This is a genomic window from Micromonospora sp. WMMD967 (assembly GCF_029626165.1).
Taxonomy (GTDB): Bacteria; Actinomycetota; Actinomycetes; order Mycobacteriales; family Micromonosporaceae; genus Micromonospora; species Micromonospora taraxaci.
This window is the reverse complement of the sequence record NZ_JARUBK010000001.1, coordinates 6,833,582-6,889,528: the sequence shown is the minus strand read 5'-3', so window position 1 is coordinate 6,889,528 and position 55,947 is coordinate 6,833,582. Positions and strand designations below refer to the sequence as shown.

Below are 55,947 nucleotides of genomic sequence, written 5' to 3'. Positions count from 1 at the left end.
ACGCCGGCGACGCCGGCACCCCGACCGAGTTCGGCGGTGGCTCCGAGTCGCCGATGGGCGGCCCGGTCTACCGGTACAACGCCTCGTCGACGTCCACCACGAAGTTCCCGCAGTCGTTCGACGGGCAGTTCTTCGCCACCGAGTTCGGCCGGGGCTGGATCAAGCCGATCCACGTCAACGCCGACGGCTCCCGGGGCACCATCGACACGTTCCCCTGGGTCGGCAAGCAGGTGATGGACTCGGCGTTCGGTCCGGACGGCGCGTACTACGTGCTCGACTACGGCACCGGCTACTTCAACGGTGACGCCAACTCGGCGCTCTACCGCTTCGACTACGTCGGCGGCGGCAACCGGGCGCCCACCGCGAAGGCGAGTGCCAACCGCACCTCCGGCGCGGCCCCGCTCGCGGTGACCTTCTCCTCGGCCGGCTCGTCCGACCCCGAGGGTGGCACGTTGACCTACTCGTGGGCCTTCGGTGACGGGACCACCTCGACCGCTGCCAACCCGACGAAGACCTACAGCGCCAACGGCACCTACACCGCCACGCTGACGGTACGGGACCCGCAGGGCGCCACCGGCAGCAGCAGCGTGCAGATCAACGTCGGCAACACCGCGCCCACGGTGACGATCAACAACCCGGGCAACGGCCAGCTGTTCAGCTTCGGCGACACCGTGCCGTTCAGCATCACGGTGACCGACCCGGAGGACGGCACGATCGACTGCTCGAAGGTCAAGATGACCTACGTGCTCGGCCACGACCAGCACGGGCACCAGATCACCTCGCAGAACGGTTGCTCGGGCACGATCACCATCCCGGTCGACGGTGAGCACGACGACGCGGCGAACATCTTCGCGATCTTCGACGCCGAGTACACCGACGCCGGTGGCCTGACCACGCACACCCAGCACACGCTGCCCCCGCGCCACCGGCAGGCCGAGTTCTACGCCACCTCGTCCGGGATCAACGTGTTCAGCAAGACCCCGGCCGAAGGCGGCAAGACCGTCGGCGACATCAACAACGGTGACTGGATCGCGTTCCAGCCGTACCGCCTGGGCAACGTGACCTCGTTCAACGCCCGGGTCTCCTCGGCGGGGGCCGGTGGCACCCTCCAGGTCCGGGCCGGCTCGGCCACCGGCACGGTGCTCGGCTCGGCCACGGTCCCGGTGACCGGCGGCTGGGAAACCTTCACCACGGTGAACGGGACGATCACCAACCCGCCGACCGGCACGACCACGCTCTACCTGACCTTCGCCGGGTCGGGCACCGGGGCGCTCTTCGACCTGGACGCCTTCACCTTCGTCACCGGCACCTCCAGCGGTGGCGGGACCGGGGCGATCAAGGGTCTGGGCGGCAAGTGTCTGGACGTGCGCAACGGCGCCACCGCCGACGGCACGCAGATCCAGATCTACACCTGCAACGGCAGCGCGGCACAGACCTGGGCGGTCACCCCGAACTCGACGATCAAGTCGTTGGGTAAGTGCCTGGACGTCTCGGGTGCCGGCACCGCGGACGGCACCAAGATCCAGCTTTACACCTGCAACGGGACCGCCGCGCAGAACTGGTCGGCCCAGGCCGACGGCACACTGCGCAGCCCGGCGTCCGGCAAGTGCCTCGACGTCTCCGGCAACAACTCCGCCGACAGCACCGCGGTCCACCTGTGGACCTGCGTCAGCGGTGCCGCCAACCAAAAGTGGACCCTGCCCTGAGCTGGCGGGAGGGGCCCCCAGCCCACGCCTAGTCTTGGGCTTGGGGCCCCTCCTAACCGCGATTAGGAGAGCGATATGCGCAGACGCCTACGACCCGTCCTCGGTGCGGCCATGGCCGCACTCGCCGTCATCGCCTGTACGACACCGGCCACCCCGGCCAGCGCCGCCGACGCCCCCTACGACGTCCTGGTGTTCTCCAAGACCGCCGGTTTCCGGCACGACGCGATCCCGGTCGGCATCCAGACCATCCGCGACCTGGGCGCGGCGAACAACTTCACAGTCACCGCCACCGAGGACGCCGCCGCGTTCACCACCAGCAACCTGAACCAGTACGAGGCGGTCGTCTTCCTCAACACCACCGGCGACGTGCTCAACGCCAGCCAGCAGACCGCCTTCGAGTCGTACATCGCCTCCGGACGCGGCTATGTCGGTGTGCACGCGGCGGCCGACACCGAGTACGACTGGCCGTTCTACGGCAACCTGGTGGGCGCGTGGTTCAACTCGCACCCGGCGATCCAGCAGGCCAACATCAAGGTGGAGGACCGCGGGCACGCCGCGACCGGACACCTGCCGCAGACCTGGACCCGCACCGACGAGTGGTACAACTACCGCACCAACCCCCGGTCCACCGCGCACGTGCTCGCCACCCTCGACGAGTCGTCGTACTCCGGTGGTGGAATGGGCGCGGACCACCCGCTGAGCTGGTGCAAGAGCTACAACGGCGGCCGGTCCTTCTACACCGGCGCCGGGCACACCCAGGCGTCGTACGCCGAGTCGGGTTTCCGGAACCACCTGCTCGGTGGCATCCGCTACGCCTCCGGCCGGAGCAAGGCCGACTGCCGGCCCGAGACGGGCTACACCCCGATCTACAACGGCTCGACGACCGGTTGGTCGCAGGCCGGTCCGGGCAGCTTCACCAACTCCGACGCCACCCTGACCTCGGTCGGTGGCATGGGGTTGTTCTGGTACAACGCCAAGCAGTTCACCAACTACTCGCTGAAGTTGGACTGGAAGCTGGCCGGGGACGACAACTCCGGCATCTTCATCGGCTTCCCACCGTCCAGTGATCCGTGGTCGGCGGTGGACAACGGCTACGAGATCCAGATCGACGCGACCGACGCGACCGACCGCACCACCGGAGCGGTCTACACGTTCAAGTCGGCCGACATCGCCGCCCGTGACGCGGCGTTGAACGCGCCGGGGGAGTGGAACACCTACGAGCTGTTGGTCGAGGGTGAGCGGCTACAGATCTTCCTCAACGGGGTGAAGATCAACGACTTCACCAACACCAACCCGGTTCGCTCCCTGGCCGGCCACATCGGCATCCAGAACCACGGCACCGGTGACGACGCCTACTTCCGCAACATCCGGATCAAGGAGTTGGGCACCACGCCACCGCCGACCGGGAACACCACGATCCAGGCCGAGGCGTTCAGCTCGGCCAACGGGGTCTCCGCGTTCACCAAGGCGGGCGCCAACGGTGGGCAGACCCTCGGCTACATCGAGCCGGGCGACTGGGCCGCGTACAACGGGGTCAACCTGGCCGGGGTCACCTCGTTCACCGCCCGGGTCGTCTCCGGCGGCGCGGGCGGCACCATCCAGGTGCGCACCGGCTCGGCCACCGGCCCGGTGCTCGGCTCGGTGGCGGTGCCCAACACCGGCAGCTGGGACACCTACGCCAACGTCACCACCGCGTTGTCGAACGTCCCGTCCAGCACCCAGAACCTCTACCTCACCTTCACCGGTAGCGGCACGGGGCTCTTCGACCTGGACGACTTCACACTCGTCAAGGGCAGCGGAGGCACGAACGGGGTGGGCCCGATCAAGGGTCTCGCCGGCAAGTGCCTGGACGTGCGCAACGGCGGCACCGCCGACGGCACCCAGATCCAGATCTACACCTGCAACGGCAGCGCGGCGCAGACCTGGACCGTGACGCCGAACTCGACGATCAAGGCACTCGGTAAGTGCCTGGACGTCAACGGCAGCGGCACCGCCAACGGCACCAAGATCCAGCTCTGGACCTGCAACGGCAGCGGGGCGCAGAACTGGGCGGCGGCGTCCGACGGCACCCTGCGCAACCCGTCCTCGGGCAAGTGCCTGGACGTCTCCGGCAACAACTCGGCGGACAGCACCGTCGTGCACCTCTGGACCTGCCTGAACGCGGCCAACCAGAAGTGGACGCTGCCCTGACCGACTGAGCCGGGAGGAGCCGCCGTCCCGACCTGACGGCGGCCTCTCCCGGGGCAGTGCCCCGGTGAGCGTCACACCTGCTCGTCACCTCCACGACGGGCAGGTGTGACGCTCACGCCGTTCCACCCTCCCGGCGGGCACCGCCCGGAGCCGGGCTCACAGCGCACTGCCGTACCTTGACCAGCATGGGGCGTATGGCGCAGTGGCGCCGGATGGTGCAGGAGCACGGGCACCGGCTGCTGCACGGGGCCGAGGCGCCCGACCCGTCGACCGGGCCGGCGCCCAGCCTGAACCGTCTCGACGCGCTGGTGGAGGGCTTCGCCGCAGGCCAGCCGGTGCGCTGGAGCCTCGCCGGATACCCTCGGCCGCTGCCCGGCCCGGTCGACGTCGTGGCGTACCGGATCATCGAGGAGGCGCTGACGAACGCCTGCCGGCACGCTCCGGGCGCGCCGGTCGCGGTCCGCCTGCGCTACGACGCCACGGGCATCACCATCGAGGTACGCGACGAGGGCGCCGCACCGGCGCCGTCCGGCGCGAGTGCCCACCCCGCCGGGCAGGGCCTGCTCGGGGTACGCAGACGCGCCGAGCGGCTCGGCGGCACGTTCTCCGCCGGCCCTCGTGCCGGTGGCGGCTTCACCGTACGGGTCGCGCTGCCCGCGCCCGAGGAGGCGGCCGAGTGATGATCGGGCCGCGGGGCTTTCGCGATGGGGTGCCACGGAAATAGGGTGGGGTCGGCGACCGTGCTGGTGGCCGGTGACCCGGTGGGAGGCGCAACCCGCCGGGCTCAGGTGTGTACCGCTGCACCCACCGGTGACCGCCCGGTGTCACGTACGTCCGGTCACCTCGCCCCGGTCCGCACCTGGAATCCCCATTACAACAGGGGAGAAGAACAATGGCGCGACCCATCACGCTCTTCACCGGCCAGTGGGCCGACCTTCCTTTCGAGGAGGTTTGCCGACTCGCCTCCGAGTGGGGCTACGACGGTCTGGAGATCGCCTGCTGGGGCGACCACTTCGAGGTCGACAAGGCACTCGCCGACGACTCCTACGTCGAGCGCAAGAAGGAGACCCTGGCGAAGCACAACCTCCAGGTCTTCACGATCTCCAACCACCTGGTCGGTCAGGCGGTCTGTGACCACCCGATCGACGAGCGGCACCAGGACATCCTGCCCGCCCGGATCTGGGGCGACGGCGAGCCCGAGGGGGTCCGTCAGCGGGCCGCCGAGGAGATCAAGGACACCGCGCGGGCGGCCGCGAAGCTCGGGGTGAACACTGTCGTCGGCTTCACCGGCTCGTCGATCTGGCACACCCTGGCGATGTTCCCGCCGGTGCCGCCGTCGATGATCGAGCGCGGCTACCAGGACTTCGCCGACCGGTGGAACCCGATCCTCGACGTGTTCGACGAGGTCGGGGTGCGGTTCGCGCACGAGGTGCACCCGAGCGAGATCGCGTACGACTACTGGACGACGAAGCGGACGCTGGAGGCCATCGGCAACCGGCCCGCGTTCGGGCTGAACTGGGACCCGTCGCACTTCGTGTGGCAGGAGCTCGACCCGGTGAACTTCATCTTCGACTTCGCCGACCGGATCTACCACGTGGACTGCAAGGACGCCAAGGTGCGCACCGGGGACGGCCGGCGTGGCCGGCTCGCCTCGCACCTGCCCTGGGCCGACCTGCGCCGCGGGTGGGACTTCGTCTCCACCGGGCACGGCGACGTGCCCTGGGAGGACTGCTTCCGGGCGTTGAACGCGATCGGCTACGACGGCCCGATCTCGGTCGAGTGGGAGGACGCCGGGATGGACCGGCTCGTCGGTGCCCCGGAGGCGTTGCAGTTCGTCCGCCGGCTCGCCTTCGACGCTCCGAGCGCCGCCTTCGACGCGGCGTTCAGCAGCAAGGACTGATCACACCTCGGACAGACCACGGGCCGGTCGCCCTGCGGCGACCGGCCCGTCGAGGTGCGGTGGATCAGAGCGTGCTGGCGTTCGTGCCCGAGCCGGACGGCTTGGTGCGGGGGTTCGTGGACGACGGCGACCCGGAGGTCGTGCCGACCGTGCTGGTGCCCGCCTTGGCACCCACCGTGGCGGGCGTGCCGGCGAACGCGTCGTCGGCGGCGGTCAGCTCCTGCTTGCCGGTGCTGCCGTTGCCGTTACCCAGCTTCTCGCCCAGCTTGGTCTGGCCGAGCTTGTCCTTGCCCTCGCTGTAGAGCTTGTTCGCCTGGGCCTGCGCGACCCCGGCCGCCTCCTGGACGGTCGGGTGGTCGAGCACCTTGCGGCCCCGAACCACCAGCTCTTCGTACTTCTCCCGGCCGGCACGGGCGCCCAGGACGAATCCCGCAGCCAGCCCGCCAAGAAACATGATCTTTCCGCGCATGGCGGCTCCTTCCGTACCTGACGCGCCGTCGCCTCCGGCGAGTTGCCCCGTCGGAAGGCGACCTGTTCGCGCCTGCGTCCTCTGTCCGCAGCTAACTACCCATCCTGCTCCCCGCTCAAGCATGTCTGGGCCGGGATGGCGATTTACCCTGTTTGTCGATGCGTCAGGGATGCTGACCTGCGCATCTTGATCATCGGGTGTCGGGGTGGAACCCACTGGACCGCCACCGGGGAAAGTCCTGTACTCTTGTCCCGTCGCACGGCGTCGGCGAGATCCGATTCCGGGCGGTGCACGATCCCCTGTAGCTCAATTGGCAGAGCAGCCGGCTGTTAACCGGCAGGTTATTGGTTCGAGTCCAATCGGGGGAGCTTCTCCACCAAGCGCCCGTCGGCCTGATGCCGGCGGGCGTCTTCGTGCGCCCGGTGTTCAGGCGCGCGCGGCCCGCAGCCCGGTATTCGTGCGCCCGCCGTCCGCCGTCCGCCGTCCGCCGTCCGCCGCCCGCCGCCCGTGACAGCAACTTCGGGGATATTGCTGTATCCCGCGTGCCTGAAGCAGCAACATCCCCGATGTTGCTGCTTCCTGCGTGTCGGAGGCAGCAACATCGGGGATGTTGTGAGGATCTTGGGCGCGGGGCGCGGGGCGCGGGGCGCGGGGCGCGGGGCGCGGGGCGCGGGGCGCGAGGGCGCGAGGGCGCGAGGGCGCGAGGGCGCGAGGGCGCGAGGGCGCGAGGGCGCGAGGGCGCGGAGGCGCGAGGCGGAATGTGAGGTTTGGGCCGCTTTGCGGGCTTCCGGCCGGCAGGATGGTCGATGTCGACCCAGGCTTCCGCTGCGTCGACCGACGCGCCGATCCTTGGGGTGAGTGAGTACGCATGTCCGGACGAGGTGGCAGGGCCACGCTGGTCGCGGTGGCGGTCGTGCTGGCCTGGCTGGTGATCGGTGGTGTGGCCGGCCCGTACGCCGGACGGCTCAGCGAGGTCGCCACCAACGACAACGCCGCCTTCCTGCCCGCCGACGCCGAGGCGACCCGGGCCCAGGACCTCGCCGGCCAGTTCGTCGACAGGCAGACCATCCCGGCTCTGGTCGTCTACGAGCGCCCCTCCGGGATCACCGACGCGGACCGGCAGCGGGTGGGCGCCGACGCGGCCCGGTTCGCCCAGGTGCCCGGCGTGGTCACGCCGCTACCACCGCCCATCCCCAGCGAGGACGGTCAGGCCCTCCAGGTCGTCGTACCCGTGGACGACGCCGAGGGGGAGGAGATCGGCACCGTCGTCGACCAGTTGCGGGACATCACCGGTGGGGATCGGGACGGCCTCGCCGTCGACGTCTCCGGCCCGGCCGGTCTGCTCGCCGACCTGATCGAGGTGTTCTCCGCCATCGACGGGCCACTGCTGCTGGTCACCCTGGTCGTGGTGCTGATCATCCTGTTGGTCGTCTACCGCAGCCCGGTGCTCTGGATCTTCCCGCTGCTGGCCGCCGGGATGTCGTACGCCCTGGCCTCGGTCTTCGTCTACCTGTTGGCCGACGCGGACGTGCTCAAGCTCAACGGGCAGGCCCAGGGCATCCTCACCGTGCTCGTGTTCGGTGCCGGCACCGACTATGCGTTGTTGCTCATCGCCCGCTATCGGGAGGAGTTGCACCGCCACGATCGGCCGTGGGCCGCCATGCGCGCCGCCTGGAAGGGTGCCGCGCCGGCCATCATCGCGTCCGGCGGCACTGTCATCGTCAGCCTGCTCTGCCTGCTGCTGTCCAGCCTCAACTCCAACCGGGCGCTCGGCCCGGTCGCCGCCATCGGCATCGCCGCCACCCTGCTGGTGATGCTCACCTTCCTGCCCGCGCTGCTGGTGCTCGGCGGTCGGTGGGCGTTCTGGCCCCGGCGGCCGCGCGAGGACCAGGCCGACCCGCGCCTGGAGCACGGCATCTGGAGCCGCATCGCCGGCTTCGTGGCCCGGCACGCCCGACCGATCTGGCTGAGCACCGCAGTGGTGCTGGCCCTTCTCACGCTCGGGCTCACCCAGCTCGGCGCGACCACACTCGGCCAGTCCGACCTGTTCACCCAACGCGTCGACTCGGTCGACGGCCAGGAGGTGATCTCCCGGCACTACCCGGCGGGCACGGGCAGCCCGGCCACCATCTTCACCACCGAGCAGACCGCCCGGCAGGTCGCCCAGGTGGCGCAGGGCGTGCGGGGCGTCGCCGACGTCCGCCCTCTCTCCGCCGGCCCGCAGACCGGCCCGCCGGACCCGAACGCCGCACCGAAGGTCGTCGACGGGCGGGTACAGCTGGACGCCACCCTCACCGACCCACCCGACAGTGACGGCGCCGAGCGGACCATCCGCGAGCTGCGCGTCGCCGTACACCAGGTGCCCGGCGCGGACGCCGTGGTCGGTGGCTTCACCGCGATCAACGTGGACACCTCGGACGCCGCGAAGCGCGACCAGAACGTCATCATCCCGGTGGTGCTGGTGGTCATCGCGGTGATCCTGGCTCTGCTGCTGCGGGCGCTGCTCGCCCCGGTGCTGCTGATCGCCACAGTGCTGCTCAGCTTCGCCGCGACCCTCGGCCTCTGCGCGCTGCTGTTCCGCCACGTCTTCGACTTCCCGGGCGTGGACTCGTCGTTCCCGCTGTTCGCGTTCGTGTTCCTGGTCGCCCTGGGGATCGACTACAACATCTTCCTGATGAGCCGGGTCCGCGAGGAGTCGGTTCGGCGGGGCACCCGCGCCGGTGTGCTCGCCGGCCTCGCCGTCACCGGTGGGGTGATCACCTCCGCCGGCATTGTGCTCGCCGCGACGTTCTCCGCTCTCGCCGTCCTGCCGCTCGTGGTGTTGGTCGAGTTGGGTACGGCGGTCGCGATCGGGGTACTGATCGACACCATCGTCGTCCGGTCGTTGCTGGTGCCCGCACTGGCGTACGACATCGGGCCGAAGATCTGGTGGCCGGGCCGGTTGTCCCGGGCGAACGGTGAGCGGGAGGCACGCGATGCTGGCTGAGACCGACGTGGTCGTCGTCGGCGGGGGCCTGGCCGGGCTCGCCGCCGCCCGCCGGCTGCACCGCGCCGGGGTGCCCTGGCGGTTGCTGGAGGCCAGCGGTCGGCTCGGCGGCCGGGTCGCGACCGACGTGGTCGACGGCTACCTCATCGACCGGGGCTTCCAGGTGCTCAACACCGCGTACCCACGGCTCGGCACGCTGCTCGACACCGATCGCCTCGACCTTCGGTACTTCACTTCCGGCGTGCTGGTCCGCAAGGGCGACGACCTGTTGCGGCTGGTCAACCCGCTGCGCGAACCGACCGGCGCCCCGGGCACCGCGCTCGCCGGCGTCGGCTCGCTGCGCGACCGGCTGCGGTTCGCCGCGCTCGCCGCCGGCTGCGCCACACTGCCCGCCGCCCGGCTCCTCGCCGCACCGGAGACCAGCGCAGAGACGGCACTACGGCGGGCAGGTCTCTCCGATGCGATCATCGAGGAGCTGCTGCGACCGTTCCTGTCCGGTGTGTTCATCGACCGGGAGTTGGCCACCTCCAGTCACGTACTCGCGATGGTGGTGCGCTCCTTCGCCCGCGGCCGCATCGGCCTGCCCGCCGAGGGGATGGCCGCGCTGCCCCGGGCCGTCGCCGCCCCGCTCCCCGCCGACCTGCTCGACCTGGACACCCCGGTCGCCGAGGTCGCCCCCGGCCGGGTGCGCACCCAGGCCGGCGACATCCGCTGCCGGGCCGTCGTGGTCGCCGTCGACCCACCCGCCGCACCCGCGCTGGTGCCGGCCCTGGCGACGGTACGCATGCACAGCTACACCACCTATTACCACAGCGCTCCCGAGCCGCCGCTCGCCGAACCGATCCTGCTCGTCGACGGCGACCGGCGCGAGATCGTGGCCAACACTGTGGTGCTCAGCAACGCCGCACCGACCTACGCGCCGGCCGGACGGCACCTGGTCGCCACCTCCGTGGTCGGCCCGACCGCCCCACCCGAGCCGACCATCCGGGCCGAGTTGACCCGGCTGTACGGTCAGTCCACCGCCGACTGGACACACCTCACCACTGTCGCCGTGCCACAGGCGCTGCCCGCCGCGCCACCACCGCAGGGGCGGCTGCGCAAACCCGTGTCGATGGGGGAGGGGCTGTTCGTGGCCGGTGACCACCGCGACAGCCCGTCCATCCAGGGCGCCCTCGCCAGCGGCTGGCGTGCCGCCGGGGCTGTGCTCAAGGAGTTGCGGGCGGGCTGAGCCCGGCTCGAAACGGGGGCCACGCGGCCCTTGTTGATCACCTATGATCCCCGCCATGCCCGCCCCTCTGCCAGCCCCCACCTTCGATGCTGGTGCCGCGTACCCCGAGGTCAACGACCTTCGCAAGGCGCTCGACGCCGCCGACTGGCCCGCCGTCCGCGCGCTGTTCGCCGACCGCGAGCCCGCCCACCGGACGCTGCTGGTCTCCGCCGCCGGGGACCAGGAAGGGACCGAGCCGTTCCTGCGGCGGGTGTACGACGACGACCCCACCGACGCCCTCGCCGGCACGTTGCTCGGCAACTGCCTCATCAGCACCGGTTGGCGGATCCGCAGTGCCGCCCGGGCCCAGCACGTCAGCCGCAGCCAGTTCCACCAGTTCCACGACCATCTGCGGCGAGCTGAGCAGGTGTTGATCGACGTCACCGCGCGGCACGAGGACGACGCGGCGGCCTGGACACAGCGGATCACCCTCGCCCGGGGCCTGCAACTCGGCCAGAACGAGGCGCGTCGCCGCTACGACAGGCTCGCCCGACACCACCCCCACCACCTGCCCGCGCAGGCCAGCCTGCTCCAACAGTTCTGCCCGAAGTGGAGCGGCGACTGGGACCGGGCCTTCGGTTTCGCCCGCGAATGCGCCCAGGCCGCGCCCGACGGGGCACCCAACGCCGCGCTCGTCGCCGAGGCACACCTGGAACGCTGGCTGGACTTCGACACCGAACGGGAACGCACGGAGTACCTGCGCAGCACACCCGTCGTGGACGAGATCATGCGGTGCGGCCAACGGTCGGTGCTGCACCCCGACTACGTCGACAAGGCGGACTGGGTCTGGGTCCGTTCGACGTTCGCGCTGATGTTCAGCCTGACCGAGCAGTGGCCCGCCGCCGCCAGCCAGTTCACCGCCCTCGGCAACCTCGGCAGCGAATACCCCTGGGCCTATGTGGACGACGCAGAGGGCTTCACCAAGTACCGCGCCAAGGCGTACGCGAAGGGTGGTCGTTCATGATCCAGCACCTGGACGTGGACGGGGTGCCCACGCTGCTCGCCCCCACCGGCGGGCCCATGCACGCCGGGCTGACCTTCCGGGTCGGCACCGCCGACGAGACGCTCGCCCGCGCCGGCATCACCCACCTCATCGAACACCTCGCGCTCGCCCCGCTCGGCCTGGCCGACTACCACGTCAACGGCGCGACCGCTCCGGCGTTCACCACGTTCCACACCCAGGGCTCCGAGGCGGACATCGCGGCGTTCCTCACCGCCGTCTGCGGGCACCTCTCCGACCTGCCGGTTGCGCGGCTCGACGTCGAGAAGGAGATCCTGCGCACCGAATGGAGCAGCCGAGGGTCCGCCGCCGTCGACGACATCCCGCTGTGGCGCTACGGTGCCCGCGACTTCGGCCTGAGCAGCTACCCGGAATGGGGCCTGAGCGCGCTCACCGCCGACGACCTGCGGCAATGGGTGGCCCGCTGGTTCACCAGGGAGAACGCCGTGCTCTGGATCGCCGGTGACCGGGTCCCCGGCGGGCTCCGGCTCACCCTGCCCAGCGGGGTCCGGCAACCGGTGCCGGTGGCGTCGTCGGCGCTGCCCACCACCCCCGCGTACTTCGTCAGCGGCGCCCGCGCCGTGGTGCTCGACTCGGTGGTACGCCGCAGCACCGCCGCCAGCACCTTCGCCGGTGTGCTGGAACGCGAGCTGTACCGGTCGCTGCGCCAGGACGCCGGCCTGTCCTACACCACCACCACCGCGTACGAGCCGCGCGGCGACGGGTACGCCACACTGCGGGCACTCGCTGACGCGCTGGCGGAGAAGCAGGACGCCGTGCTCGGCGGCTTCATCGACGTACTCGCCAAGATGCGGGTCGGCCGGATCGAACAGGCGGACCTCGACGCCACCATCGCCAAGAGGGAAGACCTCCTGGCCACCACCGAGGTGGACGCCGCACGACTACCCGGGTACGCCCTCAACCTGCTGACCGGGCAGCCGAACCTCACCCTCGACGAATACCGGGCCGAGCTGAAGACCGTCAGCGTCGCCGACCTGCACGACGTGGCCGGCGAGGTGATGGCCTCGGCGCTGCTCATGGTGCCCGGCGGTCACACCGCCGACTGGGCCGGCTTCACCGCCGCACCCACCCACTCCGCCGACACCGTCGACGGCCCCACGTACCGCGCCCGGGAAGGCGCCGGGGGCATCCGCCTCGGCGTCGACGGTGTCACGTACCTGCAGACGGACGGGCCCCTGACCGTCCGTTACGCCGACTGCGCCGCCATGCTCGCCTGGCCCGACGGCGCACGCCAACTCATCGGCGCGGACGCCATCGTGCTGCACATCGAGCCGACCATGCTCGGCCTGCCCCCGGGGACGATCCAGGCCATCGACGCCGGCGTGCCGGCCGACCGGCACGTCACCATGCCGGCCCGCAGCGCCGACCAGATCCCGCAGCCCAAGCCCATCGAGCGCCAGCCCGAGCCCGCCAGGCGTGCCTGGTGGGAGGTCCCGGTGATGGTGCTCAGCGGGCTCGGCACCCTGCTCATGGGCGGCGTCTTCCTGCTACTCACCATCGGCATGTTCGTCGCCGAGGAAGGCTCGGAGGACGACACGTGGTTCTGGGGCGTCATCGTGGTCGGGTGGGTGCTCACTGTTATCCTCGCGTTGCCCATCGTGCTGCTGATGCGACGACGGCGGTGATGAGGTGGGGCCGGAACGCTGCTGGCCCGTGATCCACCGGCCGGGATAAGATCCGGCGCGGTGTGAGGGGCGGTAGCTCAGCCGGTTAGAGCAGGGGACTCATAATCCCTCGGTCGCGGGTTCGAGTCCCGCCCGCCCCACCAGCACAAACACTGCAACACGATCAAGGACTTACGGATTGCTGGGGGCACCGTGGGGGCACCGTGCAGATTTGGGCACCCCCTGCGGGCGTGCCACAACCCCGTCTAGTCGGGCCGTCACCCCTTATCTGCCGCGCCTCCTAAGGTGGTTGACGACCCCATCGCTCTGGCCGTTAACGATCCGCTGCGTCTGCGCCATGATCTGCCTGGCCCTTGTCGATGCGATTTCCCACCAGCACCAGGGGTCTGTGGCGCGGAAGCCTTCGGGTGACCAGTGTTCATGGGTGAGTTCACCGTCGCGGTCGGCGTGAACCACGAACCGGCCCGCGTCGTCGCCGATCATGCTCGCCGCCGCTCAGCTTTGTCCGCCAGCGTTTGCAACGCCTGCCCGATCAGGGTGATGTCGTACGGGTTGCGCAGCTCGGTCACATCATCCACCCGGTAGGTGGGCGGGTCGCCGATCGCGACGATCTCACCGGAGGCGGTCACCCCCGTCTCGTACGTGGACCAGTCGCCTCGATTCCCCGCCCCGACCTGGTTCCACTCGAAGCGGCCAACCCGCCACACCGGCTCCATCTGCTCCAAGATGGGGGTGGCGGTGGCCCCACCGAGTTTGGCGAAGAACCCGGGTTCGTTCCAGCCGGCGAACTGACGCCGGGTCGACAGAGGCACCCGCAGGTTACGGAGCCGTTGTACCCCATGGTCGAACGGCCCCCGCCGCTCAGCTTCCGCTTCGGCTTCTACAGCGGCCCGCGTCGACCCACCGGTAATGGGGTTGGTGGCGCACACGGCGCACAGGTCACCGTCTGGCCCGCCGTACGGGATGGGGTTAAGTACGCGGTGGGAGACGCAGAACACGCGCCCGTCTTGCGGGCAGCGGCCCACGCCGGGCAACCCGCAGGGGCGGTTGCTGCCGTATGAGGCGGGAACTTCACACACGGCCGCGGCTGCGGTCACGGTTGTCTCCTGTCGATGCCTCGGCCCACGTAGGCAGGATCGCCGCACTCAACCACGGCCGGCCTTGTCTGCTAGCCCTTCGATGGTGTTCGCGATGTCGAGGACATCCGCTTCCCTGTGCAGCCCTTGAACGTCGCGGACCGTGTACGAGGGCGCCGGGCCGATCGGCACGATTTTCCCCGACGGGGTGACCCCGGTGTCGTAGGTGTCGAGGAACCCACGGTTCCATAATTCCTGCTGGTCCCACTTGAACCGGCCAACAATCCACGCTGGTTCGAGTGGCTCCAGGACGGGTTCGGTGCGCCGACCAAGCAGGCCCCGCCGTTTTGAGCCGGTGACCATGAAGCGGGGGTGTGGCTCCAACCCGGAGCGGGCGAGCCGGGCTGCGGCTGCACTGATGCGTTCCCGTGCCCGGTCGAGTTCGCTGACCGAGTCACGTTGACGCTGCCGGGCGGTGTTTCTCTCGGCGGACAGGCACGTGCTGCACTGGTCGTCGAAGGGAATGCCATAGCTGACCGCACGGTGGGAGAGGCAGAACGCGTCCCCGCAGCGTCCGCACCGGCCGATGGCGTTGATGCCGCAGGCGCGCTGGCCGGGGACCGGGGCATCGCAGGTTACCGAGGTGGTCATGGCCGCCAGCCCTTCGGTCGGTGACGCACGGTGTAAGCCAGCATGATGCGGGTCATCGCGCAGCGGTTGGGTTCCCGCAGTCATCGACGACGCCTTCATCGCGGGCGAGTTGTTCGATGACGTCAACCGAAGCCCACGAGGTCAGGAAGTTGACACTGCGCCGGCGTCGCCGTGTCGCCCCGATGGGCATACGTCACCCCCTGCCATTATTTTACCTACTCAACGCATGTGGCGGAAGATCGACGGCTGTGGTTGAGGCGGGCGGCGCGGATCCGCCCATTTTGGTCTAGTGAGCCATCCCCCAAGAGGCGGATGACGGGCTAACCCCTGACACCTACCGTGACTCGACGGCTACTAACGGAGGTTCCGTGTGGGCCTGCATCTCTACACCCGAGAGATCCGCGCAGTGGTCCGGATCGCCACAGTGGCGGCCATCATCGGCTCGACGCTGGCCCTATGCTCGGTAGGGGTACTGCTGCTAGAGCCCCAGTCAGCCCGCTACCAGCAGGGCCCTCCGGTGCCCTCGCACGGCCCGGAACAGCCGACTCGCAGCGTCGAAGCCCGACCTGAGTCGAAGCAGAACGAGTACATAAACTCCCTCATCACCGACCGTGCCGCCCTGTACAACGGCACCGCTTCTGCGCGACTGCGGCAACAGACGGATGTCGGCGAGTCGTTCCCCATCTCCCTGCTTGTGTGCGCACCCAGTACGTCCCCCTGCTACAGCGCATCGCCCACGGACAGCTCTCGGCGGCCACACTCGACCCCACCGCCTGACGTCCGAAACTTGGGCAACGTGACCGTTGGTGGCCGGGTGCAGGTGGAACTGACGTGGCACGGGATCGGCGCGACCGTCAGAGCCCTCAGCCCGACCGAACAAACCATCGCCGAACCGGGTGACGTCGCCGAGTGGCGGTGGTCCGTGCTCGTCGGCAAGGAGCCGGGGCAACTGCACTTGCAGATCGGCGTGACCAGCTTGCGGGGCGACAGTGCGGTTCCGCTGTTCCCCACCCGATTCTTTGACCTTGACGTTGAGGTGGAGGACACGGTCCAGAACCGAACGAACGTGATCGGCTCCGCGTTGGGCAAGTTCACGGTTGGTGCGGGCACCGGGATAGCAGCGCTGGGCGGCACGATCGTCGCCTACTTGACGTACCGCAGGGCCCGCAGGGAACGGGCGGGGCGTGCGGTCGCGGAGGGGTTGAACGATGGTCCGGCCGATGGGGGGTCGGGAAGAGGGCCGCGGAAGCGGCGCCGCCGGAAGCCTCCCGGGGGGTAGACCTATCACCGGCACCATCGGCCTACTTGTCTGGCCCGTAGTCGGCGCCGGTATAGCCGCCGGTGCTGGTTGAGGATCTCGACGTGCCGCATCCACCGTCCCGCCTCACTGCGGTCAGCCATCGGTCACCTCGTGCCGCCGCTGTTACGCCCACCGCACGGCTTCGTGCTCCGCGTCGGTGCGTTGCCGGCACACCACATTGCCCGGCGATCCGATAGCAGTGGGTTCTTTCCATTTCTGGTTGAGTAGGTCGAGCAAAGTTGGCCCGTCGTGCGCGTCAGAGCGGGGCCGGGGCGCGGCGGGTGGAGTGAGACCGCGCTCCCGCGCGCAGCCCGACCCGAGCCCGGCCACCAGCGGCCCTTTCGGCACCGGTCGGCCGTAGGAATCGCAGTAGCGGGGCTCGGGGACGTCGAGCAGCTGCGGCAGAGTCATGGTGCCGGCGTTGTCTCAGGGGTTTGGATGCCGCAGCCCAATCCGACCGGTCCCGTTGCCTTCTTCGGTCGATTCCGTTCGGAGCTGTGCAGGGCGGCCCATTTCTTGACCGTCCCGATGGTCATGGGAGAAGAGTCATGAAAGGGTGTCCCGATGAGCGTCGCCTTAGCTGTGAGTCACCGGGCCGGTATCCTGGGTGTCGGCTACGAGGGCCGTTCCCTCGATGAGTTCGTGACCGGCCTCGCGGACATGGGCGTGACGCGCCTAGTCGATGTCCGGATGACGCCGATCTCTCGCAAGCGCGGCTTCAGCAAGTCAGCGCTCAGCCAGGCGCTCGCCGCGCAAGGCATCGTCTACGAGCACCGCCGGGAGCTTGGTAACCCGAAGGAGAACCGCCCTGGCTTCGGTGGAAACTCGGAGGAGTTGCGATCCGCCCGCGCGGTGTACGCCTCTCGGCTGCGCCACGCTGAGTCCCTGGCGGCGCTCGACGTGCTCGCCGAGACGGCGCGACGCGAGCTGGTGGCGCTGCTTTGTTTCGAGGCGGATGAGAGCCGGTGCCACCGCCAGGTCGTGGTGCGCGCAATCGAAGGCCGGATGCCTATCGTTTCGGCCAGTACACGCCCAGCACGCTGAAGACGCGCACGCGCTTGGCCTGGTTGCCGACGTAGAAGGCGACGTCACGGTTCGGCGCGCACATCTCTCCCAGAAACTTGGCCTCCAGAGCTTCCCGCAGCGCAGCATCGGAGTAGCCGGCGAGCCGACGCTGTAGCGCTACCAGCTCCCAGTCGATGACGTGCTGCTTGTGTCCGTTGCACCCAGGCTCGTGGCAGCGGTAGTGGTACGCCGCCTTAAAGCGGGGCGCCTGTAGCGGGGACCTACTCCGGCCGCTGAAGAGGTCGGGCTGACTCGCGTAAGCCTCGATCTTGCGCTGCTCGTCAGCGGTCCAGCCGGACTGGGGTGTGACCTTGAGAGCGTGAACCTCCTTGGGACGCACGAGTGCCAGCGATTGCGCATCTGCGCGTTTCTGAGCATCGCGGTTGAGGCGACACATCGAATCCTCGATAGCTGGGTCAAGCAACGGCTGTCGCGACCTCCAGCCGTCGAGGTGGCGTTCCTTGTGGATCCGCTCCATGATTGGCTTCCAGCTTTCGCGCCGCTGGTCCTGCCGTGCCGGCTTGGCGTCAATGGAGACGATGTCGTACTTCTTGAACGCCTCGTCGCTGTCTAGATGTCGAAAATTGATCGGGTAGAGGCGAACCCACGTTGGCCGCAGTACGTCCGTCCGTAGCCCCGCTACGCAGACGGTCTCTCCGTACTTCTCTGAGGGGTTCGGTGCAGCCTTCACGGTGATTAGGAGCTGTAGCCGCACAATGCGGTCATCGGCCGGCTTCGGGTCGGGTCCGGCCTCACTGGGACCGAAGAGCGACATCTGGGCCATGCGCGCCTCCAGCGGAGGTAGCCGTAGGTAGCCGTGCGATCACGCCAGGGATTCAGGTTCTCATGGGATCGATGGATCGGCATAGGGCGTATGGTGCCGCTTGTGGTGCAAGCGAGAGTGGTTGCAGTGGTAGGGAGTCGCCTTGGCTGTGGCTGTAGTTGCAGCTAGTGGGCGCATTCTCCGCCGCGAAAGCCACTCGTAATCCCTCGGTCGTGGGTTCGAGTCCCGCCCGCCTGACCAACCGTTTTTCCTGTTCAGCCATGCTGTCGACGTACCAGACGAACCGCATCGAAGTACCGACCGACGCTGTCGGTCCGCGCTGAGCCTGTACAGCACGGCCCACCGCCCGGTGGAGGAGCGTCCGCGTACTCCGGTCAGGGCTCCACGTTGTGCTGACGTGGGAACAGGCGCGCGAGGCGCGGCAGACGTTGTTCGATCTGGGCGAGGCTGTCGCTGTCCCAGGGTTGATCGATTGGTTCCGGGTCGCAGTACGTGCGGTGGCCCCGGGCTTCCAGCGCTTCATCGAGGCTGTCTTCACGTCCGGTGATGTGGTCGTAGGCGCGGGGTGCCACGTAGGTGAGTCCTTCCCAGTGCGGCCAATCCGCGTCGGCCCATTCCCAAGGGCTGCTGCCGGCGAGCGCACGAACGGCGGGCAGGTCGGCGAGGTTGTCGGGGTTCTGGGCGGCGTGCTGCCACCAGCGCTGCCCCTGGCTGATGAGCCATGGTTGGAAGTACCAGAACGCGTCGCCGCTACAGAGGCCGTCCATGATCTGGTTGGCTGCGCCCCACATGGCGTAGGTGTCGATCGGACGTCGTGCAGCCTCCAGGTGGAGCTGGAAGTCAGCGATGTGGTCAAGCGAGACGCGGCTGAGCCGGTATGCCAACCAATCGAGCCGCTGGGTCGGGTCGGTCGTCTCCTCGGTTGATCGCTCCAGGAACTTCCAGAATTCCGCCACGTTCACGTCGAGGACGGTAACGGTCCGGCCGTGGCGCATCTGGCGTCGGTTGCCCCTTGAACCGACGAGGTCTGTTCCACGATCTGCGGACTCACGGTGCACTCGGATTCAGGCAGCGGAGCGGTAGGCGGCAGGGCGGCGCGGTGCCGTGATGAGTGCGACGATCGCCTATATGAAGCCAGCTAAAAACCCGTGGTGGCAGACAGCAAAGACGCCGAAGCAGGGTTTCGTCATGGGAGGCATCTGGCTCTTCCTGGCCGCCGGGTGGGTTGTCGTGGCCATCGGAGACCCCTCGCCGTGGCGGTGGGCATTTGCCGCAGCGTGGGCGGTCGTCGGCGTGGGCAGTCTGGTGTCAGCCGTGTTGCTGCGGCGACGTCAGCGCCCCGATCCACCTAACGTCGCGACATCCCGTTGATCTGCGTCTTGTGCTTGCCGGCTGCAGAAGATCCATCACACCTTGAGGACATCCACGTCGTACATGGCTATTGACGCGTCGCGGGAGGCTAGGGCCATCCCTTCGATGGATCCCTGTGCTACCAGCATGCGGTCGAAGGGCTCGCGATGATGCAGTGGTAGGCGGCTCGCGGCGATGGCGTGGGCGTGGGTCACCGGAAGTTCGCGGAAGCCGATGTCCCGTACGCGCTCGGCCAGGTCAGGAGGGCCGGTGAGCTTTCCCGCACTCTTCTTGATCGTGATCTCCCACAGGCTGACCGGGGAGAGGAAGATGTCCGGGTCGTGGCGTAACCGGTCGAGGAACTCGTCGCCGAGACTCTCATCGCCCGTGATCGCCCACGATGCGACATGAGTGTCCAATAACAGGGTCATGCGCCGATGCCGAAATCGCCGGCGATTTCGGCATCGGTCTGAGGTGAATCCCAGTCACCGGAGAGATCCACTTGGCCGGCCAGGGAGCCGACTGCGGTGCGGTTGGCTCGCCGCACCAACGGCGCGACCTTCGCCACCGGAGTGCCTGCCCGGTCGATGATGATCTCTTCGCCGTGTTCCACCCGTTCAATGATGCGTGACAAGTGGGTCTTGGCATCATGCATGGTCCCGGATCTGTGGGTGACGATCTGGCGAGTCGTTCAGGACCGGCGGGGCAATGATGCATGCATGATGCATGAGTGGTTGCTCTCCAGATCACGGACGTTCCGGAAGAAGTACGCGATGCCTTAGCTGCCCAAGCCAAGGTGCGTGGCCAGTCGCTCCAGGCATACCTGCTGGAGTTGGTGGAGACCCAGGCTCGACGTCTGCGTAGCCCGGCGACACTCGAACGCTTCGCCGGCGATCTGATGGCGCTGGCGGCCTTCCCGGGGAGAGTGCCGCCGAGTTGGCCGAGCAGCGGGAGCAGCGCGACGGTGCCCCATGATTGTCGTGGGCGCGTCAGTCCTGGCCGATGCTCTGGTCGATGATGGGCCGCTGGGTCACGCGGCGCGGGCAGAACTGACCGGAGATCCGCACTGGGCGGCGCCGGGGCATCTTCTGCTGGAAGTCATGTCAGTGATCAGGGGCAAGGTTTCCTCGGTGGCAAACTCGGCCTCGCTCGGGCCCAGGAGGCCGTCGACACTCTGCCTTCGCTGGTCATCGACGAGGTTGCCGTGTCGACGTTGCTCGACCGAATGTGGCAGTTGCGGGGCAATGCCTCGGCCTACGACGCAGCGTATGTCGCGGCGGCCGAGTTGATGGCCTGTCCACTGGTCACCGGTGATGGTCGGCTCGCCAAGGCCAGCGGTGTCCGCTGCGAGATCCGACTGCTCGCGCCGAACTGACGGCGGCTACCGCAACTATCGGTGGTCCTGGTCAGGGAGATCCACGTACTTGCCGAACGGCTCGACGGATCCGTCCCAACCGTTCCAACCCTGTTGAGTCATCTGCCCAGCGGCATAGGTGTAGGACCAGCGAGCACCGTCTTCGCCCTCGATGTGGACGACCCCGGAGCGGACGAACGGCGCGATCGCGACGTAGAAGGCGATGGCCTGCTTCGACCACTTGGGGTCACCTTCATCGTCATGATCGAACTCGATCCAGTCTCCGTCGCGGGTAATGGAGGCTCGTGCCTCGCACGCTAGGTCGACGAGTGTTTCGTCCGACCGAGACGCATCGGGTTCGTACCAACCACCCTGTTCGGCCATCGCGGCTTTGGCAGCGGCGGCCGCCGCGAGGTCGTCCGACTCCGGTAGGTGCAGACGGCCGGAGGGCCACACCGAATATCCCACGCCGGGCATCCTACGACTGTCGATGCCCGGCACGCCGAAGGCGTCGGTCACACGGTCGGGCTGAGTGGTCAGTGCCGAGTGGTCGGGTCGTGCGATGATCAGCGCGAAGGGCCCGCGGCGGGAGGAAGAGTGTGAGGGATCCGCAGCACGGCTCCGGACTGCGGGCACCGTTCTGGGAATCGATGGTCGGAATGCTCACCGCCATCGCGGGCCTGGTCACCGCGATCGTAGGCGTCGCAGCCTTCGTCTATCAGGTCGGCGGCTTCGGCGCGGTCAACGGTCAGCAAGGTGCTGCTGCGCCGAGCGCCGCGCCCAGTTCGGCGGGCACGGTTGGCGCCCCGACAACGCCGACGCAAGCCGGTTCGGAGCAGAGCACAAGCGCGGGTCCCTATGAACTGCTGTTCAACAACAACGGTGTCGACCTCGACGCGGACCCACCGACGGTCGCCACGGGCCCGGACCCGAGCATCGACATGTACGACGGCGGCAACTCGGTGCAGAGCTACCCGGCCTGGTCCGGCCTGGCGAAGTGGGATCGGTCCGGCACACCGCAGCGGCAGGACTGCCTGTCGTTACTCAGCAGCTTCGCGACGACCGAATCCCGATACATCAAGGGAAGCCGGTACTGCGTCCGCACCCGAGACGACCTGCATGTCGCCTTCGTCGAGTTTGTCGAACCCATGAGTGGCGGTTGGAAGATCCGCGTGACGGTCTGGCCCGGCACGGCGAGCTGACGTCTTGCAACAACCGTTGCCAGCTGTGTCTTCGGTAGACCAGCGTCTCGTGGCCTTTCCACCCCTGGCCCCACCCAGGGTTGATCCGTGGGACGCCACGGGCGGCGAAACACGCCGTGCTTGCCGTACGCGCGCTCTGTCGTCCGCAAGCTCGGTCGCCTTAACGATGATCGGGGCCTATCGCACGGCCGATGATCGCGACTGAGTGACCGCTTCCAAGTGACCATTCAGGCTCGTGCCGTTCTTCGTCACTACGGCCAGCGAGCCAACCGGTCGGGCTGGCCCGGCCATCGTGCCACCGTTCCCTCACCGAGCAGATGGAACACCTGTCACCAAATCGACAACGCGCTGACTGGGGCGATTGCAGCGATCACGATCGACGAAACCCCGATGAGTCAGGGAGCCACCATTGACATATCCGCAGCAACCTGGGCCCGACGACGCAACTGCGCAGCAGTTTCACCAGCCAGGAGGGCCGTCGCAGACGGAGCCAGCGCTTGGCCCGCCCGTCGCGGCGTCTCGGAAGACAAAGCCACTGCTGTGGATCCTCAGCGGAATTGCCGCCGTCCTCGTCCTTTGCTGTGGGATAGGAATCGTCGGCGCGCTGACCTCGCAGGGAGGTGAGAAGCCGGTCGATAGCAGCGCCAGCGCGACGCCTCGGCCCAGCGTAACCAGTTCGGCCGTCGCCGCACCGGCCGTCGCGCCCACGACCAGTTCAGCGCCGCCGCCCACAAGCGCCGCCCCACCGCCACCGCCCCCGTCCCCGCCTGCTCCGAAGCCGAAGGTCTATACCGGCCGCGGCGACGACGTCATCAAGGTCGGCAATCTCACTGACCTCGCGGTAGTCAAATTCTCCTGCCCTAGATGTACTAGCAACACAGTTCTCAAGTCGGACGGACCGGACGGGCTGCTGGTGAATGAGATCGGCGCCTACACAGGCAAGCGCTGGATCAATCTTGAGGAGGACTCGCTCACCACGGAGTTCGAGGTCGAGACCAGCGGTAAGTGGACCCTGACGATCGGTTCGGTTGGGCAGATGGCGACACAGGCTGCCAGCGGGAAGGCGTCGGGGCGGGGCGACGACGTGATTGTGTTGGGTGGCGACGCCGAGACGGCCAAGATCACCCATTCGAAGGGGCAGGGGAACTTCGCGGTTCACGCCTACAACTTGGAGACGGGGGAGGGTGGGCTACTGGTCAATGAAATCGGCGGGTATTCGGGCACCCGTCCTTTGGAAGCGCCAGCTCTGGTGCAGGTTACCGCCGATGGAAACTGGTCCATCAACCCGGCATGACGCTGATCGAGACAGCGTCAATTGCGTACGTCGATGGCTTAGTTCGGCGCGCACCGGAAGGGCAGGCATGCGTGAGCCTGTCTGCCCTTCCGGCAACTACTGCCGGGCCAGTCCGATGGTGCCGGCCAGGCGGACCACGTCGGCCGCCGTTTGTCCGGCGCGGAGCACGGAGGTCAGCGCTTCCCGGGCGGCGGGGCGGATCCGTGTCTCCGCAGGTGCGATGCGATCGGCGGCGACCAGGGCTCGGCCGGCAGCGCCTGCGTCTCCAGTGTCGAGGTGAGCGTGGGCGATGTCGATCAGGTGGGCTGCCCGGTGTTCGGCGGGGAGCAGGTGCTCCAAGCCTTACCGCTGGTGGCGCTTCGGTGTCTGGTGACGGCCAGTTGGTGGTCGCCGGACCACATCGCGATCAGGGCACGCGCGAGGTCGACCGGGATGGGCCCGAACGCGATGCCGTCGGCGTCGTAGCAGTTGGTGTCGTCGGCGAGGCGAGCTGCGCGCTCGATGAGTTCGCCGGCGGCGGTGGCGTCTCCGCTGACAGCGGCGGCGAGCGCCGCTTCGATCAACAGGGTCCCCGTCACGCCCGGTCCGCCCGGTCGACGGAGGTGGGACGGGGCCAGGTCCAACTGGTGTACGGCGTCAACGGCGGCGGTCGTCGCCAATGGGCCTCGCCGCAGGGCCCGCAGTGCCTGCGCGAGAGAGACCGCCGCCAGGGCGCCACGCCAGGAGTCGCTGCCGGCGGCGCCCATCGCCCGATCGGCGGCCAGCCAGGCCAGGTCGGCCTCGCCGAGCTTGACCAACACCTGAGCGGCGAGCCGGTACACCCGTATCAACAGGTCCGCCGCCTCCTGCGGCTGCGGGTGACAGACCCGGCGGCTGTTGACGAGCAGGTCTGGCAGCAGCCGTAGCAACTGTGGATGATGACCGTGGCGGTACGCCGTCCACGCGTACCCCACCTGGTTGTCGAGCTTGGCCAACGACGGCGTTGGTCGGTCGTCGTTGCGGGAGCCGGGCATGTCGTAGCGAGCGAGGGCCGCGCGGACCCGTTCCACGTCGCCGCTGGTGTCGGCGATCGGCTCGCGCGGCGCAGTGCCGGCAAGCAGGACGTCGGGGGCGACACCGAGGGCCCCGGCGACCGTCTCGATCACCGAGAGTCGATCGAGGGTACGGACGCCACGCTCGACCTTGTCCACCCAACTCTTCGACTTGCGGATCCGGTCGGCGAAGACCTGCTGGCTCATGCCGCGGCGTGCCCGCAGCTCGGCCATCCGTCGCCCGATGGGCGGCTCGTTGCCGTGGCGTCGGCCAGGCCCGGTCATCACTCGCGCTCTGCCGATGGCTGCACGGCGTCGGTGGACTCGCCGCAGCGCGGACACCAGCGGGACTTGACCCGGAAGGCGAGGAGCCCGGCCAGGAAGCCCGGCACCAGGCCGCCGAACACGATCGACAGGGCTTCGGAAGCCATGTGCACGCTCGCTTTCTGGCCGGGTCGGGCCGAGAGGTGTCGCGTCTGCGGCGGTTCGCCGGCTGCTCGCGCTGTGGTGACGCTTTGTAGCCGACACGTGTCAGATTCGCGCATCATGTGATGCAAAGCAAGAAGGCGTGCATGATCGACACGCCGGGCATGTGCTCGACGGCAAAGCGAAAGCGAGCTGGAGTGCAGAATCACGGCATGCCTCGATTTACGCCCGCGACACCGCGCTCCCGCCGACTCGGTCGAGAGCTACGCAAGCTGCGCGAGGCGAAGGGACTGACCGGTGAGGCGACGGCCGAGATCGTCGACTGTTCGCCGTCGCGGATCAGCCGGATCGAGTCGGGTGAGATCAGACCGCGTGCCGGCGACGTGATGGAGTTGCTGGTGGCGTACGGCGTCCGGATCGACGAGGAGCCGGGCACCTCGCTGCTCGACCAGGCGCGGGCGCTGCGCGAGGACGGCTGGTGGCAGCGCCTCGGCGGTAAGTACGCCACCTACATCGCGTACGAGATCGAGGCGGTGGAACTCAAGAACTTCGAGCCGATGCTCGTGCCCGGTCTGTTGCAGACCGAGAGCTACGCCCGTGAGGTCAACGTGATCGGCCGCGAGACCGACCCGGACACCATCGACCAGCGAGTCGCCGCCCGGATGACCCGGCAGGAGGTGTTGCGCCGGCAACCGAACCCACTGCGGATGCACGCCATCCTCTCCGAGGCGTCGCTGCGCACCGAGGTCGGCGGCGCGGACGTGCTGCGTGAACAGCTCGACCACCTGGTCGCGCAGAGTCGGCTGCCGAACGTGACGATCCAGGTGCTGCGCTTCGAAGCCGGTGCTCACCTCGCCGACAGCAGTGGCTTCGTCCTGCTCAGCTTCGAGCAGGACGAGCCGCCACTGGGCTACATCGAAACCCTGGCGGGCGAGCTGTTCCTGGAGTCGGCTCGTGATCTGGCGCGGCTGTCGGCGGCGTACGACAATCTGAAGATGCTGGCGATGTCGCCCGCCGAGTCGGTCACGTTCATCAGGGAGCTGAGCAAGCATGCAACGTAACGCCTGGCGCACGTCGAGCCGTTCCGGCAGCAACGGCCAGTGCGTGGAGGTCCGCGACCGAGGCGCCGGAGTCGACGTCCGCGATTCCAAGGCTCCCGAAGCTGGGCTGTTGAGCTTCACGCCGGCCGCCTGGGACGCGTTCGTCCACACCATCAAGACGAACACCTGCCGCCCCTGAGCCGAGACGATGTGGACGAAGCGTCGTCCCGTCCGCCAGGGGGCGTAGGCGGTCCGCTGGTCAGCCCATGGCGCTGTGTTGCGGTGGGAGCTGCAGTTCGAATTCGATCGTGCGCACCGCCTTCTCGGGGCTGATGTCGAGCGGTTCGGGTCGTCCGGTCTTGTAGCCCTGGGCGAAGTCGACCCCACAGCTCTTCAGGAAGTCCAGGGTCTCCTCGTCCTGGACGTATTCGGCGGCAACACGGATGCCGAGCGTCTGGCAGAGCTCCACCAGCTTCGAGACGACGGCCTGGTCGGCCGGCGACCGGCAGAGGTCGACGATGAACACGCCGTCGATCTTCACCAGGTCCACCGGAAGGTACTTCAGGTGAGCGAGGGCGCCGTAGCCCGTACCGAAGTCGTCAAGGGCGAGGTGGCAGCCGATCTCCCTGATCCCCGTCGCGAAGGCGAGGGCTTCGTTCCGGTTCTCGATGAGGGCGGTTTCGGTGATCTCGAAGGTCAGGCATTCCGGCTTCACCCCGTGTCGGCGGATCGCCTCGGTCACGTAGGTGAGCAGGCCCGGGTCGGCGAGGGACTTGCCGGAGATGTTGACCTGGTAGTGGGAGGTCTGGGCGCCGCGGCCGATCAGTTCGAGGGCATGGTCGATGACCCACTTGTCCACGGTGAGGATCTCGCCGACGCGCTCAGCCATGTCGAGGAAGGCCCACGGTGCCACGGACTCGCCGGTGTCGCTGCGGACTCGCAGCAGGATCTCGTGGCGGGTGACCTCGTTGAGTCGCAGGTCGACGATGGGCTGGGCATAGAGGGCGAACCTGTCGGCGGACACCGCCTGCCGTACCTGCAAACGGCATCTGTCTGTCCGGTCGTCGGTCGCCGTGGGTTCGGTCAGGACGCGGGTCGGGACGACGTTGCGGCGCGCGTCGCGCGCCGCGTGTTCGCCGTCGATGAGCAGGTCGAACCCGGTCGCCGCGATGTCGCTTCCGAAGAGTACGAGGCCCGCCCACGTGTTGAGCCGCACCGTCCGGTGCTGAACGCTGAAAAGGTGGCGTCGGAAGGTGTCGACGATCCGGGCCGCCAGGGTCTCGGGAGGCTCGGCGTGCTCTGCGGTCGGAGCGAGGAGTACGCCCCAGAGGCCGGAGCCGACCAGGCCGCAGGTCACCTCGTCACCGACGGTCGTCCGCAGGAGCTGTGCGACATCCGCCGTCAGTTGGTCGCGGTTCTCGTCGGTGAGCGCCCCGGACAGCCGGCTGGTGGGTTCGGTTGCCACGACGATGAGTGCCCCGCCAATGGTGCGGCGGGCTCGGTCGACCTCGTCGGTCAGCCAGCTGCGGGTCGGCAGTCCGCTGACGAGGTCCAGCGCGCCCAGGTCGGCACACAGCATGTCGGTACGGGTGGCGAGCCGGCGACGTTCCTGCCGGGCGAGTTCGAGCGCTGTGGTGTCCGCGCCGGTGGCGATGATCCCCGACGGTGCGCCGTCGGTGGTGAGGATTTCGATGTGGCAGTGCACGTGCCGCACGGCGCCACTCGGCTGGATCACCCTGAAGGTGACCTCATCGGGGTGGCGGTGTTGCCATGCCGTTCGCACGACCTCGCGAACTCGGTCCACGTCCGCGGCATGGACGAGGCGGGCAAGTGTTCCAGGGGTGAGGCGCAGTGTCCCCGGCGCGTGCCCGAATATCATCGCCATCTCGTCCGACCAGGAGAGACGCCCGGGGTCGCCGATCGTCCAGGTGATCGTGCCGAGCTGTGCGAGCTGCGCGGCACGAGCGACTCTGGTCGCCTCGTCGACGGCCGCGGTCAGCGGGTCGACGAGGTCGGCATCGACGATGATCTCGTATCCGTCGGCGACGGCCAGGTCGTACTCGCTCTGCGCGGCCCGTGCCACGCGGCGGGCACGGGCGAGTTCCAGCGGACTGGGTTGGCTGGTCTCGGCCAACGCCAGAATGTCATCGAGGTCCACGGCTGCCTCCCTGGCGCCGTCGGCCTTCCGAGGCCGTGTAGCCGGCCTCCTCGGCCAGCTCTTGCAGGCGTTTGCGGGCAGCGAGCTTGTAGGAGCGGACGCTGTTCTCGGCCAGTCCGAGGATGCGTGCGATGTCCTGGTTGGAGAACCCCTTGCGAGACATCTGGAACACCTCGGCCTGCCGCGACGGCAGGCGGTGCAGCCAGCTTCGCAGCATCTCCTGCGCTTCCCACACGTCGGAGATATCGGTGTGCGGTGCCGGCGGCAGGTCCTCCGGCGCGAACGCTGCTTCGCGCTGGCGTCGTTGCAGCTCCTTGCGGATCTTGTTGCGAGCCGTGATGATCACCCAGCCGATCGGCTCGGCGTAGGCGCGGATCTTGGGCCACTGGACGCGCCCGTGCAGGTACGCCTCGTTGAGCGCGTCCTGAACCACCTCGCGGTTCCAGCACGCCGCGCGGAGAATCCCCTCCACAGTGTGGTAGCTGTCCTCGGCGAAAGTGGCGAACTCCCTGTCGTGCTCGGCCTTGAGGCGCGCGGCCTCCGCTCTGCGCGCCACTTCACTGTCGACCGGCTCCGGTGTCAGAGCGGCGGTGCCCTCCACCCCGGTCACGCGGCCTCCCTGGTCGCGTCGCGCCGAGCCGAGTCGAGGCTGCCCAGCTCCACCTCGCGATGCCCGTCCCGGTCGCGCTCCACGATCCGCACGACGTCGTGGTTGGCCTCCGCCAGCCTGGTCAGCCAGGTGGCCCGGGCGGCGGTTCGTGCCGACGCCTCACGTTCCTCGTGCAGGCGTGTTCGGTGCGAGACGTATGCGCGTAGCAACCCTGCCGTCGTCCCGGCGATGGCCAGCACCAAGGCCAACGCTCCGTGATCGGAGATGGCCGTCGCCAACGTTTCGTTCATCGTTTCCCCTCATCGTCCCCGGCTAGCTAATTACTATCCGTGGCGAGGGGCGAATGTAGATGTCTGACCGTCCACATTATTGTGTCTTGATCAGCGATCAAGCTTTTACCTGGTAATACTCCCCAAAGTCATGCTACCGGCACGTCCAGCGAGGAGTGGGTGCTCCGGCTGTCGACTTCCATGACGCACCCGTCCGGCTACTCTCGGTAGATTTCTGACCACGCGTGGCGGATGGATCCAACCGACTGGGTCCGCGACTGAGAGCTACCAGCGGGGGGTTAAGGGTGGACCTTGGTTTCCGACTCGTTCAGCCAGCGCCGATACCACCGGGTGAAGTCGAGCGGCGTTCCGTCGTCATCGCGGAGCGGCGAGAAGCCGCCATCGTCGGCGGTGTCGTCAGCCCACATCTGCCCCCGTGCCGGGCCGCTGACGACGAGAGCCTCCCGTAGCGCGCAACCGAGGTGGCACAGGTACAACAACCCGATCGAGTGCTCGGGCTTGAAGACGATGGCGTCATGCTGCTCCGTGTACTCGTCCTCAGCCGCGTTGAACTCGTCCACCGAGTCGTAGTCCGCCTCGTTCGGTGGCTCAGGTAGATCATCGGCCGGGTTGAACGCCTCGGTGTGAGGAAAGGGCTGCCCGAGGGTGTCCAGATCGGTAAGGGTGGCGCCGTCACCCTCCCACTGCCACCGCCCGTTCGCGCGGCGCATGGGGAAGAGCCCGTAAGCCGGCCCCGCGCCTCCCCTTCCCGCCTTCAACAGAAAGGATCGGTAGTCGCCGGGTAGCTCCACCTGAAGCTGCCTCTCGACCTCGGCCAGTTCCTCGGCCAGCAGTGGCGGCTCAAGCTGCCAACCGTGGCCGAGGGAGCCGAAGACATCATCGGCACCGGGCGCGGCGGCCAGCCGCGCGAGCCGTTCGCGGACGTCTGACCAGTCGTGGCGGCGTGTCACGGACGGCACGATACAAGCTGAGTTGGTTCTTGGGGTGCCTCACCTACCTCATGCGACACTGCCGCCCGGCGTGAAAAGATCGCCACGCGCCTGAGCCGGTACACCGATCGAGGACATCGCCTCCACGTACCGTCGGTACGCCTGGGCGGCCTCGCCGTGCCGGCCCGCAGCCGTCAACGTCCGGACGAACTCGCCGTGCACGCCCTCGTCGTAGGGCTCCAATTCCAGGGCGCGACCGAGGTGGCGGACGGTCTCGTCGACGCCGTGTGCCAGCGAGGCCAGCTTGCGTACGACACGCAGGTAGACCCGACGTGCCTCCTCGCGGGTCGAACGGGACCAGTCGTCGTACGGCTCGTCCTCCAGGAAGTCGCCCCGGTAGCGCTGCTCGGCGAGGAGGAGCGTGGCGCGCGCGTCGTCCGTCTCACCGTGCTCTGCCAGCCGGAAGCCGTGTGCGGCTTCGGTGAGGAACTCCTCCACATCCAGCTCGACGTGATCGACGTCGAGCGCCAGGCTGGGATGCGCGGCGATGACGAAGTGGTCGGTCGACGTACGGCGCTCCGGGTCGAGGACACCGCGGAGGGTGGACAGGGCCACGGACAGCCGATGGCTGACCCGCTCCGGGTCCTGGGCGGGCCAGAGCATCTCGCCGAGCTGCTCCCGGGGCACCGCTCGACCCCGTCGGGAGGCGAGGATCCGCAGCAGGTCCCGTGCCTTGCGGGACTGCCATGCGGTGGCCAGCACCTGCGCGCCGTCCACGTACACCTCGAAGCGTCCGAGCGTGCGGACGGTGACCTGTGCGACGCGGCACGGGCCGTGCCGGCGGAGCGTCGGCGGCGGTACACCGGCAGCGGTCAGCCGTTCGGCGGCGAGGAGGGCGTCGACCCGTTCCTGGGGGTCGGCGCCGGGCAGCCTGCTGAGCAGCACCGCGAGTCGGTCCGCGGCCACGGCGGACCTGATGTCGCGCAGGGTCGCCGCCGCCTCCCGCCAGGCTTGACGGGTGTCGTCGACGTCGACGGCGGCGGCCCCGCGAAGCTCCAACGCCTCGGCGAGCGCCGCGCGGTCCCGGTGCAGCCGGGCGGCGGTGGACGCCATCAGCGCCACCGTCGCGGCCCGCTCGTGGTCGCCGATCTCCAGCGCCACCCAGCCGAGCGCGAGTCGGGCGGTCGCCGAGTCGGGGCCGCGTTCCAGTTCGACGGCGCGTTGGGCCAGGGCGAACGCCGCGGCGCCGTCCTCGGCGGCCAGGACGCGGGCCAGTCCGGCGAGCGCCGGCACCTGGATCTGATGGTCGTCGACGGGCTCGCTGGCGCGCAGCGCCTCCTCGTACGCCGCGCGAGCCAGGGTGGTCCGGCCCCGCAGCGCGTGCACGTCGCCGATCCCTACCAGGGGGTACGCCACCTTGCGGGAGCCCATGCGCTGCAGCAGCGGTACGGCGCGTTCGTAGCACTCGTTGGCCTCGGCGAGCTGACCGAGGCGGAAGTAGGCCGAGCCCTCGTTGCAGAGTGCCAGCGCCAGCATCGCGGCGTGCCCGTTGCTGTGGGCCAACTCCACAGCGGGTCGCACCTCGGCCAGCGCTTCGAGGTATCGGCCCTCGCCGACCAGGGCGGACGCACGGTTCGCGCGGATCCGGGTCACCTGGATCGTGTCCCGCGCCGCCTCGGCGGCCCGCAGCGCCCTCTCGTGGTGCTCGTCGGCGGCCGGCCGATCACCACGCAGTTTGGCGTCGAGGGCGAGGGCGGTGTGCGCGGCGGCGAGTGCGGCGTCGCCGCCGACGGCTGTCGCTGCCACGAGGGCGCGTTCGGCGTTGTGCCGGCACGCCTCGGCGTTCCCGGTCGTCCACTGCGCCGATGCGGTCCAGGCGAGCAGCCGCACGTTGTCGGTGGACGGGTGGGGGTCGAGCTGACCGCGCTGGAAGACCTCGAGCGCGGTCTGCGGTTCGCCGCGCAGGTAGTGCACGAGGCCGTACTGCCAGGCGAGTCCGGCCGGGAGGGCCTCCCGCCGGGCGTCCAGTGTGGCGTACACGGCGAGTGCGGCGTCGAAGTCGCCACGCATCTGCAGCGCCTCCCCGTAGAGCAGCCGCAGCCCGTCGGACCGGGCGCGCTCGGGTAGGGCCTGGTAGGCGTCGACGACGGCCTCGGCGCCGCCCGAGGCGATCAGCTCCGCGCCGTGGCCGTCGAGGACCGGCGCCGCCGCCTCGGCGACACCGGATCTGCCGTACGACCGAAGGGCAGGAACAAGGTGGCCGTGCTCGGCGTACCACGCTGCGGCTCTCGCGTGCAGGTGTTGCGTCGCCGCCGGACCCAGGGGCAGACGGCGGCGGGCGACGCTGGCCACGACCGGCACCATCCGGTACGTGTGCCCGCCCGCCGTCACCGGCACGAGAATGCCGGCGCGGGCCAGGTGGTCGAGTTGACGAACACTGTGCCGGTGCCCGAGGACGCCGGCCAGGTCGGGGTGGATCGGGTCGAGGTGCGCCGCGTCCCGCAGCAGTCGGTGGACTTCGGGCGGCAGCTCCGCGAACACCTCCCGCGCCAGGTAGGACTCCAGGAGCGTTCCGGGTTCAGTCGGGTCGTGCCAGTTCGTGCCGGCGGCAGCGGCCGTCCGGGCGGCCAGGGTGACCAGCGCCGGCCAGCCACCGGTCGCGGCGTGGATCCGGGCCGCGAGCGCCGGGTCGGTGAGGCTGTGGTCGGCAGCGAGTACGGACGCCACCTGGTCGAGCGAGAGCCGAAGATCCGTCGGACCGTGCTCGGCGAGCAGCCCCGACTGCCGCTGGGGCAGTGTCGGCGGGTGACGGGTCACCAGGACGACCCTGAGGTGCGGGGGAAGCTGTTCGAGGGTGTCCAGCAGGGTCTGTAGCCGTCGGCGGGAGAGTCGCGGCACGTCGTCGAGGATGAGCCAGCTCGGTTCGCCGGCGGGCAGGTCGATCGCGGATCGGTCGCCGATGGAGGTGAGCCAATCCGGTCCCGCCGTCGCCAGGGCGGCCACATCCGGGCCGTCACACCACCGCGCCGAGCGGTCGCCCAGCCAGCCTCGCACGGCGACGGTCTTGCCGTAGCCGGCTGCGGCGACCACGACCGTGCACCGCCGGCTCCATCCGCGATCCGTCGGGGCGTTCATCGTTTCATTGGGCGCTGTTCCGGCGGCCAGGCATACGGGAGCGTCGCCGTTACGACACCGAAAGCCCAGCGCTTTTGACGCCACCTTGACGACGCTCTGAACCTCGCCTCGAAGGATGTCCCGGACACGCCGAGGCGCGAACCGTCCGGGTCCGCGTCTCGCAATCGATCGGGTGAGGAGTTGTGATGGCAAGAATGCTGTCGGGACGCGCGCTGCTCGCGGTGCTGGTCGTCCTGCCGACGATGGCCGTGTGGAACGCCACGCCGGCCAGCGCCGCCGGCGGGGCGGCCCCACTGGTGTACGACGAGGAGCCCGTGGACCGTGACGTCGAGCTGGCGCGGTTGGGCTACCGCAACGGTGTGCGGGTGGTGTTCTCCCGCGACGAGCTGTCCGGCGACTGGGGCCTTCGTCAGGACGGGGAGATGGGCCGCAACGCGCCCCTGGCGTACGACGACGAGCAGAGCATGTTGCAGACGTACCTGAGCATCACGCCCAGGTCGGTGCCGGTGCCCAGGGTGCTGCTGTCGGAGCCGCCGGCCGGCACGCCGACCCCACCGGAGCTGGCCTACCGGACCATCGTGGCGTCCCCGGTCGTCGCCGACGACCTCGTCGCGCCGACGTCGAGTGGAATGTCCACAGCGGCGACGATGACCTGCTGGGACCTGTACTGGAACTCGTACAACTGGGCCGAGTTCCCCGGCTACCCGAATCCGTCGTCGGTGTGGCACCCGGCCAGGACGTACTACGCGTCCGACTTCGGCGGCATGAAGATGTACGCCTACAGCTACCTCGCCAACTGCGGTGGGTACGCCCGGCACCGGATCTACTACAAGTCGTTCGGCGAGTACTACAAGCACCACGACTACGAGGTGGCGTACGCCCACTGGCAGGCGGTCAAGAAGGGTTCGGTGCACCGTTACCGCAAGGTGCACTACGACGGGACGTGGGGGGACACCCGCAACGGCAAGTACACCGGCTGACGACCCAGGTCAGCCGTCGATCGTGTCCATTGCGCGACGAACAGATCGAGCGGGCCGGGCTCCGGATTTAGCCTGATTCGGTGATCTCGATGGCTGGCACGGGCGTACGGGTCCGGCTGCTCGGACCGGTGGAGGTGGTCGTCGGCGACGGGCCGCAGGCGGTCAACGGCCTGCGCCGCAGGGCGGTGCTGGCGACGTTGGCGCTGCACGCGGGTCGGGTGGTGAGCGTCGACCGGCTGATCGACGTGGTCTGGGGCGACGACCTGCCGGCCACCGCCGCGAACACGTTGCAACGTCACGTCTCCTACCTACGCGGAGTGCTCGGCGAGCCTGGATCGATCGTGGCGCGCCAGCCCGGTTACCTGCTCGACACCGGGCCGGAGTCCACTGACGTGCAGGCCGCCGAGCGTCTCCTCGACCTGGCCCGGCGGACGACGGACCCTAACGAGCGGGTGGAGCAGCTGACCGCAGCGGTGGCGCTGTGGCGTGGACCGCCGTTGGCCGACGTGGCCGGGTCCCCCTGGCTCGAGGAGCAGGCGGAACACCTGGCGCGCCTGCGGTTGGAGGCCGAGCGGGCACTCGCCGAGGCCCGGCTGTCCCTCGGCGAGCACGCTCGACTGGTCCCCGGGTTGGAACGGCTCGTCCGGGAGCACCCGTTCGACGAGCAGCTGCACGCGCAGTTGATGCTCGCCCTGTACCGCGACGGCCGCCAGGGGGAAGCGGTCGCCACGTACCGGCGGCTGCGCGACACGCTCCGGGAGAACCTCGGCATCGACCCGAGTCCGCGGCTGCGCGATCTGGAGTGCGCGATCCTGCGCCAGGACACGGCGATCGCCGCGCCCGCACCGACTGCGCCGCCCCAGGTGCCGGTGGCGGCGCAGCTGCCGCCTCCCGTGCCGACGTTCACCGGACGCGACGCGGAACTGGCCGCCCTCGACGCGCTCGTCGACAGGGGTGGCGCCGTCGTGATCTCCGGTACCGCGGGGGTGGGCAAGACCGCGCTCGCCGTGCACTGGGCGCACCGTTCGGCCGAGCGTTTCCCGGACGGGCAGCTCTACGTGAACCTGCGCGGCTTCGACCCGGGGGCCGCACCGACCGAGCCGGCGCGGGCGCTGCACGGGTTCCTGGAGGCGCTCGGCGTGCCGGCGGCCCGGATGCCGAGCGACCCGGACGCGATGGTGAGCCTGTACCGGACCACAGTCGCGGGCCGGCGTCTCCTCGTCGTGCTGGACAACGCGCGCGACGCGGAACAGGTCCGGCCGCTGCTGCCCGGCTCACCGGACTGCCTCGCGGTCGTCACCAGCCGCGACCAGCTCGTCCCGTTGGTCGTCACCGAGAGCGCCCAACCGGTGCCCCTCGACCTGCTGAGCCCCGGCGAAGCCCGCGACCTGCTGGTCCGTCGACTCGGGGAGCGCCAGGTCGCCGCCGAACCCGCCGCGGCGAACGACATCGCCGAACGGTGCGCGCGGCTGCCCATCGCCCTGGCCGTGGTCGCGGCCAGAGCCGCCACCAACCGGCACTTCTCGTTGGCCGCCGTCGCCGGCGAGCTGCGCAACCTGGACGCCGTCGCCGGCGAGCTGAGCGACCTGGACGCCTTCGACGGGGGAGACGAGGCCACCGACGTCCGGGCCGTGTTCTCCTGGTCGTGCAGGACGCTCAGCCCACCAGCGGCCCGGCTGTTCCGGCTGCTGAGCCTGCACCCCGGCCCGGACGTCTCCGCCCCGGCCGTGGCGAGCCTGGCCGGCGTCGCCCCGCCGGCGAGTGGTCCGGTGCTCACCGAACTGACCCGGGCGAACCTCTTCACCGAACACACCTACGGGCGTTACGCGTTCCACGACCTGCTACGCGCGTACGCCGCCGGCCTCGCCGACGAGGCCGAACCACCGGCCGAACGTGCTGCCGCCGTCCACCGGCTGCTCGACCACTGCCTGCACACCGCCCACGCCGCCGACCTCGTGCTGCACCCGCACTTCAGCGAGATCAGCCTCGTGCCGCCGAGGGAGGGCGTGACGCCGGAACGACCCCGGAGCAAGGCGGCCGCCACGGCGTGGTTCACCGCCGAACTCCCCGTCCTGCTCGCCGCCGTACCCCTCGCGGCGCGATCCGGCTTCGAGGGTCACGCCTGGCGGCTCGCGTGGACCATGGCCGGCTTCCTGCACCGGCAGGGGCACTGGCAGGACTGGCTCGGTACGCAGCGGATCGCTCTCGCCGCCGCGTCCCGCGTCGGCGACCAGGCCGGGCAGGGCCACGCGCACCGCAGTCTCGGGCTCGCCTGCTCCCGGCTCCGCCGGTACGACGAGGCCGACGACCATCTGCGGCGGGCGTTCGACCTGTTCACCGTCGTCGGCGACGACGCCGGGCGGGCACACACGTGTTTGAACCTCGGGCAGCTCGCGGAGCGTCAGGGGCGGTACCAGCATGCCCTCACCCATTCCCGGCGGGCGTTGACCCTGTTCCGGGGGATCGACAACCGGGCCGGGCAGGGGTACACCCTCAACGCGGTCGGTTGGCAGGAGGCACTGCTCGGCGACTACCACCGCGCCCTGGAGTCGTGCGGTGCGGCGCTGGGGATGTTGCGGGAGGTGGACGACGTCCAGGGGCAGGCCGACACCTGGGACAGCCTCGGCCACGCCCATCACCAGCTCGGCGACGACCGGCGGGCGATCGCCTGCTACGAGCAGGCCCTCGACCTCTTCACGCAGGTCCAGGACCGCTACGCCGAAGCCAGCACGTACGCCAATCTCGGTCGCAGCCACCGTGCCCTCGCCGACTTCGGCGCCGCCCGTGCCGCGTGGCGTCGGGCCCTGACCATCCTCGACGACCTCGGCGATGCCGACGCCGAGGCGATCCGCGTCGACCTCGCACAGCTCGACGCCGCCCAGCTGCACTGACGCACCCGCTTTCAGCGGGCTTTCCGGGCCGTTTCAGCGGAGGCCGGCACCCTTCGAGCACCAGTTTCCCTCTCCAGGAATGGAGTGTTCGATGAGTCGCTTGGCACGCTGCCTCGCGGTGGTCGGGGTGGTCAGCGCGATGGTGCTGACCGTGTCCTCCGCCGCCGTGGCCCAGACCGACAAGCCGCCGCGCAAGGGCACCGACTGTGTGGTCCAGTACGTCGACGAACGCGGTGGAGTCGACCGCACCGAGACCGAGCCCGACGGTCGGATGCACGGCGTGTTCCGCTGCCTCGGCGGGCAGTGGACGTACGCCTGGGAGCCGTTCGGCCCGGACGACCTGATCAGGGCCGCCGAGATCCAGATCGACCCGTCCGGTGCCGTCTCGGTCCGGCGGTTCACCGGTCCCGCGCTCGGAAACGACCTCACCCTGGGCGAGATCGCCGGCATCGCCCGAGCCGTCAGCGGCAGCCAAGAGGTGCTGATCGACCGCGCGGTCGTGGCGGTCGACGACGGCAAGGAGCGGACCCCGGAGCAGGTCGCGGCGTTGCTGGCCGGCAAGGACGACACCGGTGTACGCGTGCTGGGCACCCTCGACAAGCCGGATCCCGCCATGTCGACGAAGGACGTCGTCGACGGGGTCGGCGGCACACCGGAGACGACCGTCGTCTACTTCAGCCTCTGGGGCGCGATCAAGTCGGTCTTCGCCTGGATCGTCGACACGATCGGCGAGATCGGCGAGTGGATCGACGACCACTGCGAGTGGGGTTCCCCGAACACGACGGGCGACCTGGTCACGTGTCGCTGGTAGCCCGGCCGACAGCGATCACCGAGACAGCGGAATGAGGACACGATGACAGCTCTGCGGACCGTCACCAGGCGCGCCACCATCGTCACGACCGCCCTGATCGTCGGGCTGACAGCTTCGTACGCCCCGTCACACGCCGCCGGGGACGAGGCCCGGACGACGGTCACCGACCACCCCGGTGCTCCGGGGACGATGCTCCACCAGCTCGAGGACCTGACCGGTCGACCCGTCGGCGACCTGGACACGGTGCTGGCCGTCGACACCGGCGGCCGGAACCTCACCGACGACCAGCTCGAAGCGCTCGTCGCCGGTAGGGAGGTCGACGGCGTCAAGGTCGTCGGTACGATGCCGGGCAGCCGGGACATCCTGGGCACGACCATGGCCGACCTCGCCGACGGCACGTACGACGGCAGAGGTGAGAGCGGGACGGCGACGTCGCTGATCTTCGCCTCGTCGGTGCCCGGCGGCCGGAACTGGTGCCTGACCATGTGCGTCGCCAGCGGCAAGTCCGTCTGGGAATGCCTCCTGGCGAGCCGGGGAGGCGTAGAGACCTTCACCCTAGACCTGGCCGGTGAGACCACTGTGGGTGGCACGAAGGCGGCCTTCGAGAAGGTCAACGGCGTGGCGGTCGACGGGCCGTCCACGGTGGAAACGTTGACCGGTGACGGCGAGCCGTCGGCGGACGAGATCCAGACCCTCCTGGACGGCGGGGACATCCCGTCGCTGCGCCGGGTGGCGACGCTGGACCGGCCGGACCCGGGGTGGGCGCTGGCCGACATCGCCGAGAAGTCCGGCGTGCCGTACGCGAAGACCAAGGCCCACATCTTCACCTTCAGCCTTCCCTTCCTCGGGAAGTTCCTCGCGGTCTGCATCTCGCAGGATGACGGGAAGACGTGGAAGTGCTCCGCCCGCCAGTGGGACGGGTTCTAGCGGTAGGACCTCCACCTCCGTCCGGGCCCTGCCGTGCGGGGTCCGGACGGTGTCGGGTCGGCACCGACCCCGGGGGACGACAATCCGGGTAAGAATTCTTCCGGCGCTCCGTCGAATCTGCGACGAGCCGTTCGTAGACCAGGCGAGGGGCGGCCGAAGAGGGCCGCCGGAACAAGGGAGTCATGCGATGGCGCGGTATCTGATCTCGTTCAACGACGGCGCGATGGACCACATCCCCGCCGCGGACTTCCCCGACGTGGGCAAGGCCGCGCACGCGGTGAGCCAGGAGGCCGTGGCCGCCGGCGTGTGGGTGTACGGCGGTGGCCTCGAACGGCAGCAGGCGAGCATCGTGGCCACCGACGGCACTGTCACCGACGGCCTCTTCCCGGAGACCAAGGAGGTCATCGGTGGTCTCACGATCGTCGACGTGGCCACCCGCGAGGAGGCTCTCGAGTGGGCCGCCAAGATGGCCGCCGCGTGCCGGTGCGCACAGGAGGTCCGCGAGATCATGCCGGACCCCGAGGTCGACGCGATGCTCCGCGAGACGGCCGCCCGGGGCTGACACATCCCTGCCGACTCAACCTCGGGCGTCGTCGACGGCGTCTCACAGTGCATCCGCCCCGCGTACGCGGGGCGGATGCGACCTGGAGGTGGCGTGAGTCGGCACGAGGACGACGAACAGTTCCGACTGTTCGTCCAACGGCAGTGGGGATCGTTGCTCCGAACGGCCTACCTGCTCACCGGCGACCGGGGGACAGCCGAGGACCTGACGCAGTCGGCGTTGGAGAAGACCCATCGGCGCTGGGGGCGGGTGCTGCGCAGGGACGCCCCCGAGGTCTACGTACGCCGGGTGATGGTCAACACGGCGATCTCCTGGCGACGTCGACGGCGGCCGTTGGAGGTGCCCCTGCTGACCTCCGACAGCACACCGGCGCATGACGCGTACGCGCAGGTGGAGCAGCGTCACCTGCTCCTGGCCGCGCTGCGACGGTTGCCGCCGAGGACCCAGGCGGTGCTCGTGCTGCGCTACTTCGAGGACCTCAGTGAGGCCGACACCGCAGCGGTCCTCGGTTGCTCCGTCGGCTCGGTCAAGAGCCAGGCGTCGCGTGGGCTGGCCCGACTGCGGGCCGATTTCGTCCCGCCCGCGGCACAGCCCCCCGTACGGCTCGAGGAGGAACTGGCATGACCGAGGACTTCGCGGGTTCGACGCTCGGTTCCACGCTCCGGCAGGCGGCGCACGGAGTCGACGTACCCGAGGATCCGTGGCCGACGTTCGCGCGCCGCGAGCGACGCCACCAGCGGACGCGGCTGATCCGGACGGCGGTGGCCGCCGCGGTCGGGGTCGCGCTCGTCGGGGTCCAGGCCAACGTGGTGCCGCTGCCCGGATGGGCGCCGGGCATCGCGGTCGCCGCCGCCCCGACCGCGCTCCTCGACGCACCGCCACGGGGCGCGCTGGTCGGTGACCACGCCTGGCTGGATGCGCTGCGCAAGCGCATCAGCGCCGAGCCGCCGGTGCGGACCGACACCCCGGTGGGCAGGTGGAGGGTCGACAGCGACCGGATCCGCCTGGTCTACGGCAGCGACCAGCCGGGCCACCGGGTCGCGCTGGTCGCGGTGCCGCTGCGGCTGGGCCTGCTGACCAGGGAGACCCTGGTCTGGTACGTGGGTCCGGCCGGCGGCAGCGCCGACGAGATGCGCTACGGCGGCCACAGCGAGAGCGCCGACGACCCGGTGATGACACTGATGCAGGGCGGTCCCGGCGGATTCGCTGTCGTCGTCGGACCGGTCGACTCCACCGTGTCCATCAGCGGCGAACCTCGGTACACGGCAAGGGGCACGCTGGAGTACGAGAACCGCGCCACGGCTGACGACACCGGAGTCGGGTTCGCCGTCCTGCCCGCCACGCCGCTTCCCAACGAGCCGGTGGTCCGGGTCAGCCGAAGCGACCGGGTGTTCTTCCAGGGCGGCCTGGGCGGTGGCCCGTACGCCGCGATCGACCCCACCGGGCCGGAGATGGACGCCCTGCTGACCGCCGCCCGGCAAGGTGCTTCGCTCGACGACGCCAGCCTGCGCACCTTCGTGGAGAAGGCACTACAGGACAGTCGCCTCCCGGCCGCCGGCACGACCGTACGGGTGCGGTGGTCGGGCAGCGCGCACGGCCAGGCCGCCGCTCTGCTCACCGTGCAGCCGGCCGGCGGGGGAGTGATCGCGTACGCGATGCACGGCGACGAACGGACCGGCTGGTGGACCGATCTGCGGCTGCTGCTGCCGGCCGAGGGCGTCGACAGTCGTCCGCTCGGCTGGCGGGTTCGGGGCGACGACGGCACCCGCACGCCGACCGGTCAGGTACGGGTGATCGCCCCGCCGGGAGCGGCCCGCGTCACGATCACGGTGGATGGCGCGCCCCCGGCCCCGGTGACCCTCGACGCGTCGAACGCCGGCAGCGCCTCCGTGCCCCCGGACCAGCCGGCGACCCTCACCGCGTACGCCCCGGACGGCAGCGTCCTCGGTGTCACCCCGTTGCCGCCGGGCGAGGCCGACATGTCGGGCCTGCCGGGGGACCGCCCAGCCACCCGGGTGACCCCCTGAGGCGCGGCGTCCGGCCGAGCCGTCCGAGGACGGCTCGGCCAGGCGGGCAGGCCCGGACTTGCTGCCGCTGGCCCACCTGGCCGGGCGACGCCACTCGCCGGCCCGAGCACCTTCCTCCTCCGAACAAGTCCGAACAGGCCCGTGAGCAGCCCGGACAGGTGTACGTCAGTTCGGAACAGGCGTCGACGGTGGCGGTCGCCGAGCCGACGTCAATACGCTGAGATCCGGTCACCTCTGGCGCCGGCCATGCGAGATCGGGTGACGAGTTCCGCCTGCTACGGGGGCCCCGAGCACGTCCCGCTGTCCATCTGACAGCCCACCTGTTCGAGTGAGGAGAGAATCCATGCGAATTCGTCGTGTCGTGTACGCAGTGGCGATCGGAGCCCTGCTGGCGGTCGGTGCGATGGCCGCGCCGGCGCAGGCCGGTGGTGTCTCGGAGGAGCCCGTCGTGACCACGATGGGTTGGGACTACCCCGACTGACACCGCGGGGGGAATGCGGGCGGGCCGTTGTCTCGGGGGACTCCGGCCCGCCCCGCACGACCCGGCCGGCGTCTCACGACGTGGTGGTGACGCTCTCCGGCCGGTTCGCGGTGATGCGGTGGCGGCGCACCGGGTACAGCATGGGGTGGGAGATGCCCCAGGCCGCGCCCTTGCAGACGAACTCCTTGTAGCGGGCCGCCAGCTTCCCCGTGAGGAGGGACGGCTTGGCCCGGTCGTCGGCGGTCACGTACTGGATGATGCCGTCGTGGCGGCCGAGGCTGATGCACTGGTTGAAGTAGCGCAGCGGAGCCTTCGGGAACCTCGACCGGCCGGTCAGCCGTGCGGCGATGGCGTCGGCGGCCTGCCAGGCCATCGGGACTCCCGAGGCGCAGGACATCCGCAGCGGCTTGCCGCCCGGCCCGTCGGCGAGGCCGGCGTCGCCGACGGCGTACACGTCGGGGTGCGAGACCGACCGCATCGTCTCGTCGACGATGATCTGCCCGGTCGCCGCGACGGTGAGGGTCGTGGCGGCGGCGATCGGGTGCACGGCGAACCCGGTCGTCCAGACCGTCACCTCGGCCGGGATCTCCCGGCCGTCGCCGGTGACCACTCCGGTCGCGTCGACCCGGGCGATGTCGGCGTGCTCGTGCACGGTGACGCCGAGCCGGTCGCAGACGCCGCGCAGGTGCCGCTGCGCCTTGTCGTTGAGCCAGTCGCCGAGGCCGCCCCGGGTCGCGAGCGCGACGTCGAGGTCCGGCCGGGCCTCGGCGATCTCGGTGACCGCTTCGAGGCCGGTGAGGCCTCCGCCGACGACGAGCACGGTCCCGCCGGCCGCGAGGTGGGCGAGGCGGTCACGCAACCGCAGCGCCGCCGGCCTGCTCGCGATGTCGTACGCGTGCTCCGCGACGCCGGGGACGCCGTGGTCGGCGGCGGTGCTGCCCAGGGCGTAGACGAGCGTGTCGTACGCGATCTCGTCGTTGCCGTGCTCGTCGGCCAGCGCGACGGTCCGGCTGTCGACGTCGACGGCGGTCACCCGCGCCTGTCGGACCGTGACGCCGGTGCCGGCGTAGACGTCGCGGAGCGGGCGGTGTGCGAGGTCCTGCCCGGTGGCGAGCTGGTGCATGCGGACCCGCTCGACGAAGTCGGCGTCGGCGTTGACGACGGTGATCTCGGTGTCGTCGGGGTGCAGTCGCCGGGCGAGGCGTCCCGCGGCGACGGCTCCGCTGTAGCCGGCTCCCAGGACGACGATGCGGTGTCTCATGGTGGCGCTCCTGTCTCTGCGGTGGTCGCTTCCTGAACCGGGCAGCGACGCGTTTCCTGACAGGAGTCGGCTATGAGCTGGGTCACCAGACGCGGAAGAAGGCTTCCCGGTGCGGGGCCGCGGCCCACTGACGGCTGGCGCGGGCAAGCTTGTCGGGGTTGACCTGGTTGTGGATGGCCGCGACGCCGTCGGGCGTCACGTCCAGGGACATGACGCCGATGACCCGGTCATCGATCACCACCACCACGGCCGGAGCGCCGTTCGCGGCGGCGATGTGCACTGTGGGACTGCCGCCGACCAGGTCCCGCTTGACGTCGGCGGGCTTGAAAAGGCCACGCAGGAACTTCGCCACCGCCATCGCACCGGTGATCGAGGACCGGGCCGGGATCTTGCCCCCGCCGTCGGCGGTGCTCCGGACGTCGTCGGTCAGCAGTTCCACCAGCCGCTGGATCTCGCCGTTGTTGGCCGCCGTCAGGAACTCCGCGATGATCTTCTGGGCGGTGGCGCGGTCGACCTCCGTGCGGGCCCGCTCCGCGGCGACGTGCTGTTTGGCCCGCCGGTAGGTCTGCTGGCAGTTCGACTCGGTGCGGCCGACGATCTCGGCGATCTCAGCGTGCGAGTAGCCGAAGGCCTCCCGCAACACGTACACCGCGCGCTCGTTGGGGGAGAGCCGCTCCAGCAGGGTGAGCACCGCCATCGAGACCGATTCACGCTGCTCGGCGGTGTCGAGCGGGCCGAGCATCCGGTCTCCGGCGAGGACCGGCTCGGGAAGCCAACTGCCCACGTAGGTCTCGCGCCTGGCCCGCGCCGAGGTGAGCTGGTTGAGGCACACGTTGGTGAGCACCTTCGTCAGCCACGCCGCGGGCGTCTCGACGTGCCCCCGATCGGCGGCCTGCCAGCGCAGGAAGGTGTCCTGCACGGCGTCCTCGGCGTCGCTCGCCGAGCCCAGCAGGCGATAGGCGATCGCCTCCAGACGAGCCCGGGAGCGCTCGAACAGCTCGACCTCGTCCGGACTCAGCGGCATGACTAGACAGTATCCAGATGGTGCGGCGGACCGGTCGTACCCTTGCCGCCGTGACCGCCGACTCGCTACGCCGCGCTCTCACCGCCCCCGGAGATCCTCCACTGCGGCCCCTGCCCGACCAGGTCGCCGCCCTGCTGGAGACCCTGCACGCGCCGCCGCGTCTGGCCGCGCACCTGCGGGCCGTGCACGACGTCGCAGTGCAGCTCGCCGATGCGGTAGCGGATCGGTTCCCGCAGCTCCCGTTCGACCGCGAGGCGGTGCTCTTCGGCGCGGCGACCCACGACATCGGCAAGATCCGGCACCCGGAGGAACTGTCCGGACCCGGATCGGCCCACGAGCCCGCCGGTTTCGAGCTGCTGTCGCGGCACGGTGTCGCCGAGTCGCTGGCCCGCTTCGCGCGGGACCACGCCTCGTGGCAGCAGGTTGGCATCGGCGTCGACGACCTACTGGTCAGCGTGGCTGACAAGGTGTGGAAGGGGAAGCGGGTCACCGATCTGGAAGGGCTGCTCGTGGACCGGTTGGCCGACGCCACCGGCCGTGAACGCTGGTCGGTGTTCCTCGACCTGGACGACATCCTCGACCGGATCGCCGCCGACGCGGACCGCCGACTCGCCTTCCAGGCCACCCATCCGGTACGCGGCTGATCCCGTCATCTGGTCGCCGGGGTCCGGTCCCGCTCCGCCGAGCCGCGCACCGGCCGGGGCGTCAGCGAGCTGTGGAACACGGCGACCGCAGCTGTCAGGCAGAGCAGCACGGCGGCCACGAGCGGCGGGCGGGCACCGAGGTGCACGGCCGCCGAGCCGAGGGGGATCGCGGCGACGAGCGGCCCGAACATCGCCGTGTTCGCCGTCGCGGAGACCCGACCCAGCAGAGCCGGCGGCGTGTGCGTCTGCACGGCGGTCACCGCCGCGACCAGGGTCCAGGGCAGGCCCACTCCGGCGACCACCGCTCCGGCGACAGTGGCCGGCCACCATGGCAGGCAGCGGGCCAGACAACCGACGGCGAACAACACCGTCCCGGCGACGCCGACGGCGACCGGTCCGAGCCGGGCGATGATCCGACCGACGAACAGTCCACCGGCGATGGAGCCGGCCCCCTGGGCGCTGGCCAGCACCCCCAGGAATGTCGCCGCTAGGCGCAGTTCCGTGACGACCATCGCGTAGATCGCCGCGGTCGTGAAGCCGGACATGGCGATCGAGACGGCCGCGAGCACGATAGGCAGACGCGTTGCCCGCTGTCCGAACAGGACCACCAGTCCGGTACGCGGGCCGCCACCGTGCCGCGCGGGCCCGCCGGGAGGTGTCCGGTGCAGGCGGAGCACCGCGTACAGGAGCGCGACCAGGACGGGCATGACCGCGCTGAGGACGACGACGGCGTGACCGCCGCGCCAGGCGTAGAGGCCCGCGCCGACCAGGGGAGCGACGAGCTTCATGCCCTCCTGCGCGCTGGAACGCCACCCGTTGACGTCGCCGAGCTCCGTCGTCGACAGAGCGGACGGCAGCAGCGCCGTCTCACCCGCGTCGATCAGCACGTAGCTGATGCCGTAGACGCAGGAGACGGTGAAGATCAGCCAGGTCTGTTCCGGCCCTCGTACCGTGAGGAGCGTCAGCAGGGCGGCGGCCAGCAAAAGGTTGACGGCGATGACCAGCGGCCGTCGGGGCGCCCGGTCGAGCAGACCGCCCAGCCACGGGCCGGCGAGCACCGGGGCGTACACGCAGAGCCCGGCGAGGGCCGCGAGGCTCGTCGAGCCGGTGAGGTCGAGGATCCAGATGCCGGCCACCAGAGACATGGCGCTGCTGCCGAAGCCGGACAACAACGAGATCCCCACGAACAGTCCGGGGTTGCGCCGCATCGGCCCTCCAGGTTGAGTCGGGACGACTCACATCCTGGTTCTTGAGTGCGGTCCAGGCAACACTGTCAATTTTTGCTTGACAGAGCGGTATGGATCTTCGCCGCGGCGGATCGAGCCGGTGGCGGCAGCGGTTCGCCCGCTTCGGCGAGGTCCGTGGCGAGATGCCGGGCAAGTTCGTACAGTGCGCCGGGAGTGGCGTCCAGGGCTGCCTCCACAGTGCGCCGGACGAGCGCCGCCCGGCCGAACCGTGCGTCCCAGCGGCGATCCGCGGCGATCCACCTGCCCAGGTCCGCCACGGCGTTGCGCAGTGCCACGATCTGCGGTGAGACGTGGAGGTCGTGTTGCTGACGTCGGGCCCGCCGAGCGGTCACCAGGCGCTGTCGACGCTGTTCGGCGGCCTGGCGACTGCCGAGGCCCAGGGCTGCGGCGATCTGCCCCCACGTCGCGCCCTCGTGGCGCGCCCGGTCGATGAGGTCCAGCTCCTCCTCGTCCAGACGGGCGCGAGCGATCCGAACGTTCGCCAGGCGGGCCAGCTCCGATGCCACGTGTCAACGTTACATTGACACCGTGCTGGCTCCACGGCGTCGGACGACAGCCGCCGTGCGCCCATCGGGTGCGCTGATCAGCGCCGGAGGTCGCCTAGGGTGAGGCCTGTGAGCGCGGAGGGTGTCGGCATACACATGCCCGCTGTTGTGACGCTCGACGACGTGGCGGCGATGAACGCTGCCGATTCGAATGGTCACCGCTACGAGACCAGCCCCGAGGGGGTCCTGTCGGTCACGCCCCCGTCCGATTCGGAACACACCATGATCGCCAGTCGCCTCTTCGCCTGGCTGATCATGGCTGGCTGGCCCGCCGAGCAGGTGCTCCAGGCGGCCGGCGTCCGCATTTCCGGTCCGGACGGTGACGGCGGGCGCATTCCCGACCTGAGCGTCTGGCGTAAGCCGCCGATCCGCAGTGTCTGGGCCGCTGTCGCCGACATCGTGCTCGTCGTGGAGATCGTCTCGCCGGGCTCGGAGGCGATGGACTCGGTGACCAAGGTCCGCGAGTACGCCTCGGCGGGGATTCCGCAGTACTGGGTCGTCGATCGGGACAGCGCGCAGACCGTCACCCTGCACCGGCTGAGCGGGAGTGGCGCTTACGAGGCGCAAGCGCGGATGCCACTGGCCTGGCTGCTCCAGACCGTCCCCGCCGATCACCTCGACTGAGCGCCCGCACCGGGGCACTCGACGCGGGTCCTGCCGGTGGCCTTGTCACAAACCGGACAAGACGGTAAAGCCCCTGGTAGAGCACCCTTGGAGCAGGTGGAGGTAGACGGGTGGCGGGCCACATCCTGATCCTCCGGCCCCGGCGGGACACCATCGTCCCGTACCGGCGCCGCCCTCACCCAGCCCGGCCTCGACGCCGAGGCGGTCACGGCACAGATGCCGTGCCGGTCACGTGCACGACGGGCCCGGGCTGCCACTGACACCCCTGCGGGCGCCCGCAGCGGTGCCTCCGCCCACCGGGACAGGGACGTCAGCACCGCCGGTAGTCAGGCGACGCCTCCCACCGGTCGTGCCTGCCGTCCCCGTGCCCCGCCGGCCTTTCGCACCGTGGACCCCGCCGGGTCCGGCGTCGCTCGACCGCGCGCCGAAACCTGGCGACCGAGCCAGAAAGGGCCCGACATGGCCGCTCCCACCGCAACCGCAGCCCTGAACGCCACCGTCTTCGCGCCGGGCGACCAGATGCTGCTGACCGTCACCTACTCGGACGCCGACACCAAGCCGCTGACCGTCACCATCGTGGTCACCGACGCGCAGGGCAACAGCAGCGCGCCGGTCAAGGTCACCGCGGTCATCGACCCGCTCACCGTGACCGTCACCGACAACTCCGGACGTACCTGGACCCGCGTCTCCGACAACGGCTCCGTGGCCGTGTATCGGTCGGTGGCGTGATGCCCCGGGTCACCGTCCAGGTCCGCGACGCCGGTGGGAACACCGCGACGGCCGGCGTCGACTACAGCCTGGCCCAACAGCAACCCGTACTCGGGGGCTACTACCTGTCCGGGGGCGCGGACCCGACCGCCGACATGGCCGGCGGCAACTTCCGGTCGCTCACCCAGTACCGCAGCTTCGCCGACGGCTTCACCTTCCCCGGCTACAACCGGCCCTGGCTGGTCAACCTGGGCAAGGCCGGTGTGCAGATGAACATGGTCCTGGAGTTGAAGCACTACGGCGCGCCCAACCAGGGGCCGCAGAGCTTCACCGTGGACGGTGTCAGCTACACGGTCCCGGCGCCGTCGATGACCATTCAGCAGCGACCCGGCACGACCTTCCCGAAGGCGTACGGCTACGAACAGGTGATCAAGGGGCAGTGCGACGGGTTGTTCGCCCGTGCCCTGTCGCAGTACCGGACGCTCGGCTTCGGGGTGAACATCCAGCTCGCCTCCGAGTTGGACACCGATCACGAGTTCGGCACCACCGAGGGCGGCAAGGCGTACACCTGGGCCGAGTCGGACGCCCGGGCGGTACAGGCGATCAACTACATCATCACCTGGTTCAAGGCGCGGTCGCTGCCCGCCAACACCACGTTCTCCGTGGGGCTGGGTGGTTTCGACCGGGCCTGCTTCCAGCGCACCCACCCGGAGTCGCTGATGGCCCGCCTCGACTTCCTCCAGTGGAACGCGTACGGCACCGACGCCAGCCACACCGCGCTGGCCCGGTTCCGTCGCACCAAGGACTGGGCGGTGGCCGATCTCGGCCCGGTGGCGCTGTCCCGGCCCGTGATCATCGCGGAGTGGGGGGTGCGGGTGGCCGAGATCCCCAACCAGGCCGCCTGGATCGCCACCGTGCCGGCGGCGATCGCCCAGCTCAACGCCGAGCGCGGGCCACGGATCGTGCGCACCAACTACTTCAACTCGGGCTGGGGCACGCTGGTCCCCAAGGCCACCGGATTGACGGCGCTGCGCGAGGCGTACGCCAAGCGGCCGTACGTCTGACCGGTCCCCGGCGGCTCCGGGTTGCCGGGGTCGCCGGGGCGACGCCGGTCAGCCCTCACCGAGCCGTTCGGCGTACGCGTCGCGTAGCTCGGACCAACCGAAGTCCTTGGCCTCCGCGCCACGGATCGGGCCGATCGGGTCACCGTCGAGCAGACGGTCGGCGACGTCGAGGCAGAGGTGCCAGCCGGCCGCGACCATCGGCAGCATGCCCTGGTCGGCGACTGTGTGTCGCAGGGTGAGCCGGGTGCCGTCGCCCAACGGGCTCAGCTCCCAGCGCAGCAGGTCGTCGCCCCAGGTGTACTCCAGCAGGTGTGGCGGTTCGGCCCGGCGTACCGTCGTCGGGTCCTCCTGGGTGGCCTCGCCGTCGACGAGGGTGAGCACGGCGGCGCCGGTACTGCCGAGGTCGCGGTCGGCGAGGAACGGCGCCCACTGCGCGAGCTGGGTCGGGTTGGTCAGTGCCGCCCAGACGGTGGTGGGCGGATGTCGCAGGTCGCGGACGAAGACCAGGGTCGCGCCGTCGCCGGTCGGCTCGGTGCGTACCTCGGCGGGTGGGCTCGGGCGGAACGCGTCGCGGTCCATTCACTGCTCCTGACTGTCGAGGTGCTTTTCCAGGGCGTCCAGGTGTCGGGCCCAGAGCCGGCGGTACGGGTCCAGCCAGCCGTCGACGGCCCGCAGTGGGCCGGGATCGAGGCGGTAGATCCGCTGTCGGGCGGCCGTCCGGCAGGTGACGAAGCCGGCGTCACGGAGCACCCGCAGGTGTTTGGAGACGGCCGGCTGGCTGGCCCCCAGGTTTTCGACCAGCTCGCCGACGCTGCGTTCGGCGTCGCGAAGCTGATCGAGGATCCGGCGCCGGGTGGGCTCGGCGAGGATGGTGAAGGCGTCGGTGGACACCCTTCTAATATGCCTCACCAGCCATATGCGCGTCAAAGTATATGGGCGGGGTTCCCGTCCCAACGCGGCACCAACAGTTCGCTCCCTATGCTCGGATCATGGAACTGCGGATCTTCACCGAGCCCCAGCAGGGCGCCAGCTACGACCAGCTGCTCGCCGTCGCCCGCTGCGCCGAGGACGCCGGCTACGGCGCGTTCTTCCGGTCCGACCACTACCTCAGGATGGGCGACGGGTCCGGTGAGCCCGGCCCCACCGACGCGTGGGCCACGCTGGCCGGGCTGGCCCGGGACACCAGCCGGATCCGGCTGGGCACGTTGATGACCGCCGCGACCTTCCGGCTGCCCGGCCCACTGGCGATCACCGTGGCGCAGGTCGACCAGATGAGCGGCGGTCGGGTGGAGTTGGGCATCGGCACCGGCTGGTACGCCGAGGAGCACACCGCGTACGGCATCCCGTTCCCGCCGTTGGCCGAGCGGTTCGACCGGTTGGAGGAGCAGCTCGCGGTCATCACCGGTCTCTGGTCCACGCCGGTCGGTGAGCGGTTCGACCACCCTGGCCGGTACTACCCGGTCAGTGGCTCGCCCGCGTTGCCGAAGCCGGTGCAGCAGCCGCGCCCACCGATCCTGCTCGGCGGCATGGGCCCGAAGCGCACCCCTCGGTTGGCCGCCCGCTACGCCGACGAGTTCAACCTGCCGTTCGCCTCGGTGCCGGACACGGCAGCCCAGTTCGACAGGGTTCGCGCGGCCTGCGCCGAGATCGGCCGGAACCCGGACGAGATGGTCTGGTCCAACGCCCTGGTGCTCTGCTGCGGGCGCGACGACGCCGAGGTGGCCCGCCGGGCCGCCGCGATCGGTCGCGAGCCCGACGAGCTGCGGGCCAACGGTCTGGCCGGAACCCCCGCCGAGGTCCTGGACACCATCGGCCGGTACGCGGAGATCGGCAGCGAGCGGATCTACCTCCAGGTGCTGGACCTCGGCGACCTGGAGCACCTGGAACTGGTCGCCAGCGAGGTGATGGCGAAACTCTGACGCGGGGTCAGGCGCGGTGGGTGCCCGTCCCGACCGCGTTCGGGTCGCCCAGCACGGTGTCCAGGCGCCCGTCCCGGTCACTGTCCACATAGGTGATGTCCGGGATGCCGTCGCCGTCCACGTCGATCTGGACGACGTCGGCGACGCCGTCGCCGTCGAGGTCGGTGACCACCTCCACCGAACCGTCCAGGTGGCGGGTCACGATCGACTGGGCACCGGGCGCGCGGGGCGGCGGCCCGGGTGCCGGCACCGGCGTCGGCGCCGGCGCGGGTGCCGGTGTGGGTCGGGGACCGGGGGTGGGCGCCGGGTGGCTCGGCAACCCGGCCGGCGGCGCGCTGGCCTGCTCGATGCCCGTGCCGGTCGGGTCCAGCTCCTCCTCGGAGGGGAAGACGTCACCTCGTGCGGCCGGATCGCGGTAGCTGCTCATGGGCGTAGGGTTCCCCGACGGCGACGAGAACAACCGTGCCCGATCGACCGGTGTCCCTGGTGCCCGGTCTGGCGGAAGATGTCGGGACCGACGCCACGGTCATGGAACGGGGGTCCGAGCGTGGAATTGCGCCGGAATCGGGGGGGCCGTGCGCTCGCCATGGTGTGCGTACTCGGTGGGGTGCTTCTGTTGGTCTATCCCAGCGACGGCCACCTTCTCCGGACGGTCATCGCGGTGGGTGCGATCGGGCTGGGCGCTGTCGCGCTGGTCAGCGCGGTGCGGCCGTTCCGGTTCGGGATCCACGCGGAGGGGCTCAGCATCCGGCGGCCCGGCCTGCGCCGGGAGATCCGGTGGGACGAGGTCGACACGCTCGTCCTCGACGAGCCGCCCCGTCGCGACGGCTACGCGGTACCGCCGCGACTGGTGCTGGTTCCTGTGCAGGGTGTGCCGCGTGAGCTGGTCACCGCCCGGCACCCGGTCGACGGCCGTCCGGCCATCGAGCTGCTCGTCCTCGACCAGGTCCGCGAGCAGCCCGAGCAGGTGTCCGCCGCTCTCGCCCGCCACGCCGGGGACCGCTTCGTCGACCTGCTCGCGCTGCGTCGCGACGCCTTCGCCACCCCGGATCTCACGGTCGGGTTGCGCGGCTACCAGATGGGCCGGGTCGACCGGTTGATCCGACGCGGGCAGGACGCCCTGATGTCCGGGGACACGTCCGCCCGGCAGGCGGCCCGGGGGGAGATCGAACGCGCCACCGCCGCCGGTCTGCCGATCGCCCAACGTGGTTACAGCACGTCCCAGACGGATACGGTTCTGGACGCCCTCGTCACCGCGTTGGCCGACCACCAGCCCACCGATCGGGAGACCGCCACATGACCGAGCAGGGACCGCAGGCCGCAGCTCCCGAGGTGCCGCGCCGCAACTGGGCCGGCAACGTGCGGTACGCCGCCCGGGCGTTCCACCGACCGACCTCCACCGACGAACTGCGCCGACTGGTCGCCGGCAGCACCCGGCTCCGCGCGGTGGGCAGCGGGCACTCGTTCAACCGCTTCGGCGACACCGACGGTGACCTGGTCAGCCTCGCCGGGCTGCCGCAGACCGTCGAGGTGGACCACGAGCGCGGGCAGGTGACCGTGAGCGGCGCCATGCGCTACGGCGACCTCGCGCGACAGCTGCACACCCAGGGGTACGCGTTGGCGAACCTCGCCTCGCTGCCGCACATCTCGGTCGCCGGCGCGGTGGCCACCGCCACCCACGGCTCCGGTCAGACCCACGGCAACCTGGCCAGCGCGGTCGCCGCCCTGGAGTTGGTCACCGCCGACGGCGACCTGCTGCCTGTCGACCGCGACACCGACAGGTTCGCCGGCATGGTCGTCGGGCTCGGCGCGCTCGGCCTGGTCACCCGGGTGACCCTGGACGTGGTGCCGGCCTTCGAGCTGCGCCAGTACGTGCGGCTCGACCTCGACCGAGAGGCGCTGGACGATGCGCTCGGCTCGGCGTACAGCGTGAGTGTCTTCACCGACTGGCGTACGCCGCGACTGCGCGAGGTGTGGCGCAAGCAGGCAGCCGACCAACCGCCGCCCCCGGCGGACTGGCTCGGCACCACCGCCGCCGACCAGCCGCGACACCCGGTGCTCGGAATGCCGCCGGAGAACTGCACCCCGCAACTCGGCGAGCCCGGCCCGTGGCACGAGCGGCTGCCGCACTTCAAGCTCGGGTTCACCCCGAGCAGCGGTGACGAGTTGCAGTCGGAATACCACGTGCCCCGTACCGCCGCGGCCGACGCGCTCGCCGCCCTGGACGACGTGGCGCACCTGATCGCCCCGGTGCTGCTGGTGTGCGAGCTGCGTACGGTCGCGGCCGACGAGCTGTGGCTCAGCCCGAACCACCGGCGGGACAGCTTCGTCGTGCACTTCACCTGGATCGACGACACCGCCGCCGTACTACCGGTGGTGGCCGCCGTGGAGGAGCGTCTGGCGCCGTTCGCGCCGCGCCCGCACTGGGGCAAGGTCTTCGTCACCGACCCTGCGGAGCTGGCCGTCCGCTACCCCCGTTACGCGGACTTCACCACCCTGCTGTCCGACCTGGACCCCAAGAACAAGTTCCAGACCGACCTCCTGAACCACTACTTCCCCCGCTAACCCCGCCCCGCCCCGCGCGCCGCTCTGCCCCGTCGATCATGGAGTTGTGGTGCCCGTTCTGGGAGCTTAGGAGAAGTTTCGTCCCCACCACAACTCCATGATCGACGAGAGAATGAGAGGGGCCGTCAGCGGGCGCCGGCGAGGGTGTTGCGTTGGACGGCGCGGGCGATGTCGCTGGGGGAGACGATGCCGGTCAGGCGACCGTCGTCACCGACCACCAGGGCCCTGCCGTCGGCGCACTCGCTGAGCCGGGGGAGCAGGTCGTTGAGCTGTTCACCCGGTCGGGCGAGCACCAGGTCGTCGGCCCGGCAGGCCACCTCCGCGAGGGTGGTCGACGCCCGCCGGTCGGACGGCACGCCCCGTACCCGGTCGACGGTCACCAGACCGGTGGGTCGGCCGTCCTCGGTCAGCGGCAACGCCGAATGCCGGTACGCGAAGAGGTAGTGGTCGACGAAGTCGGCCACCGTCACCTCCGCCGAGACGGTCTGCGGCTGCGGGGTCATCACGTCGCCTACCCGGATGCCGCGTAGCGCGCTTCCCGTGCGGGCCTGCCGCTCCTCCGCACCCGCCGCGCCGATCAGGAACCAACCGATCAGGGCCAGCCACAGCCCGCCGAAACCGACCCCGGACAGGAACTGCCACAACCCGAGGCCGATCAGCAGCACACCCAGCACCCAGCCCGCCCGGGCGGCGACCACCGACGCCCTGGTCCGGTCACCGGTGGCCTTCCACACCGCGGCACGGAGCAACCGACCGCCGTCCAGGGGCGCGGCGGGCAGCACGTTGAAGACGGCCAGCAGCACGTTGATGCCGGCCAACCACGCCACCGCCCCGAGCAGCAACCCACCCTGCCCGGCCAGCGCGAGCAGCGCGGCCACGGCACCGAAGAACGCTCCGATCACGAGGCTGACCAGCGGGCCGACGCCGGCGATCCGCAGCTCCGCGCCCGGGTCGCGTGGCTCGCCCCGCAACTCGGCCACCCCGCCGAACAGCCACAGCGTGATGCCGTTGACGGTCAGCCCGTTGCGCTTCGCCACCACCGCGTGCGACACCTCGTGAGCGAGCAGACCGACGAAGAAGACCACCGCCGCCGCCAGGCCGGCGAGGGTGTACGCCACGGGCGAGCGGTCCGGGTACGAACGCGGGAACTGGTTGGCGGCCAACCCCCACGCGATAAGCGCGAAGATGACCAGAACGCTCCAGTTGACGCCGACCGGCACTCCCGCGACACGGCCGATCCGGAAACTCGCCCTCATCCCGCCGGGATACCCCCGCCGGTCCCCGACATGCCGGCGAGTCAGGCGCAACCGTTGGTCAGCAGGCGTGGTCTCTGGTGATCATGTGATGAAAAATAGGTCAGGAACGCCTCTGACAGCTATTTTTCAGCACATGATCATGGGGGCCGGGGCCGGGGCCGGGGCCGGGGCCGGGGCCGGGGCCAGGGCCGGGACTCGGCTGTTCAGCGGCGGGGCGTTTCGCTGGCGATGGTCGCCTCGCGGGGTAGGGCTGCCGCGCGCACCGCCCAGTCCAGCGCGTAGTCGGCGATCTTCTCCCAGCCGTCCTGCCCCACTGTGAAGTGTGTTCGGCCGGGAAACTCCTGGTACGCGGTCAGGGCCCGGGATTTCTGGTAGAGCCCGGCGTTGGCGCGGACCACCGACGCGGGCACCACGTGGTCGTTGTCGCCGGCCATCAGCAGCAGCGGAGGCCGGTCGTTGCGCCCGACGTCGACCCGGGCGGGTGAGCGCGGGTCGACGTTGGCGAAGGCGCCTTCGAAGAACACCCGACCGGCACCGGGGACGGCGTAGCGCTGCCAGGCCCGGTCGGAGTCCTCGCGGCTCATGGCGTTGCCGAACGTGTAGGCGAAGTCGTCCGGGGTGAACGGGACGGCCTTGCCCCGGTTGGCGGGGCTGCGGAGGATCGGGAAGCCGGAGCGCAGCTGGCTCAGCGGCACCTTGAGCACACCCTTCACCGCCGCCGGGTGCACCCCCACCACCGCCGCGCCGAGACCCCGGTCGGCGAGGACCTGGGCGAACAGGCCGCCGAACGAGTGGCCCATGATGATCGGCGGCCGGGGCAGTGCCCGGATGATCTTGTCGTAATGCGCGACGATGGTGGCCATGCTCTGCTCGGCGATCGGGCCGGGGTCGTCGCGCAGCTGCTCCACGGACCGGTCCATTCCGGGCCAGGCGGGGGCGATGACGTGCATGCCGCGCGTGGTGTACCGCTCGACCCACCCCTCCCAGCTGCGCGACGTCATCCAGAGCCCGTGAATGAGCACGACCGTGTCGACCTGGCCCTGCGGCGTGGCACCCATCGCGTCCTCCCGGTGTGGCGGTTCCGGCCCGGCGGTTACCCGCTGTCGTGCCCGGAATGCCTGCACCGGCGTGTCGACTCCGCCCCGCGGCGGCCCCTGACAAATGTCACGGCCGGGACGTGACGGCCGCTCCAGGCATCGGGGTACGCGCCGCCGGAGCATGATTGACATGACCAGTACGCATCCGGCTGTCGAGTTGGACGGCCTCACCAAGTCCTTCGGCACGGTCACCGCTGTCGACGGGTTGAGCCTGCGGGTTCAGCCCGGCGAGGTGGTGGCCTTCCTCGGCCCGAACGGCGCGGGCAAGACCACCACCATCGACATGCTGCTCGGGTTGGCCCGCCCGGACGCGGGCACCGTCCGCCTCCTCGGGGGCACCCCGGACAATGCGGTGGCCCAGGGCCGGGTCGCCGCCGTCCTCCAGACCGGAGGGTTGCTCAAGGACCTCACCGTGGGCGAGACGGTGGAGATGACCGCCCACTTCTACCGGCACA

57 protein-coding genes, 2 tRNA genes and 2 pseudogenes (2 of these 61 only partly in view) are annotated in these 55,947 nt (G+C 70.1%); 35 read left to right on the top strand and 26 right to left on the bottom strand.

The features are described from left to right. From O7631_RS30995 to O7631_RS30980, 4 genes are all read left to right on the top strand, one after another. Positions 1-1,706 carry the 3' portion of a PQQ-dependent sugar dehydrogenase gene (locus O7631_RS30995; protein ID WP_278147496.1) on the top strand. Its footprint begins 1,153 nt before the window's first position, so the window shows 1,706 of its 2,859 coding nt (coding positions 1,154-2,859); the start codon falls outside the window, past its left edge; its stop codon occupies positions 1,704-1,706. 75 nt (positions 1,707-1,781) lie between these two features. Continuing rightward, positions 1,782-3,896, top strand: coding sequence for a ThuA domain-containing protein (locus O7631_RS30990; RefSeq protein ID WP_278147495.1), 2,115 nt, complete (start codon positions 1,782-1,784; stop codon positions 3,894-3,896). Positions 3,897-4,090: 194 nt separating this feature from the next. After that, positions 4,091-4,576, top strand: coding sequence for an ATP-binding protein (locus O7631_RS30985; protein WP_278147494.1), 486 nt, complete (start codon positions 4,091-4,093; stop codon positions 4,574-4,576). A 212-nt stretch (positions 4,577-4,788) separates the two neighbouring features. After that, a complete protein-coding gene (locus O7631_RS30980) occupies positions 4,789-5,796 on the top strand; it encodes a sugar phosphate isomerase/epimerase family protein (RefSeq protein ID WP_088988140.1) in 1,008 nt (335 codons plus the stop codon). A 64-nt stretch (positions 5,797-5,860) separates the two neighbouring features. On the opposite strand, the gene O7631_RS30975 is transcribed toward O7631_RS30980, so the two are convergent. Beyond that, positions 5,861-6,265 carry a hypothetical protein gene (locus O7631_RS30975; RefSeq protein WP_269682837.1) on the bottom strand — a complete coding sequence of 135 codons (405 nt, stop codon included), beginning with the start codon at positions 6,263-6,265 and terminating at the stop codon, positions 5,861-5,863. A 295-nt stretch (positions 6,266-6,560) separates the two neighbouring features. Between O7631_RS30975 and O7631_RS30970 the strand changes: the two genes are divergently transcribed. From O7631_RS30970 to O7631_RS30945, 6 genes are all read left to right on the top strand, one after another. Beyond that, positions 6,561-6,633 (top strand) — tRNA-Asn (locus tag O7631_RS30970). A 500-nt stretch (positions 6,634-7,133) separates the two neighbouring features. Then, positions 7,134-9,251, top strand: a complete 2,118-nt coding sequence (locus O7631_RS30965; RefSeq protein WP_278147493.1) for an MMPL family transporter — start codon at positions 7,134-7,136, stop codon at positions 9,249-9,251. Continuing rightward, a complete protein-coding gene (locus tag O7631_RS30960; protein WP_278147492.1) occupies positions 9,241-10,479 on the top strand; it encodes an NAD(P)/FAD-dependent oxidoreductase in 1,239 nt (412 codons plus the stop codon). Before O7631_RS30965 ends, O7631_RS30960 begins: the two co-directional genes overlap by 11 nt. A 55-nt stretch (positions 10,480-10,534) precedes the next feature. Next, complete coding sequence (locus O7631_RS30955) at positions 10,535-11,482, top strand: hypothetical protein (RefSeq protein WP_278147491.1); 948 nt, start codon at positions 10,535-10,537, stop codon at positions 11,480-11,482. Beyond that, positions 11,479-13,164 (top strand): insulinase family protein, encoded by a 1,686-nt coding sequence (locus O7631_RS30950; RefSeq protein WP_278147490.1) that lies wholly within the window; start codon positions 11,479-11,481, stop codon positions 13,162-13,164. Before O7631_RS30955 ends, O7631_RS30950 begins: the two co-directional genes overlap by 4 nt. Before the next feature lie 66 nt (positions 13,165-13,230). After that, positions 13,231-13,307, top strand: a tRNA-Ile gene (locus O7631_RS30945). 121 nt (positions 13,308-13,428) lie between these two features. Here O7631_RS30945 and O7631_RS30940 read toward each other — a convergent pair. The 3 genes from O7631_RS30940 to O7631_RS30930 form a co-directional block, all read right to left on the bottom strand. Continuing rightward, positions 13,429-13,647: a hypothetical protein gene (locus O7631_RS30940; RefSeq protein WP_278147489.1), complete on the bottom strand. Its 219-nt coding sequence runs from the start codon at positions 13,645-13,647 to the stop codon at positions 13,429-13,431. After that, positions 13,644-13,976, bottom strand: coding sequence for a hypothetical protein (locus tag O7631_RS30935; protein ID WP_278147488.1), 333 nt, complete (start codon positions 13,974-13,976; stop codon positions 13,644-13,646). The genes O7631_RS30940 and O7631_RS30935 overlap by 4 nt, the downstream gene beginning before the upstream one ends. A gap of 333 nt (positions 13,977-14,309) precedes the next feature. Further along, complete coding sequence (locus O7631_RS30930) at positions 14,310-14,990, bottom strand: hypothetical protein (protein WP_278147487.1); 681 nt, start codon at positions 14,988-14,990, stop codon at positions 14,310-14,312. Positions 14,991-15,261: 271 nt separating this feature from the next. Here O7631_RS30930 and O7631_RS30925 point away from each other — a divergent pair, with 271 nt between their 5' ends. Both O7631_RS30925 and O7631_RS30920 read left to right on the top strand, forming a co-directional pair. Next, positions 15,262-16,170 (top strand): hypothetical protein, encoded by a 909-nt coding sequence (locus O7631_RS30925; protein ID WP_278147486.1) that lies wholly within the window; start codon positions 15,262-15,264, stop codon positions 16,168-16,170. Between the two features lie 585 nt (positions 16,171-16,755). Continuing rightward, the gene (locus O7631_RS30920) at positions 16,756-17,235 is read left to right on the top strand and encodes a DUF488 domain-containing protein (protein WP_278147485.1); all 480 of its coding nucleotides are present in this window, start codon (positions 16,756-16,758) and stop codon (positions 17,233-17,235) included. Here O7631_RS30920 and O7631_RS30915 read toward each other — a convergent pair. Together O7631_RS30915 and O7631_RS30910 are read right to left on the bottom strand one after the other, a co-directional pair. After that, positions 17,201-18,040, bottom strand: coding sequence for a hypothetical protein (locus tag O7631_RS30915; RefSeq protein WP_278147484.1), 840 nt, complete (start codon positions 18,038-18,040; stop codon positions 17,201-17,203). The genes O7631_RS30920 and O7631_RS30915 overlap by 35 nt on opposite strands. Positions 18,041-18,414: 374 nt before the next feature. Next, the gene (locus tag O7631_RS30910; RefSeq protein WP_278147483.1) at positions 18,415-19,002 is read right to left on the bottom strand and encodes a DUF4240 domain-containing protein; all 588 of its coding nucleotides are present in this window, start codon (positions 19,000-19,002) and stop codon (positions 18,415-18,417) included. Between the two features lie 145 nt (positions 19,003-19,147). On the opposite strand from O7631_RS30910, the gene O7631_RS30905 reads away from it, so the two are divergent. Further along, on the top strand, positions 19,148-19,411 hold the full coding sequence (locus O7631_RS30905) for a hypothetical protein (RefSeq protein WP_278147482.1): 264 nt from the start codon (positions 19,148-19,150) through the stop codon (positions 19,409-19,411). Positions 19,412-19,446: 35 nt separating this feature from the next. Here the strand turns inward: O7631_RS30905 and O7631_RS30900 are convergent, their stop codons facing one another. Together O7631_RS30900 and O7631_RS30895 are read right to left on the bottom strand one after the other, a co-directional pair. Next, on the bottom strand, positions 19,447-19,821 hold the full coding sequence (locus O7631_RS30900; RefSeq protein WP_278147481.1) for a type II toxin-antitoxin system VapC family toxin: 375 nt from the start codon (positions 19,819-19,821) through the stop codon (positions 19,447-19,449). After that, the gene (locus tag O7631_RS30895) at positions 19,818-20,045 is read right to left on the bottom strand and encodes a type II toxin-antitoxin system prevent-host-death family antitoxin (protein WP_278147480.1); all 228 of its coding nucleotides are present in this window, start codon (positions 20,043-20,045) and stop codon (positions 19,818-19,820) included. The genes O7631_RS30900 and O7631_RS30895 overlap by 4 nt, the downstream gene beginning before the upstream one ends. A 75-nt stretch (positions 20,046-20,120) precedes the next feature. Between O7631_RS30895 and O7631_RS33305 the strand changes: the two are divergent. Next, positions 20,121-20,365: pseudogene (locus O7631_RS33305) on the top strand (hypothetical protein). Next, positions 20,362-20,765: pseudogene (locus O7631_RS30890) on the top strand (type II toxin-antitoxin system VapC family toxin). Before O7631_RS33305 ends, O7631_RS30890 begins: the two co-directional pseudogenes overlap by 4 nt. A gap of 15 nt (positions 20,766-20,780) precedes the next feature. On the opposite strand, the gene O7631_RS30885 reads toward O7631_RS30890, so the two are convergent. Next, positions 20,781-21,263: a hypothetical protein gene (locus tag O7631_RS30885; protein ID WP_278147479.1), complete on the bottom strand. Its 483-nt coding sequence runs from the start codon at positions 21,261-21,263 to the stop codon at positions 20,781-20,783. Positions 21,264-21,343: 80 nt separating this feature from the next. Here O7631_RS30885 and O7631_RS30880 point away from each other — a divergent pair, with 80 nt between their 5' ends. Then, positions 21,344-21,946 carry a hypothetical protein gene (locus O7631_RS30880; protein WP_278147478.1) on the top strand — a complete coding sequence of 201 codons (603 nt, stop codon included), beginning with the start codon at positions 21,344-21,346 and terminating at the stop codon, positions 21,944-21,946. Positions 21,947-22,859: 913 nt separating this feature from the next. After that, positions 22,860-23,240 carry a hypothetical protein gene (locus tag O7631_RS30875; protein ID WP_278147477.1) on the top strand — a complete coding sequence of 127 codons (381 nt, stop codon included), beginning with the start codon at positions 22,860-22,862 and terminating at the stop codon, positions 23,238-23,240. A 96-nt stretch (positions 23,241-23,336) separates the two neighbouring features. Here the strand turns inward: O7631_RS30875 and O7631_RS30870 are convergent, their stop codons facing one another. From O7631_RS30870 to O7631_RS30860, 3 genes are read right to left on the bottom strand one after another with little or no spacing between them, the layout of a single operon-like run. After that, positions 23,337-23,579: a hypothetical protein gene (locus tag O7631_RS30870; protein ID WP_278147476.1), complete on the bottom strand. Its 243-nt coding sequence runs from the start codon at positions 23,577-23,579 to the stop codon at positions 23,337-23,339. Next, entirely contained in the window at positions 23,537-24,556 is a 1,020-nt protein-coding gene (locus O7631_RS30865) for a helix-turn-helix domain-containing protein (RefSeq protein WP_278147475.1), read from the bottom strand. Before O7631_RS30865 ends, O7631_RS30870 begins: the two co-directional genes overlap by 43 nt. Further along, complete coding sequence (locus O7631_RS30860) at positions 24,556-24,702, bottom strand: hypothetical protein (RefSeq protein ID WP_278147474.1); 147 nt, start codon at positions 24,700-24,702, stop codon at positions 24,556-24,558. Before O7631_RS30860 ends, O7631_RS30865 begins: the two co-directional genes overlap by 1 nt. Positions 24,703-24,909: 207 nt before the next feature. Here O7631_RS30860 and O7631_RS30855 point away from each other — a divergent pair, with 207 nt between their 5' ends. Both O7631_RS30855 and O7631_RS30850 read left to right on the top strand, forming a co-directional pair. Further along, on the top strand, positions 24,910-25,758 hold the full coding sequence (locus tag O7631_RS30855) for a helix-turn-helix transcriptional regulator (RefSeq protein WP_278147473.1): 849 nt from the start codon (positions 24,910-24,912) through the stop codon (positions 25,756-25,758). Beyond that, the gene (locus O7631_RS30850; RefSeq protein ID WP_278147472.1) at positions 25,748-25,936 is read left to right on the top strand and encodes a DUF397 domain-containing protein; all 189 of its coding nucleotides are present in this window, start codon (positions 25,748-25,750) and stop codon (positions 25,934-25,936) included. Before O7631_RS30855 ends, O7631_RS30850 begins: the two co-directional genes overlap by 11 nt. A 60-nt stretch (positions 25,937-25,996) precedes the next feature. Here the strand turns inward: O7631_RS30850 and O7631_RS30845 are convergent, their stop codons facing one another. The 5 genes from O7631_RS30845 to O7631_RS30825 all read right to left on the bottom strand — a co-directional run bounded on the left by O7631_RS30845 (position 25,997) and on the right by O7631_RS30825 (position 32,859). Beyond that, complete coding sequence (locus tag O7631_RS30845; RefSeq protein WP_278147471.1) at positions 25,997-27,895, bottom strand: GGDEF domain-containing phosphodiesterase; 1,899 nt, start codon at positions 27,893-27,895, stop codon at positions 25,997-25,999. After that, entirely contained in the window at positions 27,882-28,505 is a 624-nt protein-coding gene (locus tag O7631_RS30840; protein WP_278147470.1) for an RNA polymerase sigma factor, read from the bottom strand. Before O7631_RS30840 ends, O7631_RS30845 begins: the two co-directional genes overlap by 14 nt. Beyond that, entirely contained in the window at positions 28,502-28,795 is a 294-nt protein-coding gene (locus O7631_RS30835) for a hypothetical protein (protein ID WP_278147469.1), read from the bottom strand. Before O7631_RS30835 ends, O7631_RS30840 begins: the two co-directional genes overlap by 4 nt. 278 nt (positions 28,796-29,073) lie before the next feature. Next, positions 29,074-29,745: an SMI1/KNR4 family protein gene (locus tag O7631_RS30830; RefSeq protein ID WP_278147468.1), complete on the bottom strand. Its 672-nt coding sequence runs from the start codon at positions 29,743-29,745 to the stop codon at positions 29,074-29,076. Positions 29,746-29,793: 48 nt separating this feature from the next. Continuing rightward, positions 29,794-32,859 (bottom strand): BTAD domain-containing putative transcriptional regulator, encoded by a 3,066-nt coding sequence (locus O7631_RS30825; RefSeq protein WP_278147467.1) that lies wholly within the window; start codon positions 32,857-32,859, stop codon positions 29,794-29,796. Positions 32,860-33,044: 185 nt separating this feature from the next. On the opposite strand from O7631_RS30825, the gene O7631_RS30820 reads away from it, so the two are divergent. The 8 genes from O7631_RS30820 (at position 33,045) to O7631_RS30785 (ending at position 41,538) form a co-directional block, all read left to right on the top strand. After that, positions 33,045-33,839 (top strand): hypothetical protein, encoded by a 795-nt coding sequence (locus O7631_RS30820; RefSeq protein WP_278147466.1) that lies wholly within the window; start codon positions 33,045-33,047, stop codon positions 33,837-33,839. 89 nt (positions 33,840-33,928) lie between these two features. Then, a complete protein-coding gene (locus O7631_RS30815; protein WP_278148073.1) occupies positions 33,929-36,730 on the top strand; it encodes a BTAD domain-containing putative transcriptional regulator in 2,802 nt (933 codons plus the stop codon). Between the two features lie 91 nt (positions 36,731-36,821). Further along, positions 36,822-37,541: a hypothetical protein gene (locus O7631_RS30810; protein ID WP_278147465.1), complete on the top strand. Its 720-nt coding sequence runs from the start codon at positions 36,822-36,824 to the stop codon at positions 37,539-37,541. A 42-nt stretch (positions 37,542-37,583) separates the two neighbouring features. Then, entirely contained in the window at positions 37,584-38,468 is an 885-nt protein-coding gene (locus O7631_RS30805) for a hypothetical protein (RefSeq protein WP_278147464.1), read from the top strand. Between the two features lie 187 nt (positions 38,469-38,655). Then, complete coding sequence (locus O7631_RS30800; protein ID WP_278147463.1) at positions 38,656-39,030, top strand: YciI family protein; 375 nt, start codon at positions 38,656-38,658, stop codon at positions 39,028-39,030. A gap of 93 nt (positions 39,031-39,123) precedes the next feature. Then, positions 39,124-39,654 (top strand): SigE family RNA polymerase sigma factor, encoded by a 531-nt coding sequence (locus tag O7631_RS30795; RefSeq protein WP_278147462.1) that lies wholly within the window; start codon positions 39,124-39,126, stop codon positions 39,652-39,654. Then, entirely contained in the window at positions 39,651-41,057 is a 1,407-nt protein-coding gene (locus O7631_RS30790) for a hypothetical protein (RefSeq protein ID WP_278147461.1), read from the top strand. Before O7631_RS30795 ends, O7631_RS30790 begins: the two co-directional genes overlap by 4 nt. 343 nt (positions 41,058-41,400) lie before the next feature. Continuing rightward, entirely contained in the window at positions 41,401-41,538 is a 138-nt protein-coding gene (locus tag O7631_RS30785) for a hypothetical protein (protein ID WP_278147460.1), read from the top strand. 73 nt (positions 41,539-41,611) lie between these two features. On the opposite strand, the gene O7631_RS30780 is transcribed toward O7631_RS30785, so the two are convergent. Continuing rightward, the gene (locus O7631_RS30780; protein ID WP_278147459.1) at positions 41,612-42,799 is read right to left on the bottom strand and encodes an FAD-dependent oxidoreductase; all 1,188 of its coding nucleotides are present in this window, start codon (positions 42,797-42,799) and stop codon (positions 41,612-41,614) included. 82 nt (positions 42,800-42,881) lie between these two features. Beyond that, the gene (locus O7631_RS30775) at positions 42,882-43,823 is read right to left on the bottom strand and encodes an RNA polymerase sigma-70 factor (protein WP_278147458.1); all 942 of its coding nucleotides are present in this window, start codon (positions 43,821-43,823) and stop codon (positions 42,882-42,884) included. 50 nt (positions 43,824-43,873) lie between these two features. Between O7631_RS30775 and O7631_RS30770 the strand changes: the two genes are divergently transcribed. Further along, a complete protein-coding gene (locus tag O7631_RS30770; protein ID WP_278147457.1) occupies positions 43,874-44,467 on the top strand; it encodes an HD domain-containing protein in 594 nt (197 codons plus the stop codon). Between the two features lie 5 nt (positions 44,468-44,472). On the opposite strand, the gene O7631_RS30765 is transcribed toward O7631_RS30770, so the two are convergent. After that, entirely contained in the window at positions 44,473-45,675 is a 1,203-nt protein-coding gene (locus tag O7631_RS30765; protein ID WP_278147456.1) for an MFS transporter, read from the bottom strand. A gap of 65 nt (positions 45,676-45,740) precedes the next feature. Further along, complete coding sequence (locus tag O7631_RS30760; protein ID WP_278147455.1) at positions 45,741-46,220, bottom strand: hypothetical protein; 480 nt, start codon at positions 46,218-46,220, stop codon at positions 45,741-45,743. A 135-nt stretch (positions 46,221-46,355) separates the two neighbouring features. Between O7631_RS30760 and O7631_RS30755 the strand changes: the two genes are divergently transcribed. The 3 genes from O7631_RS30755 (at position 46,356) to O7631_RS30745 (ending at position 48,655) form a co-directional block, all read left to right on the top strand. Next, positions 46,356-46,883 (top strand): Uma2 family endonuclease, encoded by a 528-nt coding sequence (locus O7631_RS30755; RefSeq protein ID WP_278147454.1) that lies wholly within the window; start codon positions 46,356-46,358, stop codon positions 46,881-46,883. Between the two features lie 459 nt (positions 46,884-47,342). After that, positions 47,343-47,612, top strand: coding sequence for a hypothetical protein (locus O7631_RS30750; RefSeq protein ID WP_088988188.1), 270 nt, complete (start codon positions 47,343-47,345; stop codon positions 47,610-47,612). After that, positions 47,612-48,655 (top strand): hypothetical protein, encoded by a 1,044-nt coding sequence (locus O7631_RS30745; protein WP_278147453.1) that lies wholly within the window; start codon positions 47,612-47,614, stop codon positions 48,653-48,655. The genes O7631_RS30750 and O7631_RS30745 overlap by 1 nt, the downstream gene beginning before the upstream one ends. Before the next feature lie 48 nt (positions 48,656-48,703). Here O7631_RS30745 and O7631_RS30740 read toward each other — a convergent pair whose 3' ends face one another. Both O7631_RS30740 and O7631_RS30735 read right to left on the bottom strand, forming a co-directional pair. Continuing rightward, positions 48,704-49,234 (bottom strand): SRPBCC family protein, encoded by a 531-nt coding sequence (locus O7631_RS30740; RefSeq protein ID WP_278147452.1) that lies wholly within the window; start codon positions 49,232-49,234, stop codon positions 48,704-48,706. Continuing rightward, entirely contained in the window at positions 49,235-49,546 is a 312-nt protein-coding gene (locus O7631_RS30735; RefSeq protein WP_278147451.1) for a metalloregulator ArsR/SmtB family transcription factor, read from the bottom strand. Between the two features lie 98 nt (positions 49,547-49,644). Between O7631_RS30735 and O7631_RS30730 the strand changes: the two genes are divergently transcribed. Next, positions 49,645-50,574, top strand: coding sequence for an LLM class F420-dependent oxidoreductase (locus tag O7631_RS30730; RefSeq protein ID WP_347403530.1), 930 nt, complete (start codon positions 49,645-49,647; stop codon positions 50,572-50,574). Positions 50,575-50,581: 7 nt separating this feature from the next. Here O7631_RS30730 and O7631_RS30725 read toward each other — a convergent pair whose 3' ends face one another. Next, positions 50,582-51,001, bottom strand: coding sequence for a hypothetical protein (locus tag O7631_RS30725; protein WP_278147449.1), 420 nt, complete (start codon positions 50,999-51,001; stop codon positions 50,582-50,584). Positions 51,002-51,190: 189 nt separating this feature from the next. Here O7631_RS30725 and O7631_RS30720 point away from each other — a divergent pair, with 189 nt between their 5' ends. Then, complete coding sequence (locus tag O7631_RS30720) at positions 51,191-51,874, top strand: hypothetical protein (RefSeq protein WP_278147448.1); 684 nt, start codon at positions 51,191-51,193, stop codon at positions 51,872-51,874. Then, a complete protein-coding gene (locus tag O7631_RS30715) occupies positions 51,871-53,139 on the top strand; it encodes an FAD-binding protein (RefSeq protein WP_278147447.1) in 1,269 nt (422 codons plus the stop codon). The genes O7631_RS30720 and O7631_RS30715 overlap by 4 nt, the downstream gene beginning before the upstream one ends. 125 nt (positions 53,140-53,264) lie before the next feature. Here O7631_RS30715 and O7631_RS30710 read toward each other — a convergent pair whose 3' ends face one another. Together O7631_RS30710 and O7631_RS30705 are read right to left on the bottom strand one after the other, a co-directional pair. Beyond that, on the bottom strand, positions 53,265-54,395 hold the full coding sequence (locus O7631_RS30710; protein ID WP_278147446.1) for a site-2 protease family protein: 1,131 nt from the start codon (positions 54,393-54,395) through the stop codon (positions 53,265-53,267). 203 nt (positions 54,396-54,598) lie between these two features. Beyond that, on the bottom strand, positions 54,599-55,453 hold the full coding sequence (locus O7631_RS30705) for an alpha/beta fold hydrolase (RefSeq protein WP_278147445.1): 855 nt from the start codon (positions 55,451-55,453) through the stop codon (positions 54,599-54,601). A 169-nt stretch (positions 55,454-55,622) separates the two neighbouring features. On the opposite strand from O7631_RS30705, the gene O7631_RS30700 reads away from it, so the two are divergent. After that, on the top strand, positions 55,623-55,947 hold the 5' portion of the coding sequence (locus O7631_RS30700; RefSeq protein ID WP_278147444.1) for an ABC transporter ATP-binding protein. 575 nt of this gene lie beyond the right edge of the window; only the first 325 of its 900 coding nucleotides appear in the window; it begins with the start codon at positions 55,623-55,625; its stop codon lies off the right edge, out of view.

Coding starts and splice junctions, on each gene's coding strand:
- O7631_RS30990 (WP_278147495.1), top strand. CDS start 1,782: ATGCGCAGACGCCTACGACCCGTCCTCGGTGCGGCCATGGCCGCACTC.
- O7631_RS30985 (WP_278147494.1), top strand. CDS start 4,091: ATGGCGCAGTGGCGCCGGATGGTGCAGGAGCACGGGCACCGGCTGCTG.
- O7631_RS30980 (WP_088988140.1), top strand. CDS start 4,789: ATGGCGCGACCCATCACGCTCTTCACCGGCCAGTGGGCCGACCTTCCT.
- O7631_RS30975 (WP_269682837.1), bottom strand. CDS start 6,265: ATGCGCGGAAAGATCATGTTTCTTGGCGGGCTGGCTGCGGGATTCGTC.
- O7631_RS30965 (WP_278147493.1), top strand. CDS start 7,134: ATGTCCGGACGAGGTGGCAGGGCCACGCTGGTCGCGGTGGCGGTCGTG.
- O7631_RS30960 (WP_278147492.1), top strand. CDS start 9,241: ATGCTGGCTGAGACCGACGTGGTCGTCGTCGGCGGGGGCCTGGCCGGG.
- O7631_RS30955 (WP_278147491.1), top strand. CDS start 10,535: ATGCCCGCCCCTCTGCCAGCCCCCACCTTCGATGCTGGTGCCGCGTAC.
- O7631_RS30950 (WP_278147490.1), top strand. CDS start 11,479: ATGATCCAGCACCTGGACGTGGACGGGGTGCCCACGCTGCTCGCCCCC.
- O7631_RS30940 (WP_278147489.1), bottom strand. CDS start 13,647: ATGATCGGCGACGACGCGGGCCGGTTCGTGGTTCACGCCGACCGCGAC.
- O7631_RS30930 (WP_278147487.1), bottom strand. CDS start 14,990: ATGAAGGCGTCGTCGATGACTGCGGGAACCCAACCGCTGCGCGATGAC.
- O7631_RS30920 (WP_278147485.1), top strand. CDS start 16,756: ATGAGCGTCGCCTTAGCTGTGAGTCACCGGGCCGGTATCCTGGGTGTC.
- O7631_RS30915 (WP_278147484.1), bottom strand. CDS start 18,040: ATGGCCCAGATGTCGCTCTTCGGTCCCAGTGAGGCCGGACCCGACCCG.
- O7631_RS30905 (WP_278147482.1), top strand. CDS start 19,148: ATGAGTGCGACGATCGCCTATATGAAGCCAGCTAAAAACCCGTGGTGG.
- O7631_RS30900 (WP_278147481.1), bottom strand. CDS start 19,821: ATGACCCTGTTATTGGACACTCATGTCGCATCGTGGGCGATCACGGGC.
- O7631_RS30895 (WP_278147480.1), bottom strand. CDS start 20,045: ATGCATGATGCCAAGACCCACTTGTCACGCATCATTGAACGGGTGGAA.
- O7631_RS30865 (WP_278147475.1), bottom strand. CDS start 24,556: ATGACCGGGCCTGGCCGACGCCACGGCAACGAGCCGCCCATCGGGCGA.
- O7631_RS30860 (WP_278147474.1), bottom strand. CDS start 24,702: ATGGCTTCCGAAGCCCTGTCGATCGTGTTCGGCGGCCTGGTGCCGGGC.
- O7631_RS30855 (WP_278147473.1), top strand. CDS start 24,910: ATGCCTCGATTTACGCCCGCGACACCGCGCTCCCGCCGACTCGGTCGA.
- O7631_RS30850 (WP_278147472.1), top strand. CDS start 25,748: ATGCAACGTAACGCCTGGCGCACGTCGAGCCGTTCCGGCAGCAACGGC.
- O7631_RS30835 (WP_278147469.1), bottom strand. CDS start 28,795: ATGAACGAAACGTTGGCGACGGCCATCTCCGATCACGGAGCGTTGGCC.
- O7631_RS30825 (WP_278147467.1), bottom strand. CDS start 32,859: ATGAACGCCCCGACGGATCGCGGATGGAGCCGGCGGTGCACGGTCGTG.
- O7631_RS30820 (WP_278147466.1), top strand. CDS start 33,045: ATGGCAAGAATGCTGTCGGGACGCGCGCTGCTCGCGGTGCTGGTCGTC.
- O7631_RS30815 (WP_278148073.1), top strand. CDS start 33,929: ATGGCTGGCACGGGCGTACGGGTCCGGCTGCTCGGACCGGTGGAGGTG.
- O7631_RS30810 (WP_278147465.1), top strand. CDS start 36,822: ATGAGTCGCTTGGCACGCTGCCTCGCGGTGGTCGGGGTGGTCAGCGCG.
- O7631_RS30805 (WP_278147464.1), top strand. CDS start 37,584: ATGACAGCTCTGCGGACCGTCACCAGGCGCGCCACCATCGTCACGACC.
- O7631_RS30800 (WP_278147463.1), top strand. CDS start 38,656: ATGGCGCGGTATCTGATCTCGTTCAACGACGGCGCGATGGACCACATC.
- O7631_RS30790 (WP_278147461.1), top strand. CDS start 39,651: ATGACCGAGGACTTCGCGGGTTCGACGCTCGGTTCCACGCTCCGGCAG.
- O7631_RS30785 (WP_278147460.1), top strand. CDS start 41,401: ATGCGAATTCGTCGTGTCGTGTACGCAGTGGCGATCGGAGCCCTGCTG.
- O7631_RS30780 (WP_278147459.1), bottom strand. CDS start 42,799: ATGAGACACCGCATCGTCGTCCTGGGAGCCGGCTACAGCGGAGCCGTC.
- O7631_RS30775 (WP_278147458.1), bottom strand. CDS start 43,823: ATGCCGCTGAGTCCGGACGAGGTCGAGCTGTTCGAGCGCTCCCGGGCT.
- O7631_RS30765 (WP_278147456.1), bottom strand. CDS start 45,675: ATGCGGCGCAACCCCGGACTGTTCGTGGGGATCTCGTTGTTGTCCGGC.
- O7631_RS30755 (WP_278147454.1), top strand. CDS start 46,356: ATGCCCGCTGTTGTGACGCTCGACGACGTGGCGGCGATGAACGCTGCC.
- O7631_RS30750 (WP_088988188.1), top strand. CDS start 47,343: ATGGCCGCTCCCACCGCAACCGCAGCCCTGAACGCCACCGTCTTCGCG.
- O7631_RS30745 (WP_278147453.1), top strand. CDS start 47,612: ATGCCCCGGGTCACCGTCCAGGTCCGCGACGCCGGTGGGAACACCGCG.
- O7631_RS30740 (WP_278147452.1), bottom strand. CDS start 49,234: ATGGACCGCGACGCGTTCCGCCCGAGCCCACCCGCCGAGGTACGCACC.
- O7631_RS30730 (WP_347403530.1), top strand. CDS start 49,645: ATGGAACTGCGGATCTTCACCGAGCCCCAGCAGGGCGCCAGCTACGAC.
- O7631_RS30725 (WP_278147449.1), bottom strand. CDS start 51,001: ATGAGCAGCTACCGCGATCCGGCCGCACGAGGTGACGTCTTCCCCTCC.
- O7631_RS30715 (WP_278147447.1), top strand. CDS start 51,871: ATGACCGAGCAGGGACCGCAGGCCGCAGCTCCCGAGGTGCCGCGCCGC.
- O7631_RS30710 (WP_278147446.1), bottom strand. CDS start 54,395: ATGAGGGCGAGTTTCCGGATCGGCCGTGTCGCGGGAGTGCCGGTCGGC.
- O7631_RS30705 (WP_278147445.1), bottom strand. CDS start 55,453: ATGGGTGCCACGCCGCAGGGCCAGGTCGACACGGTCGTGCTCATTCAC.